This is a genomic window from Falsiroseomonas sp. E2-1-a4 (assembly GCF_051433165.1).
Lineage (GTDB): Bacteria > Pseudomonadota > Alphaproteobacteria > Acetobacterales > Acetobacteraceae > Falsiroseomonas.
On record NZ_JBHMFS010000005.1, the window covers coordinates 1 to 54,062 of the forward strand.

The window sequence follows — 54,062 nt, forward strand, 5'->3', positions numbered from 1 at the left end:
GCCCTCGGCCGCGATGGCGGGCAGGATGTCATCGGCCACATGCCGCGCGAATTCGGCGGTGCGGCCGGCGAATTCCGGCGGCGTCGCATGGGCGGCGAGCAGGCTGGTCTGCAGCGACACATTCCGCAGCCCGGGCAGGCGCCGCGCGGCGCGCAGCATGCGGGCTTCGGTGGCCAGGTCCAGGCCGTAGCCGGACTTCACCTCGATTGTGGTGACGCCCTCGCCCAAAAGCTGGTCGAGGCGGGGCAGGGCGGCCTGCACCAGCGCATCCTCGGAGGCTTCGCGCGTGGCGCGGACGGTGGACAGGATGCCGCCACCGGCCTTGGCGATCGCCTCATAACTTGCGCCTTCCAGCCGCATCTCGAATTCACGCGCGCGGTCGCCGGCATGGATCAGGTGGGTGTGGCAGTCGACCAGCCCGGGCAGGATCCAGGCGCCGTCGCAGGCTGTGGTGGTGGTGGCGTCCCCCGGCAGATCGGCACGCCGGCCGACCCAGGCGATGCGGCCATCCTTGGCGGCAATCGCGCCATCCTCGATCACGCCGAGCGGGTCGCCCGCCTGCGGGACCATCGTGCAGAGATGGGCGTCGGTCCAGACGCGGTCGAAGATCATGCGGGCAGCTCCACCAGCCGGGCGATGGCGCCATTCTGCACGAGCAGGCGCACCGCTTCCATGTCGGGGGCCATGAACCGATCCGCATCCCAGGGCGCCGCCACGCCGCGCACCAACCCATGCGCCGCTTCCAGTGGGGCGGAGGTTGTCAGCGGCCGATGGAATTCCAGACCCTGCGCGGCGCAGAGCAACTCGATGGAGAGGATGGACGAAAGATTCTCCGCCATCTCCCCCAGCCGCAGCGCCGCGCCGGTGGCCATGCTGACATGGTCTTCCTGGTTGGCGCTGGTCGGCAGGCTGTCCACGCTGCGCGGCGTGGCGAGGGCGCGGTTTTCCGCCACCAGCGCGGCGGCGGTGACCTGGGCGATCATGAAGCCGGAATGCAGCCCGCCCTCCGCCACAAGGAAGGCCGGCAGGCCGGACAGCACCGGGTCCACCAGCAAGGCGATGCGACGCTCGCTGATGGCGCCAAGCTCGGCCAAAGCGAGGGCGATGGTATCGGCGGCGAAGGCCACCGGCTCCGCATGGAAATTGCCGCCCGAGAGAATGTCACCATCCGCCATCACCAGCGGATTGTCGGTGACGGCATTGGCCTCCCGCTGCAAGACCATCGCCGCATGGTCCAGCAGATCGAGGCAGGCGCCGGCGACCTGAGGCTGGCAACGCAGGGAGTAGGGGTCCTGCACGCGTGTATCACCCTCCCGGTGGCTGTCGCGGATGGCGCTGCCGGCCATCAGCCCGCGCAGCGCCGCGGCGCAGCGAATTTGGCCCGGCTGGCCGCGCAGCGCGTGGATGCGCGCATCGAAGGGCGTATCCGATCCGCGCGCGGCATCGACGCTGAGCGCGCCGGCGACCAGCGAGGTGTGCAGCAGATCCTGGGCCGCGAACAGATTGACCAGGGCGATCGCGGTGGAAACCTGCGTGCCGTTCAGCAGCGCCAGGCCCTCCTTCGGCCCCAGGGTGAGGGGCTTAATTCCTGCCGCACCACCCGGCCGGCGCCCGCCATTCAAGAACACCTCGCCTTCGCCGACGAGCACCAGCGCGCAATGCGCCAGCGGTGCCAGGTCGCCGGAGGCGCCCACCGAACCCTTGGCGGGGATCACCGGCAGCGCATTCGTGGCCAGCAGTTCTGCCAGCGCCTCCACCACCGCCACCCGCACGCCCGATGCGCCGCGCGACAAGGACAGCGCCTTCAGCGCCAGCACCAGCCGCACCACGGGCGCGGGCAAGGGCGCCCCGGTGCCGGCGGCGTGGCTGCGCAGCAGGTTGAGCTGCAACTGCGCCAGCTTGTCCGGCGCGATGCGGGTGGAGGCGAGCTTGCCGAAACCCGTGTTGACGCCATAGATCGGGCCATCCTCCGCCAGCCGCGCGGCCAGCGTGGCGGCGCCCTGTTCGGTGGCCTCGCGCCAGCCTTCCGGCAGATCGAAGCGCGCGCCCTCCATCACGGCGCGCAGGGCGGGCAGATCGATCATCGGAGAATCCCCGGCAGGTCGAGGCCCTTTTCGCGGGCGCAGTCCAATGCAATGTCATAGCCCGCATCGGCGTGGCGCATCACGCCCGTCGCCGGGTCGTTCCACAGCACGCGTGCCAGGCGCCGCGCGGCGGCTTCCGTGCCATCGGCCACGATCACCATGCCGGCATGCTGCGAAAACCCCATGCCGACGCCGCCACCATGATGCAGCGAAACCCAGGTGGCGCCGGAGGCCGTGTTCAGTAGGGCGTTCAACAAGGGCCAGTCGGAGACGGCGTCCGATCCATCGCGCATCGCCTCCGTCTCCCGGTTCGGGGAGGCGACGGAGCCGGAATCCAGATGGTCGCGGCCGATGACGATGGGGCCGATCTCACCGCGCGCCACCATCTCATTGAACGCCAGGCCGAGCCGGTCCCGCTGGCCGAGGCCGACCCAGCAGATGCGCGCCGGCAGCCCCTGGAAGGCTATTCTTTCACGCGCCATGTCGAGCCAGCGGTGCAGATGCGGGTCGTCCGGAATCAGCTCCTTTACCTTCGCATCCGTGCGGCGAATATCCTCCGGATCACCCGAGAGCGCCGCCCAGCGGAAGGGGCCGACGCCGCGGCAGAACAGGGGCCGGATATAGGCGGGGACGAAACCCGGAAAGTCGAAGGCATTGGCGAGGCCTTCTTCCTTCGCCATCTGCCGGATGTTGTTGCCGTAATCCATCACGATGGCGCCGCGCGTCTGGAAGTCCAGCATCGCCTGGACATGCGCCACCATGGAATCCTTCGCGGCGGCCGCGACCGCGGCCGGATCACTCTCCCGCATCGATTGCCACTGGGCCAGCGACCAGCCGGCGGGCAGGTAGCCATTCGCCGGGTCATGCGCGCTGGTCTGGTCGGTGACGATATCCGGCACCACGCCGCGCCGCACCAATTCAGGAAACACCTCCGCCGCGTTGCCGAGCAGGCCGACGCTGATGGCGCGTTTTTCGGCACAGGCTTCGCGGATCATCGCCAGCGCGGTGTCGAGATCATCGGCCTTGTGATCGAGATACTTCGTCTCCAGCCGCTTCTCGATCGAGGAAGGCTGGCATTCCACCGCCAGCACGCAGGCCCCCGCGAACACGCCGGCCAGCGGCTGCGCCCCGCCCATGCCGCCCAGCCCACCCGTCAGGATCCAGCGCCCCGCCAGGTCGCCGCCGAAATGCTGGCGGCCGGCTTCCGCGAAGGTCTCGTAGGTGCCCTGCACGATTCCCTGGCTACCGATATAGATCCAAGACCCTGCGGTCATCTGGCCGTACATCATCAGCCCCTTGCGATCGAGCTCGGAAAAATGCTCCCAGGTGGCCCAGCGCGGCACCAGGTTGGAGTTTGCGATCAGCACGCGCGGCGCGTCGGCATGGGTGCGGAACACGCCGACCGGCTTGCCGGATTGCACCAGCAGGGTCTGGTCCTCTTCCAGCCGTTTCAGCGTGGCGACGATGCGCTCATAGCTGTCCCAGTCCCGCGCGGCGCGGCCGATGCCGCCATAGACGACCAGCTCGCCCGGCTTCTCCGCCACCTCGTCATCCAGGTTGTTCATCAGCATCCGCATCGCCGCCTCCGTGGTCCAATGGCGGCAGGTGATCTCCAGCCCGCGCGGGCTGCGGATGGCGGGGGCGTTGCGGCGGCGCGGATCGGTCATGCGGGTCTCTCCGAGGCTTGCTTCAGCATTGCGGGGTGGGCGCGTTATGTCTAGACATAATCGCATGACCCGCCACGCTGCCATCCGCGCCCAGATCGAGGCGCGCATCCTCTCCGGCGCGCTGCGCCCCGGCGACCGCCTGCCATCGGAGGTGGAGCTGGTGGCGGAGCACGGCGTGGCGCGGATGACGGCGAGCCGGGCGCTGGCGGATCTCGTCGCCGCCGGCCTGGTGGTGCGCCGCCGCAAGGCCGGCAGCTTCGTGGCGGAACCGCGCGCGGAGGAAACGCTGCTCGGCATCCCCGATTTGCGCGCGACCATCGGCCCCGGCCATCGCCATGCGGTGCTGTCCCGCACCCTGCGCGTCGCCACGGCGGAAGACCGCGCCCGCCTCGGCGCGCTGCCGCGTCGCGCGCGCGTGCTGGCGCTGACGGTGCGGCACGAGGCGGGCGGGATCGCCGCGGCGCTGGAGGACCGCCTCATCAGCCTGCACGCCGTGCCGGAAGCGCGGGGCGAGACCTTCACCACGCTGCCGCCCGGATCCTGGCTGCTGGACCGCGTGCCCTGGACGGAGGCCGAGCACCGCATCCGCGCCGTCCCCGCCGATGCCGCCACCGCGTCCCAGCTCGGCATCGCGGAGGGCGCCGCCTGCCTGGTGCTGGATCGCCGTAGTTGGCGGGGCGAGGAGGCGGTCACCGCCGTGCGCCTGACCTATCCCGGCGACCGCCACGCCTTCACCGGCCGGTCACGACCATTGCGCGATCCGCCACAACAGGGCATGCGGGAAACATGACGCGATCCTTCCTCGCCACCACCGCGCTGCTGCCGCAAGGCTGGGCGCGGGATGTGCTGATCGAGGCCGATGCCGCCGGCTTCATCGCCGCCGTCACGCCAGGCGCCGCGCCGCTTGGCACCACGCGCCGCCTGGCCGGTGCCGTGCTACCCGGCATGCCGAACCTGCACTCCCACGCCTTCCAGCGCGCCATGGCCGGCGGCGCGGAACGACGCAGCCCGATGGGGCAGGACAGTTTCTGGACCTGGCGGGAGACGATGTACCGCTTCGTCGGCCGTTTCACGCCGGAGGATGCGGAGACCGTCGCCGCGCAATTGCATGTCGAATTGCTGGAACACGGCTTTTCGAGTTTGTGCGAGTTCCACTACCTGCATCACCAGCCGGACGGCACGCCCTATGCCGACCGCGCCGAGATGGCGCGGCGCAACATCATGGCGGCGCGGCGGACCGGCATCGGGCTGACCATGCTGCCCAGCCTGTATCGCCATGGCGGCATTTTTGGCGTGGCGCCGCATGAGGGGCAGCGGCGCTTCCTGAACGACCTGGACCGCTTCCTCGCCATCGTCGAGGCGGCGCGCGCCGCCATCGGCGACGACCCGCAGATGGCGCTCGGCCTGGCGCCGCATTCACTGCGCGCGGTCACGCCCGAAATGCTGCGCGGCATCCAGGATTTCGCCGGCCCCATCCATATCCATGCGGCAGAACAGCCGAAGGAAGTGGCGGAGTGCCTCGCCGCCACCGGCGCGCGCCCCGTGCGCTGGCTGCTGGACAATGCGCCGCTGGATGCACGCTGGGTGCTGATCCATGCGACGCACATGGACCCCTCCGAGATCGAGGATCTGGCCCGCTCGGGCGCCGTGGCCGGGCTGTGCCCGAGCACGGAAGCCTCGCTCGGCGATGGCACCTTCGCGCTGCCCGGCTACCTCGCCGCCGGCGGCCGCTTCGGCATCGGCACGGACAGCCATGTCGGCACCGCGCCGCGGGATGAGCTGCGCCAGTTGGAAACCAGCCAGCGCCTGCGCGATCATTCCCGAGCTGTCGCCACGGGCGACCAGAACCCGCATCCCGGCCGCGCGCTGTTCGATGCCGCGCTTGCCGGTGGCGCACAGGCGAGCGGCCGCAGGCTCGGCGCCATCGCGCCCGGCATGCGCGCCGATTTCATCGAACTTGACACGCGCCACCCGACGCTGGTGGGTCGCGAAAACGATGCCTTGCTGGATGCCTGGGTGTTCAGCGGCCAGTCCAACCCCGTGAAGACCACCGTGGTCGGCGGGCGCGCGGTGGTGGAGGCGGGGCGGCACATCCACAGCCTCGCCATCGGCGAAGAATTCAGCGCGGCGATGCGGAGGCTTCTGGCATGAGCGGTCAATTGGCAGGCCAGGTGGCCATCATCACCGGCGGCAGCCGCGGCATCGGGCGGGCCATCGCGCTGCTATTCGCGCGTGAGGGTGCGGATATCGCCTTCTGCCACCTGGATGATGACGAAGGCGCCGCCCCCGTCGTCGCGCAGATCGAGGCGCTGGGCCGCCGCGCCCTGGCCGCCTCGGTCGATGTCGCGGATCTGCCGGCGCTGCGCGGCTTCATCGCGCAGGCGGAGGCCACGCTCGGCCCCTGCAACATCCTGGTGAATAATGCCGGGCTGAACATCCGCGGCGCCATCAGCACGATCACGGAGGAGATGTTCGACCGGGTGATGAACGTCCACGTCAAGGCGAGCTTCTTCGCGGCGCAAGCGGTGTGGGACGGCATGGCCGCGCGCGGCCGCGGCCGCATCATCACCACGGCGAGCCAGCTTGGCCTCAAGGGCGCGCCCAACATCGTGCCCTATTGCATGGCCAAGGCCGCACTCATCGGCTTCACCCGCGCGCTGGGGTATGAGGGGGCGCCGAAGGGCATCCTGGTGAATGCTATCGCGCCGGGTCCGGTCGCCACCGACCTCACCGCGCAGCTTGGCCCCGAATGGGCGGCACGCATCGGTGCCGCGCTGCCGATCGGCCGCGTTGGCCAGCCGGAGGAGATTGCGGCGGCGGCTCTGCTGCTGGCCTCCTCGCCAGGGGGGGATTTCTTTGTCGGCGCGACGCTGTCGCCCAATGGCGGGGACATCATGCACTGATATGGCCAAGCTCATCACGCTCGACGCGGCACAGGCCGCGACCGCCATCGAATGGGCTGCCGCCGAGGGCTGGAATCCCGGCCTTGCGGACCTGCCCGGCTTCCTGGCGCAGGATGCCGGCCTGTTCCTGGGTGTCGAAGATCAGGGCGCGCTGCTCAGCGTCATCGCCGCCACGCGCTACGGTGCGGATTTCGGCTTCATCGGCTTCTACATCGCGCGGCCGGATCTGCGCGGGCAGGGGCATGGCATAGCGGTGTGGCGCGCCGGCATGGCGCAGCTTGCGGGCCGGCTGGTCGGGCTGGATGGCGTGGTGGCGCAGCAGGACAATTACCGGAAGTCGGGCTTTGCCCTGGCCTGGAACAACATCCGCTTCGGCGGCGTGCCGCTGCGCCCGCCCGCGCCGGCACAGGGCATCGTGCCCGCCGCCGATGTTCCCTTCGCCGCGCTGGCAGCACTCGATTGCAGCGTGTTCCCGGCCGCCCGTGAAACCTTCCTGCGCGCCTGGATCGCCCAACCGGGCCATGTCGCCCTGGCCCATGTAACGGATGGCACCGTCACCGGCTTCGGCGTGATCCGCCCGGCGCGGGAAGGGCACAAGATTGGCCCCCTGGTCGCCGAAACCCCGGCGGTTGCGCAGGCGCTGGCCGCCGCGCTGCTGGCGCGCGTTCCGGATGGCCCGGTCTTCCTCGATGTGCCGGAGCCGCATCGCGCTGCCGTGGCGCTGGCCGAATCGCTCGGCCTGACGCCGGGCTTCGAGACGGCACGGATGTACACCGGCGCCGCGCCGGAGATCCGCGCGGAACGCCTGTTCGGCGTTACCAGCTTCGAGCTGGGGTAGCCCGCGCCCCGGCGCGGGCGGTCTCCAGCATCAGCATCTCGCCCAGGTTTTCATGCGTCAGCACGCCGATCAGGCGGCCCGCCGCATCCACCACGCCCACCGGCCCCGCGGCCTCCTGCATCACGCGCAGCGCGTCCTCCAGCGGCGCGCGGTGGGCCACCACCGGCACCTCGCGGCGCATCGCCTCCAGCACCGGCGAATCCGGACCATTCTGTTGCAGGGCGCGCACCAGGTCGCTGCGGGTCAGGATGCCGCGCAGCCGGCCACCGCCATCCACCACCGGGAAATCGGTCTGCGCCGTGCGGATCAGCAGCTCCGCCGCATCGGTGATGCGGGCCGTGACGGGCAGGCTTTCGAAGCGGGTGATCATGGCGTCCTCCGCCCGCATGCCACGCGACAATTCCCGCATCTGCACCGACTGCGCCTCCGCCTGCGCGCCGAGCCAGACGAACAGGGCCACGAACACCACCAGCGGCGCCCCGTTCAACAACCCGATCAGACCCAGCGCGAAGGCCAGCGCCTGGCCGATTCCGGCGGCGAGGTCCGTCGCCCGCCGGGCACCGAGGCGCATGGACAGCAGGGCCCGCAGCACCCGCCCGCCATCCATCGGAAAGGCTGGCAGCAGGTTGAAAACGGTCAGCGTGACATTCACCCAGAACAGCCGCGCCAGCAGGCCATGCGCCGGATCCTGCAGGCCGGCCATGACCGCCACCGCCGGCACCTCGCCCAGGGCGAGGAACAGCAGCAACGCGATCACCACATTCACCGCCGGCCCGGCCAGCGCCACCACCAGCTCCTCGGAGGGCTTTTCCGGCATGCGTTCCAGCCGGGCGACCCCGCCGATCGGCAGCAGGGTGATGTCGGGCGTGCGCACGCCGTAGCGGCGGGCGGCGGCGACATGGCCGAATTCATGCAGCACCACGCAGCCGAACAGCAGGCAGATGAACACCACCCCCTGCACCGCCGCTTCCATGCCCCCCTGCATGCCATGCGCCGCCCCGATCCAGGCCAGCAGCAGCAGGAAGGTCAGATGCAGCCGTATCTCGGTACCGGCGATGCGGCCGAGCGGGATGGACCAGGACATGGGCGGGCTTACTCCTGCGGCGTGGGGCGCAGCCGGCTGATCTCGAACCCCTGTCCGGCGGCGGTGATCACCGCCTCGGCATAGTCACCCGGCGCCAGTTCCGGACGGCGGGCCAGCACCCACAGATAGTCACGCCCGGGCGCCCCCACCACCGCCCAACGATAGGAAGGATCCAGCCCGATCACCCAGTAATCGCCGTGGAAGGGCCAGAAGAAGGTCACGCGCAGCTTCGCGTTGCCGCTATCCGGCACGACATTGGCGTGGCCCTCCGCAACCCGCGCCGTGCCATCCGTACCGCGGCAGCGATTGACCACGCCGATGCTGCCATCCGGGCGCGGCGTGTAGGTCGCGGTGGTGTGGGTGCAGCCGCGGGCGCTGTCCTGGAAGCTGTTGGGAATGCGCGCGATCTCGAACCAGGTGCCGGCATAGCGGGACAGGTCCACCTGCGGCACGGTGGCCACCGGCGGGCGCTCGGGGGTGGTGGCGCAGGCCCCGAGGGCCAGCACCGCCAGAAGCAGAAGGCGCCTCATGCCACCCACTCCGAACCCGGCACCACGCCGGGCGGCAGCGCCGCCACATGGTCGTGGATGGCGCCCGCGGTGGTGATCCAGATGGCGTCCCGATGCTGCGCGATCTCCGCCAGCGCCCGGCGCAGATGCCGCATCCGGTGCGGCTGGCCGATGATGTAGGGATGCAGCGCGATGCCCATGACCTGCGCCAAGCCGTCCTGCGTCTGCAGCAGGCGTTCATGGAAATCATCTAGGATCATGTCGGCGAAGGCCGCAGCGCCATCCTTGCGGGCGACCACGGCGGGGATGTCGTTCACCTCCTGCGGGTAGGGCATGGCAAGCAGTTTCCCCGCGCGGGTGCGCATCCAGATCGGCGCGTCATCGGCGCACCAGTTCATGGTGTAGGCATAGCCGGCCTCCGCCAGCAGGTCCGGCGTCGCGCGGCTCTCGGCGATCCAGGGGCTGAGCCAGCCGCGCGGCGGGGTGACTTCATGCCGGGTGATGGCGGCGGTCGACTCGGCGATCAACTTGGCCTCCTCGGCCTCGGGCAGGGTGGATTGGCGTTCGGAATTGGTGCGGCCGTGACCGGCCATCTCATCCCCCCGGGCGCGGTGCGCGGCCAGCAAATCCGGCGCGTAGTCATACATGGCGCTGTTCACCAGTACCGTCGCGGGCAGGTGCAGTTCGTCCAGCAACTGCAACAACCGCCAGGCGCCGACTCGGTTGCCGTAGTCCCGCCAGGCAAAGTTCATCACATCCGGCTGCGGCCCACCGGGCGCGAGTTCCGCACCCAGCCCCTCACCAAAGGCGAAATGCTCCAGATTGACGCCGAGATACACCGCCAGCGTCGCCCCCCCGGGCCAAGCATAAGGCGTGCGCCCGCGCCAGGCGGCGTAGTCGTAGCGTCCATGGGTGGGCAGCATCGGGGTCTCCGGCCTCGCGTTCCGGCAGGTTGGGGATTTCGCACCACAGGACAAGCCCGAAGCGCCGGAGAGGCATCACGGGGTGATGACCGGCCGCGCCGGCTGGCCTATTCTCCGCCGCGACATGCCAAGGGCGAGACCAGGGGGAGATGCGGCGTCCGCGCTGCTGCAGCGCGAGGCGCGGGCGGCACGCGGGCGGTTGCGCGTGCCGGTGGGCCTCGGCGTGGCGCAGGTGGCGGTGGGCATCGCCCAGGCCTGGCTGATCGCCGGGCTGATCGCCACCCTGTTGGGCTTCGGCGAGTCCGGCTGGCCGGCGCTGGGTGCCGTGGCGGCGCTGGCGGTGCTCTCGGCCAGCCTCGGCATGACGCAGGAACGCGCGCTGCTGGCAGCCGGAGAGGCCGCGAAGGCCCGGCTGCGCGGCGCCGCCTTCGAGCGCCTGCTGGCCCAAGGGGCAGAGGATGGCCGCGGCGTCGGCGATCGTGCCGCGCTGGTGGTGGACCGGATCGAGGCGCTGGAGGGTTTTCTCACCCGCTGGCTGCCCGCCGCCGCCATGGCCATCGCCGGGCCGCTGCTGGTGGTGGGCGCCGCCTTCACCGTGGATGCGACCAGCGGCGCCATCCTGCTGGTGGCGGCGCTGCTGGTTCCCGTGGCCATGGCCGTCACCGGCATCGGCGCGGCGCAGGCGAGCAAGCGCCAATTCGCTGCGCTCGATTCGCTCTCCGGCCGCTTCCTGGACCGCATGCGCGGCCTGCCCACCCTGGTGCTGTTCCGGCAGCAGGAGGCGGAGGCGCGGGCGCTGGGCCGGGCGGCGGAAGATTTGCGCCAGCGCACCATGCGCGTGCTGCGCGTGGCCTTCCTGTCCTCCGCTTCGATGGAGGCGCTGGCCGCCGGTGCCATCGCCTGCCTCGCCATCCGCCACGGCGCCATCCTCGGCCAGAACCATCCTGACCCGGCTGGCGCCATCTTCTGCCTGCTGCTGGTGCCGGCGCTGTTCACACCGCTGCGCGCCTTCTCCCAAGCCTATCACGAGCGCATGGCCGCCCGCGGCGCCGCCGTCGAACTCGCCCCGCTGCTGGAGGTGGAGGTGCCGGATGGCCTGAAGCTGGAGGAGATGCCGGCCCGCCTGGTGGTCAGCTTCCAGGATGTGCGGCTGAGCTACGACCCGACCCGCCCGCCGGCCCTGGACGGGCTGAGTTTCCGCGCCTTGCCGGGGGAGACCCTGGTGCTGGCCGGTCCCTCCGGCGCCGGCAAATCCTCCATCCTGCGGCTGCTGATGGGCTTCCGGCGGCCGGATGCGGGGCGGATTTCGCTGAACGGGCAGGACGCGACCAAGCTGGCCCCGGCCGAGCTGCGTCGCCTGTCTTCCTATGTCGGCCAGCGGGCGCATCTGTTCCGTGGCACGATCCGGGAGAATATCGCCCTGGCCCGCCCCGGCGCCACGGCGGCGGAGGTGGAGGCCGCGGCCACCGCCGCGCGCGTCGCCGATTTCGCCAAGGCGCTGCCGCAGGGGCTGGAGACTCTGGTGGGGGAGGGCGGTTTCGGCCTGTCCGGCGGCCAGGCGCAGCGCGTTGCCATCGCCCGCGCCTTCCTGCGCGACACGCCGCTGGTGCTGCTGGATGAGCCGACCGCGCATCTGGACCCGGGCACGGAGGCGGAGGTTCTGGACAGCCTGCGCCGCCTCTGCACCGGCCGCACCGCGCTTGTCGCCAGCCATTCCCGGGCGGCGCAGCGGCTCGGCCGGGTGCTGGAGATCGAGGGCGGCCGCGTGCCCGGGCCACGGATGGCGGGCGAATGACCCCGTCCGATGACGGGAGGGGCGAAGGCCCCGGAGGTCTGAATCGGCCGGGCATGGCCTCCGATCTGCTCCGCGTGCTGCGCCTGTGGCATGGCCGCGCCGGCTGGCTGCTGGCGGGGCTCGCCATGGCCTGTGCTGCGGCGCTGGCGGGGCTGGCTTTGCTCGGCTTGGCCGGGCGCGGGGTGGCGGAGGGGGTGACGCAGGCGGCGGTGTTTGCCGGCGGTGGCGCGGCGCTGATCTGGCTGCGGCCGGTCATCATCCTGCGCCCCATCTTCCGCTATCTGGAGCGGCTGGTGACCCACGCCGCCACCTTCCGCGCCCTGGCCGATACCCGCATCTGGTTCTTCCGAAGGCTGGCCGAGCGCCTGCCGGCGGGCCTCGGCTTCCGGCGCGCGGGGGATTTGCTCGGGCGGCTGGTCTCGGACATCGATGCGCTGGACCGGGTGTATCTCGGCGCCGTGGTGCCAGGCGTGGCGGGCGTGGCGGCTGTGCTGGCGATCGCGCTGGTGCTGGGTGCGCTGGACCCGGCGCTGGCCGCGCTGGTGGCGCTGCCGCTGGCGCTAGCCCTGCTGCTGCCGCCGCTGCTGGCGCCAGGTGCGGCCGCCGCCGGGCAGCGCGTGGCGGAAAGCCAGGGCGCGCTGCGCGCCGCCGTGGTCGATCCGCTGACCGGCATCGAGGATACGTTGGCCGCCGGCGCCGAACCCCGCGCCACCGCGCGCGTCGCCGCCGAGGGCGCCCAGCTTGCCGCCGCGCAGCGCGCCCTGGCGCGGCGTGGCGCCTGGGGCGGTACGGCCGGCGCGCTGCTGACCCAGGCGGCGCTGCTGGGCGCGCTCGGCTATGGGCTGGCAATGGGGCAGGAGGGTGTGGCGGCGGCCGTGCTCGGCCTGTTCCTGGCGATCGCGGCCGGGGAGGCGCTGGGGTTGATGCCGCGTGCCGGCGCCGCGCTCGCCGCCGCCGGTGCCAGCGCCCGCCGGCTGTTCGAGGCCGCCGACCAGGCGCCGCCCGTTGCCGAACCCAGCACCCCCGCGGCCATGCCGAAGGGTCATGCCATCCGAATCCGCGACCTGCGCTTCACCTGGGCGCCCGACCGTGCGGCGGTGTTCGATGGGCTGGATCTGGACGTGCCGGAGGGGGCGCGGATTGCGCTGCTCGGCCCGTCCGGCATTGGCAAATCCACCCTGACCTCGCTGCTGCTGAAGCTGGCGGCGCCGCAATCGGGCAGCATCACCCTTGGCGGCGTGGATATCGCCACCCTGCCGGCGGATGCGGTGCGGTCGCGCATCGCCTGCCTGACCCAGGATGCCCGCCTGTTCGACGACAGCATCGAGGCCAACCTCCGCCTCGGCCGGCCGGAGGCGGAGGAGGTGGCGCTATGGCAGGCGCTGGACCGCGCCGGAATCGGCGAGCTGGTCCGCAGCCTGCCGGAGGGGCTTGCCACCCGCTGCGGCGAGGCGGGCGCCCGCTTCTCCGGCGGTCAGGCGCGGCGCCTGGTGCTGGCTCGTGCCCTGTTGTCCGAGGCGCCGGTGCTGATCCTGGACGAGCCGGCAGCGGGTCTGGACCCTGATACGGAGCGCGCCTTCCTGGAAACCCTGGGCGAGGCGACGGCCGGGCGCAGCGTCATCCTGATCGTTCACCGCCTGGTCGGCGTGGAGCGGCCAACGCGCATCCTGCGGCTGGCGGCAGGGCGCGCCATGCCGGCTATGGGGTGAGACAAAGGCAAGGAGGCACCGATGACAGCGGCCATACCCTTCAACCCGCTCGACCTGCCCGAAAGCAACGCCACCACCTACCCCGAACCACACGCCGCCGCGGCCCGGCGTCGCTGGAACCGCAAGCTGGGCGATGCGGCCGGGCTGACGCAGTTCGGGGTGAACCTGACGCGCATCGCGCCCGGCGGCCAATCCTCCCAGCGCCACTGGCATTTGAAGGAGGATGAGTTCGTCTGTGTGCTGGAGGGCGCGCCGGTGCTGCACACCGATGCCGGGGAACAGGTGCTGCGCCCCGGCACCTGCACCGGCTTTCCGGCCGGCCACGGCGATGGCCATTGCCTGATCAACCGCGGCGACCGCGACGTGCTGCTGCTGGTGGTCGGCAGCAGGATGACGGGGGAGGTCGTGACCTACCCCGACATCGACATGCACATCGCCCCCGGCGCCGATGGCGTGCGTCGCTTCACACGGAAGGACGGCACGCCCTTCTGACGTCTCAGAAGAAGGCTTCCTTTACGCCGCCCAGCCAGAAGCCGAGCGTCGCCTTGGTCTCCGTGGTCGGGACTGGCTTTTCGAAGACGATCTCCGTGCCGCCGACCAGGGCACCGGTGCTGTCGGTGATCGGGTCGACCGCGGCATCGATCAGCGCCTCCGCCTCCGCCGTCGGCATCACGTCGAAATGGCCGAGCACGCGGGCCAGCACGCCGTATTTCGCCCGCGAGGATCCGTCAGCGATCTTGATGCAGATGCCCAGGCCCCGTTCCGGCACGATGGCCAGCACGAAACCCTCCGCGCCGCCCTTCACCACCACGCGCCCACCGGTCGCCCGGACGATGCGGGAGGTGGCGTTGTCGAGGCCCGAGACATGGTCGGGGAAGGCCGCCATGGCGCCCAGCACCCGCTTCGCCGCCGCGCGCCGCGTCGCATTGCCGGAATAGCCGAGGCCGAGGCGGGCGGCGGCCGTGGCCAGGCTCCGCATCGGCATCGCCAGCGCCGGCAGGCCGCAGCCGTCGCGGCCGGTGGGCAGCGCCGCGGCGTCGCGGCCCATGTAGTCGGACAGGATGTCAAGATACAGCTTCTGCGCCGGATGCGCCGCATCGCCGTAATTGAGGCCGGCGCCGAGGTGCTTCGCCACCGTCAGGAAGCCGCAATGCTTGCCGGAGCAATTGTGGAAGATGCGGCGCGGCCCGCCCTCGGCGAAGGCGGTCGCCTGGTCCGCCTCCCGCCGCGGCAGGGCCGGGCCGCAGACCAGCGCATCCTCGGTCAGGCCGAGGCGGCCGAGCCAGTCGCCGACCAGGCCGGTCTGGAAGGGTTGTGCGTCATGGGAGGCGCAGGCCATGGCGATGTGTTCGTCGCTGAGGCCATAGGCATCCGCCGCGCCACTCTCGACCAGGGCCATCGCCTGGAACGGCTTGAGCGAGGAGCGGGGGAAGGTCATCAGACCTGCATCGCCCCAGCTTCCTACCAGACGGCCTTCGAAATTCGCCACCACCACGGTGCCGCGGTGTACGCTTTCCACCAGCGGGCCACGCCAGATCCGCGCGAGCTCGACGAAATCGGTGCCGTCCGTCATGTATATTTCCTCCTCAGACCATCCTTGCTTTCTGAGGGTGAAACGGCTCGCACGCAAGCAGTACCGCATTCAGACGTAGCCGTTGCGGCCATAATCCGCGGCGATGGCGGGTGCGGCGTCCCGCCACGTCACATGGACCTGATCGACGCCTGACAACGGCTTCATCAGCAGCCGCGGATGGACCAGGAAAAAGCCGCGGCTCCCCGGCTGCCGGCAATCCCGCCACAGCCAGGGGCACCGCGATCCCGGGCCAGGGTCAGGCGATGACGACGAATTCCGCCGACGTCATCGAAAGCCCGGCCGACAGCACGGCGAAGGCGATGGCATCGCCGGCGCCGCTGCCATCCGCATCGAAGGCCAGGATGCCGGTCTCGGCGTCGTACAGGATGCGATCGTCCGCATCACTGGCCGTGGCGCCGAGGAAGAAGGCGTCCGATGCCAGCGCGCCGGCGGCCAGCGAGCCGAAGATGAAGCTGTCGAGCAGGATGCGGTCCTCACCCACGGTGTAGTCCGTGATGGTGTCCACATTGTCGGCCCCGAGCGCGGTGGTGAAGGCGAAGGAGTCCGCCCCCGTGCCGCCGATCAGCCGGTCCGCGCCGGTACCGCCATCCAGCGTGTCGGCGCCCGCGCCGCCCAGCAGAATGTCATCCCCACCGCCGCCGAAAAGCCGGTTGTCGGAGTCCTGGCCCATGATCCGGTTGGCCAGCTCATTGCCGATGCCGGTGATGGCGGTGCCCAGCAGGTTGAGGTTCTCCACATGTGCGCCCAGCGTGTAATCGATGCTGGACATCACCAGATCCATGCCGCCGCCGGCTTCCTCAATCACCAGGTCGCCCGCATGGTCCACCACGTAGCGGTCGTTGCCGGTGCCGCCTTCCATGCGGTCCGCGCCGGTGCCGCCATTCAGGGTGTCGTCGCCCGCACCGCCGAGCAGCGTATCATTGCCGGCCCCGCCGACGATCAGGTCGTGGCCGCCGCCGCCGTCGATCCGGTTCGCCTGCGCATTGCCGACCAGGCGATCCGCATTGGCGCTGCCCTCGAGATTCTCGAAGCCGCTGAACACGTCACCGGCCGCATCGCCACCGAGGGCAAGCTGCGTGGCGAGGTTGATCGAGACGGCGGCGCTGCTGCCCGCATAGCTCAGCGTATCCACCCCAGCGCCGCCGCGAAGGATATCGAGGCCCAGGCCGCCGCGCAGCAGCACGCCATTCGCCGCCGAGAGCGAGGACGCATCCACCGTATTGCCCATGGCGCCGCCGAAGACGGTGATCTCGCCGCCCGGCAGGCGGGCAAAATTGGCGTTGGTCAGCGTCATGCTGTTCGGCCCGTCCTGCGACAGGCGGAAGAATTCGAAGCCGCTGACGCCGGTGACGCCGACGATGCCTGCGGTGCCGACATTGATGGTGTTGCCGCTGCCCTTGCCGGTTTCCAGCCCGCCGCGGATCGAGTCCGTGCCGAGGGCTTCGGCGGAGACCGCGACGATGTTGCCGCCGCCGCCGGCGCTCAGCGTATTGGCCGTGCCCTCACCGAGCACGATGCGGTTGGCGCCGGTGCCGACGGTGATGGTGTTGCCATCGCCATTGCCGACCAGGATGCGGCTGGTGCCGTCGCCGCTGGTGATGGCGTTGACGCCATTGCCTGCGACGATGCGGTTGTCGCCGTCGCCGGCGGTCAGCGTGTTCATGCCGTGGCCGGCCTGGATGGTGGTGGGGCCATCGGCGACGGTGACCGTATTGTTGCCGTCCTTCAGGACGATGCGGCTGGCGCTGAGGCCGGAGACGGTGATGGTGTTGTTGCCGCCGCCGGCCGAGATGCGGTCATCGCCACCGGCAAGCGTCAGGGTGTTGTTGCCGTTGCCCAGCGTCAGCGAATCGCGGCCACCGCCGAAGGTCAGCGTGTTGTCGCCATTCTCGCCGGTGACCACGTGGTCGTCGTCGCCAAAAGTAATGGTGTTGCTGGTATTGCCCAGGTTTATGAAAACTGTCGCCATGTTCGTGTCTTTCTTGTCGTGGGCATGTCTCGCAAACTTCGTCCGGGACCGTGCCTTGGCAGACAGGTGACGCCGCCGCAGCGTGTCCGGTCACCGCGGGGCCAAATGGCCGTGCGGAACCAGGCGCCAAATGCGGACGCGTCGATCGGATTGGGAATGCGAGGCGTTGGGAAACCAGCCGCCCCGCGCAGGGGGCATGGACTGGAAGGTGCGCATTTGCGGTGCGTCAGCCAGTTCTTAAGGAAGTAAATATCTTAAGAGGATCAGAAAAGCCAAACTATTCGTACCGGCGCGAAAGTATTTTTCGGACTGCTTGAAATAAGGCAACGATTTCGTGAAGAGGGGGCGCGCCGCTGACGCACCCCCCGCCTGTGCCGGCCAGGCTGTCAGCCCAGCGCCGCCGCCACCTTGGCGCAGAACGGCCCGACCGCATCCGGATGCACCCATCGCAGCACCGCCACCGCCTCGCCTCGTGGCCAGATCCAGGTGACATTGCCGCCGGCGCCCATGGCGAAGACCGAATCGCGCGGCGCCTCCGGCCAGCGCCCGGCGCCGTTCAGCCACCACAGGAAGCCGTAGGCGGGGTTGAGCGGGCAGGGCACCAGGGACTGCGCGATCCAGGCCTTCGGTACCACCTGCCGGCCGTCCCACGCGCCCTTCTGCAGCACGAGCTGGCCGATGCGCGCCTGGTCCTCGGCATGGATTCGCATGCCGGCGCCCCAATGCGTGCCTCCAGGCACGGATTGCAGGCGCTGGCCCGCAATTTCGACCCAGGCATTGTCGTAACCGTACCAGGTCCAGTCCCGGCTGCCGCCGATCGGGTCCAGGATGCGTTCGGCGAAGACCTCGGGCAGCGGGCGGCGGAACAGGTGCAGCAGGCACAGCGCCAGGCGGTTCACGCGGACGTCGTTGTATTCCCAATGCGTGCCGGCGGGCTGCAGGGGGCGGTCCATGCGCTTCTGCGCGCTGCCTTCGCTGGACAGCTCCCGGCCACGATCGATGCGGTCGGATTTGCCGAACAGCTCGCCTTCCCATTCGCTGGTGTTGGTCAGCAGGTGGCGCCAGGTGATCGGCGCGTTCTGCGGCGACTCGAAGCCACCATCCTGCACCTTTGCGCGCACCGGCTCATCGACGTCGGGCAGCAGGCCATCCGCCTGGGCGATGCCGGTGAGCAGCGACAGGTAGGATTTGGCGGCGCTGAAGGTCATGTCTGCCTGGCGCGTATCGCCCCAGGAAGCCAGGCGCTGCCCGCGCTGGGCCACCAGCCCGTTCGGCGCGCCGCGCGGAAAGACCGGGCCGAGCACGGTGTTGTAGGGCGGCGGCTCGAAATGGCCGCTTTCCAGATGCGCGAGCAGGTCGCGGGGGAAGGGGGATTCCTGGGCGGCGGCGAAGGCGGCGGCCTCGGTAAGGCGGGGGTCGGATTGGGTCATGTGGTGGAAGGTGCCGAAGCCGGGCTTCCAGCGGAACCCCCTGCACCCGCGGAGCATAGCGCCCATATACTGCAGCAACCGAGGAGAGACCCATGACGACCGAAACCGCGACATTGGGCGGCGGCTGCTTCTGGTGCATCGAGGGCGCGCTGCGGCATGTGAACGGCGTGACCCGCGTCGAGAGCGGCTATGCCGGCGGCCACCTGCCGAACCCGACCTATGAGCAGGTCTGCGGCAAGCAGACCGGCCATGCCGAGGTGGTGCGCGTGGAATTCAACCCCGCCATGCTGTCCTACGCCGATCTGCTGCGCATGTTCTTCACGCTGCACGACCCGACCACCAAGGACCGCCAGGGCAATGATGTCGGCCCGCAATACCGCAGCATCATCCAGTACCACTCGCCGGAGCAGCAGCAGGTGGCGCAGGCGGTGATGGCGGAGATCGAAGCCGCAAAGATCTGGGGCGCCCCCCTGGTGACGGAGCTGGAGCCGGCGGGCGAGTACTGGCCGGGCGAGGCGGAGCACCAGGACTACTTCGCCCGCAACCCCTGGTCCGGCTATTGCCGCGTGGTGGTCGCCCCCAAGGTCGCCAAGTTCCGCAAAAGTTTTGCGGATCGCCTGAAATCCGCTGCGGCTTGAGGAGAGACAGATGAGCCTGTTCAGCAAGGCCAAGCCCGCCGAGAGCTTCGCGGTCGAGAAGTCGGAGGCCGATTGGCGCGCCGAGCTCTCGCCCGAAGCCTTCAAGGTGCTGCGCCAGCACGGCACCGAACGGCCCGGCACCAGCAAGCTGCTGACGGAAAAGCGCCCCGGCACCTTCGCCTGCGCCGCCTGCGGGCATGAGCTGTTCGACAATGCCACCAAGTTCGAAAGCGGCACCGGCTGGCCGAGCTTCTTCAAGCCGCTGCCCGGCGGCATCGCCACCACCACCGACCGCAGCTTCTTCATGACGCGGACGGAGGTGCATTGCGCCCGCTGCGGCGGCCATCTGGGCCATGTCTTCCCGGACGGCCCGGCTCCAACCGGGGAACGCTACTGCATGAATGGTGTGGCCATGGTGTTTCAGCCGGCGGAATAAGGCACGCGGTCGCGCGCCGCCGCTGGACAAGCGGCGGGGCGGCGCGGATTTTGGCTGACACATCCCGCTCTCCGGAACCCGCACCTTGTCCTGGCGCCGTCTTGTCCTGCTTCTCGCGCTGACCCTGCCGGCCGGTGCGCGGGCGGATCTCGTCTATGTGCTCAATTCCGGCGAGGCCAGCATCTCGGTGCTGGACGCCGCGACCCGTACCGAACGCAGCCGTATTCCCGTGCTGCGGGAGCCGCATCATCTGGTGGTGACGCCGGATGGCTCGCAGTTGCTGGTGGCGGATTCCGGCGGCAACGAGGTGTTCTTCCTCGACCCCGCGACCGGGACGGTGCTGCGCCGGGCGCCGATCTCCAACCCCTACCACCTGGAATTCAGCCCGGATGGCCGCTTCCTGGTGATCGCCAGCCTGCGCCGCGGCCAGGTGGATGTGCTGGATGCGCGGACGCTGGAACTGGTCCACCGCTTCCGCCCGGGCGACAAGCCGAGCCATATCGCCTTCAGCCCGGACAGCCGCATGGTCTATGTCACCATCCAGGGTGACGGGAAGGTGGCGGCCTTCGACCTGGAAGGGATGGTGCAATCCTGGACCGTGCCGGTGGGGCCGGAACCGGCCGGCATCATCTGGCATCGCGGCCAGTTGCTGATCGGCATCATGGGCAGCACGCATTTCGTGGCGCTGGACCCGGCGAGCCAGGCGGTGAAGCCCGCCTTCACCCTCGGCCGCGGCGCCCATACCATCTACCCGGCGCCAGATGGCCGCGCGCTGTATGCCACCAGCCGGGTCGACAGCCGCATCGCGGAGATCGACCCGGAGACGCTGGCGGTGCGGCGTTGGTGGGCGATTCCGGGCGGGCCGGACTGCCTGACCTTCGATACGCAGGGCCGCGTCTGGATGACGCTGCGCTGGTCCGGGCGGATCGCCGTGCTCGATCCGGTGGCGGATCGGTGGGAGACGGCGCGGGTCGGCCGCTCCCCGCATGGCATCTTCTACAAGGCGCTGGGACGCGGGGCGGATTTCGCACTCGCCATGCCGGGTGCGACCTCCGGCACCCGCCCGCTGTTATCGCCGATGCCGGGGCGGCCCGCCGCGGCACCACCGGCAGCGCCCGGCCTGGTGCCCGGCAGCATTCCGCTGGCGCCGCCGGCGCTGCCGGCCTCGCTGCGGCGCGCGCCATGAGGCGGCGTGTGCTGCTCGGCGGCGGGCTGGCGGCGCTGGCCGCGCCCGCCCTGGCGCAGGTCGCGCCACCCGGTTGCCGCGGCCCGGTCTATCTCACCATCGACACGGGCTGGAGCCGAGAGGCAGAGGCGATCGCCGCCATCCTGCGGCGCCACGCCGTGACCGCAACCCTGTTCATCGCCGATGAGCCGACCTTCCGCGGCGACACAAGCCTGGCGGATAGCTGGGCGCCGTTCTGGCGTGCCCGCGTGGCGGAGGGCCACAGCTTCGCCAGCCACACCTGGCGGCACTGGTATTTTACGGGTGATCCGGGAACCGGGCGCACCACCTTCCGATCCCGGCGCGGAGAGGGGCAGGAGGTCCTGGACCAGGCGGCGATGTGCGACGAGCTGGCCCGCCCGATCGCGGCGCTGCGCCGCTTCGCGCCGGAAGCGCGGGTGCTGCCGCTGTGGCGCGCGCCTGGCGGCATCGTCACCCGCAATGCCGTGTCCCTGGCCGCCGGTTGCGGGCTACGCCACCAGGGCTGGACCCGCAACGGCTTCCTGGGCGATGAGTTGGACAGCGCCGCGAACCCCAACGCCGCACTGCTGCGCCGCAACCTGGCCAATATCCGGCCCGGCGAGGTGCTGGTGATGCATTGGGGCGTCCGCAGCCGGCGAGAGCCTTTCGCCGGCATCATGGAGGCGTTGATCACCGGCCTGCTGGCGCGCGGCCTGTGTTTCGAGCCGCTGCCGCCCCAGGGCGTGGCGTGAGCTACCGGTAGTTCGGCCGGTAGCCGGCCGGCGGGGCGCCCTGGTGCCAATTGCCATACTGGTCGTACCAGCCGCCGTAGCGTGGGTCCGTCTGCTGCGCGACATAGGGGTCGCGCGGAATGCGGTCCGGCTCCGGCGCCGGGGTCAGCGCACCACCCACTGCGCCAAGCGCACCACCGATCAACGCGCCGCGCCCGGCGCTGCCGGTGACGGAGCCGATCAGCGCGCCGGCGCCGGCACCCAACGCACCGCCCGCCAGGGCACGCTGGTTGCGGTCATTCGGGTCGGAACACGCCGCCAGCAGCACCAGCGGTGCGGCCAGCAAGGCCATACGGGGAGTCATCATGGGCAATCTCCTGTTCGTCTGGCGGTGGCGCACCATTCTGGTCACAACGCCAGCATGCCACACCGGTTCGCCGGGCCGGTCCTGGGACCGGTCTTGAAGCTATCTGAACATGTGGAACATATTGATGGCGCGAAGGCGGCGGGAGCTCGGCGGATGAACAGGCGCATGATGCTGGGTAGTGCGATGGCGCTGCTGGGCGGGGCCAAGGCCGCGGGCGCGCAGCAGGCGATGCCACATCACGGCCTGCCGATTCCCTCGGACCGGATGGCGCCGCTGCGCGGGCAGGGGCCGGTGGTGCTGACGCCGGCGCAATACGCGCAGCGCTTCGTGGACAGCCCGGCCCCGGCCGGCGCACCCGGCCGCTGGGTCAGCCGCGCGCCGTTGCCGCTGCCGCGCACGGAAATGGCCTGGGCCGCCGAATGGGCCGGCAAGCTGCACGTGGTGGGCGGCTATGCCGAGCAGCAGGTGAACAACACCTGGCACCACATCTATGATCCCGCCGCCGATAGCTGGCGCGAGGCCGCCCGCCTGCCGCGTGGCGCCAACCATGTGGGCGTGGTGGCGCATGCCGGCCGGGTCTATGCCTTCGGCGGCTTCAGCAATCAGAATCGCGGTGCCGATACGCTCGCCTTCGCCTATGACGTGGCGGCGGATCGCTGGGACACGCTGGCGCCGATGCCGCGCCCGCGCGGTGCCGGCGCGCTGGCGGTAATCAATGGCAAGATCCACCACATCGGCGGCGCCTCAGAGCCGGAGCGGGAGCGCGCCTCGGTCGGCTGGCACGAGGTGTATGACCCGCAGACCGACAAGTGGGAGATGCGCAAGGCGCTGCCGGGCGCGCGCGACCATGCCGGCGTACTGGCGCATGACGGCGTCATCCACATCATCGGCGGCCGCTTCAGCACCTTCGAATACAATACCGGCCTGCACCATGTGTATCTGCCGGACCGCGACACCTGGGTGGAACGCGCGCCGCTGCCGACGCCGCGTTCCGGCCACGGCCTGGTGCTGTATCGCGGCCGCTTCTTCGCCATGGGTGGCGAGAGCGGCTGGTTCGAGAACCGCACGCTGACCGGCCATGTGCATGGCCAGGTGGAAAGCTACGACCCGGCCACCGACACCTGGCAGCACCACGCCCCGATGCCGACTCCGCGCCACGGCATGGGCGCGGTGACAATCGGCGATTTCATCTATGTGGCCGGCGGCGGGCCGGTGGTCGGCGGCAGCATTAAATCCGCGGTGCATGAGGCGTTCACGCTCGGCTGATGCAACGCCGCATGGCCCTGGCCCTGCCGGCCCTGCTCGCGGTGCGGGCGGAGGCGGCGACCGCGCGAGGAGAGGACGCGGCCGCGTTGGTCGCGGCGCTGCGCCGGGGCGGCGTGGTGGTGGTGCTGCGCCATGCGATCACCGATCGCAGCCAGTTCGACCGTGGCGACCGCTCGAACCGTGCCGGCCAGCGCAACCTGTCGGAGGCCGGGCGGGCGCAATCCCGCGCGCTCGGCCGCGCCTTCGCCTATCTGCCGATCGGCCAGGTGCTGACCAGCCCGGTGTTCCGGGCGCTGGATACGGCGGAGCTGGCCTTCGGCGCGCGGGCGTTGGTGGAGCCGCGGCTGACGGCGGATGACTACACGCATGATCCGGCGCTGCTGACTGCCAACATCGCCTGGCTGCGCGACCGCATCCGCCGGCCTTCCGCGCCGGATACTGTGGATGTGCTGGTCGGCCACATCGTACCGCTCGGCATGGTGCTCCGCTGCGGGCTGAGCCAGGCGGAATACCCGGAAGGCGCGCTGGCGGTGTTCGCGCCGGGTGGCAGGCTGCTCGGCGTGCTCGCGGCGGAGACGCTGGGCGCAGCGCTCAGCCCAGCAGCGCCCGCATCAGGAACCCCGCCGCCGCGGTAATCCCGAGCGTCCGCAGCAGGCCGAGCTTCAGGCCGAACAGGCAGACCGCCGCCAGCAGGCTCAGCGCCAGCGCATCCACCTGCAGGCTGGAGAGGTCCGGCAGGTCCAGCCGCAACGGCCCGAGCGAGGTGGTCTCGACCCGCGCGAAGATCACGCGCAGCGCGAACCACAGCGCCAGGCTCGCGATCACGCCCACCACCGCTGCCGTCACCCCGGCCAGCGCTGCCTTCAGCCGGGGTTCCGCATGCAGCCGCTCGACGAAGGGCGCGCCGAGGAAGATCCAGGCGAAGCAGGGCGCGAAGGTGACCCAGAGCACGAGCAGGGAGGCCAGCACCCCGCTCCACAACCCATTCGCCGTGACGCCGGCCAGGAAGCCCACGAATTGCAGCACCAGGATCAGCGGGCCGGGCGTGGTCTCCGCCAGGCCGAGGCCGGCCAGCATGTCGGTGGCGGTCAGCCAGCCGTAACCCTCCACCGCCTCCTGCGCCACATAGGCCAGCACGGCATAGGCGCCCCCGAAGGTCACCACGGCCATCTTGGAGAAGAACCAGGCGATGTCGCCCCAGGGCGGCGTCTGCATCAACATCGCCACCGGCCAGACCCATAGCGCCAGCGCCACCAGCCCCGCGGTGCGCGCCCGGCGCGCCATGCGGGGGATGCGGTCCGGTTCGCGCAGGATCATCGCGTCCAGCAACGCGGGCGGGCCATCCCGCGCATCGCCATGGCCGCCGCCGGTAAAGGCCTTGGGCAGCGCATAGCCGATGGCGGCGGCGGACAGCACCACGACGGGGAAGGGCAGGTTCAGCGCGAACAGCGCCACGAAGGCGGCCACCGCCAGCGCCCAGGGCAGCGCGCCGTGCAGGGCCCGCTTCGCCACCCGCAGCAGCGCTTCCACCACGACAACCAGCACGGCGCATTTCAGGCCGAAGAACAGCGCCGCCACCAGAGGCACCGTGCCGAGCGTGACATACAGCACCGACAGCGCCAGCATCACCGCCGCACCCGGCAGGACGAACAGCAGCCCGGCCACCAACCCGCCGCGCACGCCATGCATCAGCCAGCCGAGATAGGTAGCCAGTTGCTGCGCCTCCGGCCCCGGCAGCAGCATGCAGAAATTCAGCGCGTGCAGGAAACGTGCGTCGGAGATCCAGCGGTTCTGCTCCACCACCTCCCTGTGCATCAGCGCGATCTGCGCGGCGGGGCCGCCGAAGGACAGCAGGCCGATCCTCAGCCAGGTTCGCGTCGCCACCCGGAGGGTGGGAAAATCCGCGCTCTGCGGGGTGTCCATCAGGCGACTCCCTGGGCCGGCCAATTGTGGGTTTCCCCTGTGGCATCCCGGCACCACAAATAGAAGGCGTCGTAGAGCGACAAACCTGCGTCGAGCTGCGCCAGGTCGTCGTCATGCAGGCGCGAAAGGCCGAGCGACGCGGCCAGCAGCCCGGCCGCCTCCGGTACCAGATCGGGCCGTGCCGTATCGGCGCCGCGCACCAGCAGCGCGAGGCGTTGCAGGGCCGGACTCGTCAGGCCGAATTCGGCCAGCAGCGTATCGAAGGTGCAGGTCTCGCCGCGATGGCTCCAGAACACGCCGTCGATGTCGAAGGGCGTCGCGCCGTAATGCGTGGCCACGGCGGCAACCTCCGAGGCGGCGACGAACAGGAACACCGCCTCACGGTCGATGAAGCGTCGGATCAGCCAGGGGCAGGCGATACGGTCCACCTTCGGCCGTGCCCGGGTGACCCATAGCGTGCGGCCCGCCGCGTCGCGTGGCGGCAGGGGCGCATCCCGGAACAGCGGCAGCCCGGCGGCCCGCCACGCGTCGAAGCCGCCCTCCAGCACCGTGGCCTCGGCGCCTTCGTGCCGAAGCCAGGCGGCTGCCCCTTCGGAGAGCTTCAGCCCGCGCTGGCAGATGACGACCACCTGCCGGCCGCGCTGCGCCGGCGCCCAGGCGGTGATCTGGCGATGGTCCCGGCGCTGTGCCGCGGGCAGGCTGCGCGGATCGGCGGCGGCATCCTCCGCCAGTCGCACATCGATCAAAAGCGGCGCATTCGGCAAGCCGATCCGGCGGGCAAGATCAACGGGTTTGATGGTGGGCATTTCAGGCATGGGCGTCCATTCCCTGACGGGTGGTTGGACGCGACGCTTGGGCACAAGCCTGGCCGGGCATCAGACTTTGACCTGGCATGTGACTGATGGGGCGATCGCGGTGGCCCCTGGCGCAGACTAGGATCGACCCGTCGTCCCGGTCAACCGATGCGGCCTGGCCGCCTCAACGCGGGCCGCGCGGCGAACTCGGCACGCCGCAGCCGCAATCCTCCTGCGGCGGCGCCGCGACAGGCTGCGCCACGGCTGGCCAGGTGGCCAGGAGGAAAAGCATGATGATCAGCTTCATGTCCCGGCGCATCCCTTCACACCATCAGCGACAGGCCGGAGACCAGCAGCAGCCCCAGCAGCACCAGCCGGAAGCCCTGCGCGGGAATCCGCTTGTAGGCCTGCACGCCAAGCCAGGCACCCAGCACCAGGGCCGGCAGCGCCACCAGCAGCATGCGTGCACTCTCCTGCCCGAAAAAGCCACCGGCCAGCAGCCCGATGGCGGCCGCCGCCTGCATCACGATAATGAAGGGCTGGAAGATGGCCCGCGCCTCATCCTTCCGCAGCCCCTTCAGGTCCCCCCACATCGCCGGCAGCGCGCCGGAGAAGCCGCCGATGCCGCCCAGAATTCCGCTGGCAAACCCCACCCCGGCATCGGCCTGCGCCCCCGCCCGCAGCGCACCCGCCGCGCGCCCGCGGGCGATGCCCACCAGCGCCCAGGCGGAATAGGCCACCAGCAGCAGCCCCACCCCGGCGGTGATCGCCCCGGAATCGACCCGCGCCAGCACCAGCACCCCGATCGGCGTGCCGAGCAGCCCGCCGATGATGTAGGGCCGCAGCACCTGCCAGCGCACCGCCGGCCAGATCGCCCCCAGCGTGCCGAGCTGGACCAGCAGCGACCCCACCACCATCACCGGCGCCGCCTGCTGCGGCGGCAGCCAGTGCAGCAGGATGCCGGCGGCGACCAGGTTGAAGGCGAAGCCGGCCATGCCGGAGGCGAACGCCGCGATGAAGCAGCCGCCAATCAGGATCAGGTATTCGAAGGGCATCACGGCTCCGCGCGTCGCTGCCCGAAACAACCGCATCGAAGACCGAAGCGCCAGCCCCCCGCCTTGTGCGGGACCGCCGCGCATGGTCCCTTCGCGGCCAATTCGGGAGCATGGAAACGATGGCGCAGCGCGGTGCGGATGTCCTGGTGAGTGGCCTCAAGGCCGCCGGGGTGACGCGGATCTTCACCCTGTCCGGCAACCACATCATGGAGGTGTTCGACGCGCTGGTCGGCTCTGGGATCGAGCTGGTGCACACCCGCCACGAAGCCGCCGCGGTGCACATGGCGGATGCCTATGCGCGGCTGACCGGGCAGGTCGGCGTGGCGATGGTGACCGGCGGGCAGGGCCATGCGAACGCCACCGCCGCGCTGTGCACCGCCCTGGCCGGGGAGGTGCCGGTGCTGCTGCTGTCCGGCCATGCGCCGCTGGCCGATCTCGGCAATGGTGCCTTCCAGGAAGTGCCGCAGGCGGCGCTGGCAGCGCCGATCAGCAAGGCGGCCTGGGCGGCGCAGACGGCGGAGGGGCTGGCGCAGGATGTGGCGCGCGCCTTCGGCATCGCGCTGGGCGGCCGCCCCGGCCCGGTGCATCTCAGCCTGCCGACGGATGTGCTGGAGGCGAAGGTCGAGGCAGCGCCAGTGCCGGAGAACGGCGCCTTCGCCCGCAGCGCCATGCCGCTGGGCGCGGAAGCGGCGCTGCTGGTGGCCCAGGCGGTGGCCGCCGCCGCGCGGCCGCTGCTGCTCGCCCCGCCGGCGCTCTGCACCCCCTCCGGTTTCAGCGCCATGGCGGCGCTGGATGTCTCCAGCGGTCTGCCCGTGATCCCGATGCAATCGGCGCGCGGCCTGGCGGACCCGACGCTTGGCGCCTTTGCGGAGGTGCTGGCGGAAGCCGATCTGGTGGTGCTGATCGGCAAGGCGATGGACTTCACCCTGAAATTCGGCCGAAGCCCCGCCACCGCGCCCGGCTGCCGCTGGATCGTGCTGGAGCCGGAGGGCGCGCTGGTCGCCCGGGCGCAGCGGCTGGTGTCGGACAGGCTGGTGTTTGCCGCGGTGGCCGATGCCGCGGCCAGCATCGCGGCGCTGGCCAGCGTGATGCGGCCGGTGGCGGCGCAATCCGGCTGGGCGGATCGGGTGCGGGAGGCGGTGGCCTGGCGGCCGGCGGAATGGGCGGCGCTGGCCGGCGCGCCGGCCGGGCCGATCCGTTCCGCCACGCTGGGCCATGCGGTGAATGCGGCGGTGGCCGCGCATGGCGCCACCTTCGTCTGCGACGGTGGCGAGATCGGGCAATGGGGCATGTCGCTGGTGCGCGCCGGCACGCGCATCGTGAATGGCGTGGCGGGCGCCATCGGCGTCGGCATTCCCTTCGCCATCGGCGCCCGCGCCGCGAAGCCGCAGCCGACGCTGGCGCTGATGGGCGATGGCAGCTTCGGCTTCCACATGGCGGAACTGGACACCGCCGCGAGGCACGGTCTGCCCTTCGTCGCGGTGGTCGGCAATGACAGCCGCTGGAATGCCGAGCATCAGATCCAGGTGCGCGACTATGGCGCCAACCGCGCGCATGGCTGCGACCTCGCCCCCGGCACGCGCTACGACCTGATCGCGACGGCGCTGGGCGGGCATGGGGAGACGGTGGAACAGGCCCGCGACCTGGCCCCGGCGCTGGACCGCGCCTTTGCCAGCGGCAAGCCCGCCGTGGTCAATGTGGTGCTGGATGCCCAGCCGGCGCCGACGCTGCGCCGATAGGAGAACCGGCGATGCGCGACCCGCATGCAGTGCACAGCCTGGCGGCGCTGGAGGCGCTGTATGGCGAGGCGGTGCCGGCTTCCTTGCAGAAGGTCCGGCGCGACCTCGATGTGCCGAGCCGCGATTTCATCGCCCACAGCCCCTTCTGCATCCTGTCCACGCGCGGCGCTGATGGCGCGGTGCATGGCACGCCGCGCGGCGATGCGCCGGGCTTCGTCACCGTACTGTCCGGCACCGAACTCGCCATGCCGGATCGGCGCGGCAACAACCGGCTGGACGCGCTGCGCGACATCATCGGCGATCCGCGCGTGGCGCTGCTGTTCCTGATCCCTGGCGTCGGGGAGACGCTGCGGGTGGCCGGCCACGCCACCATCACCACCGACCCGGCGCTATGTGCGCGGCTGGCGGAGCAGGGCAAGCGGCCCGCCACGGTGCTGCGGATTGCGGTGGAGGAAGTGTTTTTTCAATGCGCCCGCGCGCTGCTGCGCTCGGCGCTCTGGGGCGATACGCCGCGCCCGGCCGGGGTGCCGACCGCGGGCCAGTTCCTGAAATCGGCCACCGCCGGCGCCTTCGATGCCGAGACCTATGACCGGGAGGCCCCGGCCCGCCTCGCCGCCAACCTGTACTGAGGCCGCCTACAGGGCATCCGGCGGGTCACGTCGCTGCATCCAGGTGATCAGGGCCATCACCAGGCCGATCACGCCCGCCACCAGGGCGACGCCAAGCAGCGCCAGCGATACGCCGAACTGCAGCATGCGCGCCAAAAGCCCCAGCGCCGCTAGCAGCACGGCGATCCCGATCACCCATCGTAGCATTCTGTGCAGTATCCCTCGGCTGAGCCATCACAGCGCGCCGAGGGTGTCAGGGTTCCGATACCTTCAGTTGATGCGGCCGAGCATCCCCCGGACGATAACCTGCGCCTGGATCTCCGCCGCGCCCTCGAAGATCGACAGGATGCGGGCGTCGCACAGCACGCGGCTGATCGGGTATTCCACCGCATAGCCGTTGCCGCCATGGATCTGCAGCGCGCAATCGGCATTGGACCAGGCGACGCGCGCGGCGAGCAGCTTGGCCATGCCGGCCTCGATGTCGCAGCGCCGGTCGGCATCCTTCTGGCGGGCGGAGAAATAGGTGAGCTGCCGCGCCATCATCGTCTCCGTCACCATCCAGGCCAGCTTGGCGTAGACGCGCGGGAAGTGCTGGATGGTCTTGCCGAACTGGTTGCGGCCCTCGGCGTAATGCGCCGCCAGCTCGATCGCATTGCGCGCCACGCCCAGCGCGCGGGCGGCGGTCTGGATGCGGGCGCTTTCGAAGGTCTCCATGAGCTGCTTGAAGCCGCGGCCCTCGACGCCGCCAAGTAGGTTGGCCACCGGCACCTCGAAGCCGTCGAAGGTGATCTCGTATTCCTTCATGCCGCGATAGCCGAGCACGGGAATCTCGGTGCCCGCCATGCCCTCGGCGGGGAAGGGGTTCTCATCCGTGCCGCGCGGCTTCTCCGCCAGCAGCATGGACAGGCCCTGGTAGCCCGGCGCGTTCGGGTCGGTGCGGACCAGCAGCGTCATCAGGTCGGACCGCGCGCCATGGGTGATCCAGGTCTTCGCGCCGTAGACCTTGTAGACATCGCCGACGCGCACCGCGCGGGTCTTCAGGCTGCCGAGGTCGGAGCCGGTATCGGGTTCGGTGAAAACCGCGGTCGGCAGGATCTCGCCGCTCGCGATGCCGGCCATGAAGCGGCCCTGCTGGTCCGGCGTGCCGGCCAGGCGGATCAGCTCCGCCGCGATCTCGGACCGGGTGCCGAGCGAGCCGACGCCGAGATAGGCGCCCGACAGCGCCTCCGACACCAGGCACATCGCCACCTTGCCGAGGCCGAGGCCGCCGAATTCCTCCGGCACCGTCAGGCCGAAGACGCCCATCTCGGCCAGCTTCTGGACCGTCGGCATCGGGATCAGCTCGTCATTGCGGTGCCAATCCTGGGCGAAGGGCTCGATCTCATTGGCGGCGAAGCGCAGGAAGGTGGCCTGCGTCGCCTCCAGCATCTCATCTTCCAGGTGATCGGCGCCGAGCAGGTTTTCCGTGGCGGATTTCGCCAGCAGGCGACGCGCGGCATCCAGCGCTTCCAGGTCGGACAGCGCGGCCAGCGCAGGGTCGGCCTGGAAGCGGGCCAGCGCCTCCGCCGGCACGCCCATATCGGCGGGGCGGATGATTTCCGTCTGGCTCATCGGGATGCCGCCCGCAAGCTGCGCCAAATATTCGGCGAAACCGAGATGCAGGATGGCCTGTTCCAGCGCGCCGAAGCGCCCGGCGCGGTCCAGCCGCTGCGCCCAGGCCAGCGTCTCCCGCAATGCCGCCACATAGGTGGCCTGCCAGGCGAGGCCGTGGCCGGCGAGTTGGTGGCGTTCCAGCAAGGCGCCGCTGACCTTGCCCTGGGGGGCCAGCAGCGCGGCGAGCGCGCCGCGCGTCACCTCATGCAGCCGCTCCGCCGCTTCAAGCCCGGCGGAGGCGCGGGCGAACAGGTCGCGGGTGGTGCTGGTATTGGCCACGATCTGGTCCATCCGTTTCACTCCTTCGGGCCGGCTATGGTGCCGGCATCATGCAGCTTGCCGATGGCGGAGGTGGTGAGGCCGAGCACTTCCGCCAGCACTTGTTCCGTGTGTTCGCCGAGCCTTGGTGCCGGTGCGGCGGGCGCGCGTTCGTCGAAACCCAGCGGCACGGCGGGGGCGAGGATGTCGCCCACGCCAGACTGGGCGATGGTGGTGAACATGGGGTTGGCAGTCGAACACCGCGCATCCTCCCGCACCAACTGCCCGAAATCCTGATACGGCCCCCACAGCACGCCGGTGCCCGCGAAGGCCTCGCCGATCTGCGCCAACGTGTGCCGCGCGAACCAGGGGGCGAGCACGGCATTGATGGCGTGGCGCGCCTCGAACCGGCCGCCCTCGTCGTTCAGATCGACATCCAGCATCGGGCCGATCATCGCGATCTTGGCGGTGAGGCCGGTGGCCTTGCCGACCGCCGCCCATTGCCGGTTGGAGATGGCACAGACCATCACCCGGCGGCCGTCCTTGGTCGGAAAATCCCGCCCCCAGGCGCCGTACAGATCATTGCCCATGGCCGGGCGCACCGAATCATTCACCTGCACATCGGCGACGTAGCCAAGCGTGGCGACCGAGGCGAGCATCACATCGGACAGCGCCAGCGTCACCTCTCGCCCCTTGCCATCGCGTCGCCGCGCGCGTTCGGCGCCGAGCAGGCCGGTGGCCAGATACAGCCCCGCCGCGATGTCCCAGGCCGGCAGCACATGGTTCACCGGATCGCCGCCCGGGCCGGTGGCGGTGGGGAAGCCGCTGGCGCAGTTCACCGTATAGTCCACGGCGCCGGAACCATCGTGGTTGCCGGTCAGGCGCAGCATGATCAGGTCCTCGCGGTGCTTGGACAGTTCCGCATGGCTCATCCAGCCGCTGGCCGGCAGGTTGGTCAGCAGGATGCCCGTGCCCTGGCCGGGGGCCCCAGGGGAACAGATCAGCGCGCGGGCAAGCTCCCGCCCTTCCGGCTTGTGCAGCGCCAGCGCCACGCTGCGCTTCGATTTGTTGAGGCCGGTCCAGTACAGCGACGTTCCGGTGGGGGCCAGCGGCCAGCGGCGGTAGTCGATATTGCCGCCGATCGGGTCGATGCGGATCACCTCCGCCCCCATCTGCGCCAGCGTCATCCCGCCGATCGGCGCCGCGATGAAGGCGGAGACTTCCACCACCCGGAGATCGCTGAGAAAGCCTGCCATGTGAAACCCCCGGATAGTGCCGGGGTGGTTTAGAACCGGATCAGCAGGCGGGTAAACACCGCCCCCTCATCCAATGCACGCACGCCAGCGCCTTCCGGCTGGCGCGTGATTCGGCGCAATCCTTCGATCTCGATCTGCGCTTGCTCCGAGAGTTGCAGCCGCACCCCGCCACCCCAGGAAGCCAGGCGCCGCGCCCCGGCATCGTTGCCACTATCGGTGGCGCGGGCCTCGTCGCGGAACAGGTAAAGCTGCACGCCGCGCGGGTCGGCCGACCAGCGCAGGGTGAGATGGGTAGCGGCCTGAAGCTCCAGGCTGCCGGCGATGGCGCGGTCGCCCGCCAATTGTCCGGCGAAGAAGCCGCGACCCAGCCGGTTGCCGCCGAGGTAGAATTTCTCCGCCGGCGGCAGCGCATCATCCGCCCATTGCACGGCGCCGGCGCCATAGGCCGAGATCATCCAGCCTGGCGCCGGCTGGAACAGCGGTTGCAGCCGGGTGGCCTCCGCCACCGCGCGGAAGAAGCCGAAATCACTGCCGAAGCGCGCGCTGGTGCCGTGGCTGCCGCTGCTGGCGCCGAACACCTCCAGCCCCCGATGCAGGCGCAGGCTGGCGGTGCTGGTCGCGGCGGCGGGGGAAGCCGAGCCAGGCGTCCCGCACCTCACCCTCCACCCCCAGCCGCAGGGCGCGCACCGCATCCCGGCTGGCGCGTTCGCGCGGCGCGCCCTCGCCAGCACGTAGCTTCACGAGGCTTTCGAAGGCATCGAGCTGCGCCGTCAGCGTCAGGTTGCGCGGGCGGGACCGGATCAGCGGTTGGCTCAAGGCGAGGCCCGCCACGCGCGTCTCACCGGCATAGCCCAGCGCTGCCAGCGCCCCGCCCGGCGCCGCCCGCCCGGCACCCGCGAAGCCGCGCAGCCGCAGGCCGGATGCGCCGAGGAAGACTTCGTGGCTGAACTGGCCGAAGCTCTGGCCGTGCTGGTCGGATTGGAACAGTGCCAGTTCGCTGCGTTCGCCGCGGCTGGTGAAGGCGTTCAACTGACCCACCACAAGCCCCTGCCAGGCGCCGGTGGCGGGGTTGCCGCGATTGTCCAGGCTCGCGAAGCCGGACAATGCCCGGCGTTCCAGCCGCACCAGCAGTTCCAGCGCGCCTGGTTCGCCATCCATGGGCCGTAGCAGGCCGCGGGCGGTGAGGCCGGGGATGTCGCCCGCCAACAGCAAGGCACGTTCCAGCGCGGCATGGGGCAGGGGGCGTTGGCCGATCAGCGGTTCCAGGAAGCGTCGCACCTGACGCTCCGCCGGGCCGATGGCGCCTTCCAGCGCGAGGGCGGCGACGAAGCCCTCCGTCACCGTCAGCAGCAGGTCGGCACGGCCTTCCTCGTCGGCTGAGAGGCTGGCGCCGACCGCGACATAGGCGAATCCGGCCGCGCGATAGGCGGCCAGCACGGCTAGGCGCGCGGCCTCGATCTCGGCAAGCGTCACCTCGCGCCCGGCCAGCCCCTGCGGTAGCGGGACGGGCAGCGAGGTATTGTCGGCGATCCGCACGGCGCCCAGCGGCACACGGCGCTGCGCGCCGGGCCCGGTGGCGGCCAGGGGTTCGGGTGGCAGCAGGGCCGGGCCGAGGCTGGGGGCGGGTTTGGGGGCAACGCGCTCGATCAGGCCCGGCTGCGGCGGCGGTGCTTGCGCCAGCGCCGGCGCGGCCAGGATCGTGGCGAGCAGGGCCGCGCAGGCACGGCTTCTCGAATCGCCCCGCAATGCGCCCGCCTTCACCCGAATCCCACAACCTGTGCGCGATCACCCTGACGGAACGTCTACCCCGGCGTCAACGCACCTTCGGCGAGCATCGGGATCGGGCCGAGGCCGGGAAGATGGCGGAAGGGCAGGCCATAGACCCGCTCCAGCAGCGCCGTGTCCAGCGCCACATCGGGTGGGCCGCAGGCCAGCAGCCTGCCCTGTTCCAGCAGCGCCACCCGGTCCGCCACAAAGGCGGCTTCCTGCAGGTCATGCAGCACCACCAGCACGGCCAGCCCCCGCCGCGCCAGGCGGCGCAGCAGGCGCAGCAGCGCGGCGCGGTGGCCGGCATCCAGGCTGGCGGTGGGCTCGTCCAGCATCAGCGCGGCGGGCATGCCGGCGCCATCGAGCTGCGCCAGCGCGCGCGCCAGATGTACCCGCTGGCGTTCGCCGCCCGAAAGCGTGGCATGGGCGCGGTGGGCGAGATGGGTCACATCGGCCTCCGCCAGCGCCGCTGCGATGGCCGCCGCATCGCGCTCCGTCTCCGCCGGGTGGCCGTGCCAGGGCAGGCGGCCGAGCGCCACCACCTCCCGCGCCAGCATCGGGAAGGCCACGCCGACATGCTGGCCAAGCACCGCGCGGCGCCGCGCCAGGTCGCGCGGGTGCCAGGCAGGCAGGGGGCGGCCTTCGAGGCAGACAGTTCCGGCGCCGGGCGAGACCTCGCCAGCCAGGATTTTCAGCAGCGTGGATTTGCCGGCGCCGTTCGGGCCGGCGAGCACCAGCACCTCGCCCGGCCGCATCGCCACCGAGACATCCGCCAGCAATGCGCGGCCGCCGGCCTTCAGGCCGATGCCTTCCGCCGCGATCATGCCCCAGCCCTCGACATCATGGTGACGCGCCTGCGGCGCGACGGCGCAGCAGCCACAGGAAGAAGGGCGCGCCGATCAACCCGGTCACCACGCCGACCGGCAGTTCCGCCGGCGCCGCGAGGCTGCGCGCGGCGAGATCGGCCAGCACCAGCAGCGCGCCGCCGAGCAACGCGGACCCCGGCAGCACCAGCCGGTGGCCGGAGCCGAAGCCCAGCCGCAGCAGATGCGGCACCACCAACCCCACAAAGCCGATCAGCCCGGTGAAGGCGACGCCCGCGGCGACCGCGATGGCGGCCAGCGTTACCGCCACGCGCTTCACGGCCTCCACCCGGTGGCCAAGATGGAAGGCCTCCGCCTCGCCCAGCAGCAGCGCATCCAGCGGGCGGGCCAGCGCGATCAGGCCGAGCGTCGGCAGTCCGACCAGCGCGGCCACCACCGGCACCTGTTCCCACCGCGCCCCGGCCAGGCTGCCCAAGGTCCAGAAGGTGATGTCGCGCACCTGGCGGTCATCGGCGGTGAAGATCAGCAGCCCGGTCAGCGCCCCGGCCAGCGCATTCACCGCGACACCCGCCAGCAGCAGCGTCGCCACGCCGGTGACGCCGCCGACACTGCCGAGACGCGCCATCAGCAGCGTCGCGGCCAGCCCGCCAATGAAGCCGGCCAACGGCAGCATCCACAGCCCGAGCGCGCCCGCCGCCGCACCGAACAGCGTGGCGCCGAAGACGATGGCGGCCACCGCCGCAAGCGCCGCGCCGGCGGAGACGCCGATCAACCCGGGATCCGCCAGCGGATTGCGGAACAGCCCCTGCATGGCGGCCCCCGCCGCGCCCAGCCCCGCGCCGATGATCGCCGCCAGCAGCACGCGCGGCGCGCGGATCACGCCGAGCACGGCGGCATCGCGTCGGAAGGCATCCGGCACATCGGCAAGGCCCAGCGCATCGGCCAGCACCGCGCCCAGCCCGCCGGGGGAGATGCGCGCCGGGCCGAGCAGCACGCCGGCCGCCATCGCCGCCAGCAGCACGGCCACGCCGCCGAGCAGCACCCATGGCGTGTGGTCCGCCTTGGCGGGCACGATCCGGGCGATATGCATCACACCCAGGGCCGCGCGGGCAGGGCGGGAAGATTGGCGCCGGGGTGCAGAAGAGCAGCCATGTCGCGCCGTGCATGCGCCGCGCGCGGGCCGAAATTGAGCAGGTAGGACCCCTCCAGCGCCACCACGCGCCGCGCGGCGGCGGCGGGCGTCACGGCGAGTGCGGTGGCACGCAGCACGCCATCGATGCCACCGGCCTCGACCAAGGCGTGGTCCATCATGACGATCGCATCCGGCGCCCGCTGCGCGGCGGATTCGGCAGAAAGTGGGCGGTAGCCCTGGAAGTCGGTCACGCAGTTCTCCGCCCCCACCGCCGCCAGCAGCGCATCGGCATGGGTGTTGCGGCCGGAGACCAGCGGCGCGCCACGCGCGGCCGAAAGCACGAACAGCGCTCGCACCGGCCGCAGCGCGGCAATCGGGGAATCCAGCGCGGCCCAGTCGCCCGCCACCGCATCCGCCAGCGCGCTGCCATCCTGGCCGAGCGCCGTGGCGATGGCGGCAATCTTGCGCCGCACCGCCGCCGCGCCCGCGCCATCCGGAATCATCGTCACCGGCGCACCGGCCGCGCGCAGCACGGCGATGGATTGCGGCGGTCCGGCTTCATCCGACAGCAGCAGCAGGTCCGGGTTCAGCGAGACCAGCCCTTCGGGTGCCAAGGCGCGCAGGTAGCCCACCTGCGGCAGCGCCCGCGTGGCGGCGGGGAACTGGCTGGTGCTGTCCACCGCCACCACCTGCGAACCGGCGCCGAGCGCGAAGACTGTCTCCGTCACCGCGCCCCCCACCGTGATGATCCGCGCCGCATCCGCGCGCGCAGGGCCGGCGAAGGGAAGGCTCGCGGCCAGGCCGAGCAGGGTGCGGCGCTGCATCACGCGGCGCGCTCGGACGGCCAGGGCGTGCCAGACACATCGGCCACCACGGCGCGCCAATCCTCGCGTTCCGCCTGGCCCGGCTTGCGGGCGCCGAACATCATGGCGACCGTCTCGCCCGCCGCGTCCAGCAGTTCGATGCTGGTCACGTCGCCATCGGCGGTCGGCTTCACCACGCGCCAGACCTCGGCCACGCCTGCCTCACGCAGATGCAGGTTGAAGCTGGGGTCCAGCACGTTGAACCAGCCCGGCGTGGCGCGCAGGCGGGATACCGGGCCGGTGTGGATCTGGATGGCGCTGCGGTTGCCGACGAAGATCATGATCGGCACCTCCGCGGCCGCCGAGCTCTGCAAGGTGGCAACGGCGGCGGAGGGCGGCAGGCGCAGCGCCAGATCCTCGCCCACCAGCCGGAAAGCCTGGCGGCGGCTGGCCTGGTGGCGGCGCAGCAGGGTGATGAAGTCGTGCGTGTCCTGCAGCGCCTGCCAGTCCTCGCGCAGCTTCGCCTGGTCCACCGGGGTCTCAGTGGCGGGCGCGGCCGGCTCGGCGGCGGTCATCGGCGGCAGGGCGGCCGCCAGCGCGGTGAACTCGGCGACTACCGCATCCCAGCCGGCCTTGTCGGTCTCGCCGGTGGCGAAGATCTTGTGGGCGGCGTTGCCGTCCTTGTCGAAGATCTGGATCGAGGGACGCTCGCCACCCAGCGCATAGGCATGCGCCCAGCGGCCGGGGAACAGCCGCAGGTCGATATCCGGGCCGAGCACCAGGATGTGCCCGGGGCCGGAGGAGACATCGACGAAGTGGCCATGGCGCTCATGCACCGCATGCTCGTTGCGCGTCAGGCACATGATGCCGCCGAGCCGCGGCATCGCGGCGAATAGCGCGCCCCATTCAGTTTTCAGGGGTGTCGCCGCGCCGGTGACGCCGGCGGCGACCAGCGCCGCCTCCGTCGTTCCCAGGCGCTGCGCCGCGTCGCGCACCCGGACGGGGCCGGATTGCAGCAGGTCCGCGTAGCGTTCGTTGAGGCTGGGCATGTCCTGGTCTCCCCTGGATCAGAAGCTGACGCGCACGGCGCCGCGGATGTTACGGCCGAGATCGTAGAAGGGCGGCGAGGGGTCGCTGTTCCAGTTGGCGCGGCGGTAGGCCTCGTCGAAGACATTGTCGATCGCGACCGAAAGCCGGACATTCGGCGCAGCATTCGGCGTCCAGGATGCGTGCAGGTCGAGCAGCCCGTAGCCGCTGGTGCGCTGCGCCACGCCCGGCACATTCGGCGCGCGGTCCTGTTCCGCTGTCGCGGTGATGCGGCCGCCGACCACGACGCCGTGGTCGAGGAAGCGGTAGCCGCCGGACAGGGTCACGCGATGCGCCGGGATGGAGGCCAGCGGCTGGTCGGTGACGCGGTTGTCACCCTTCAGCGCCGCGGCGCCGATGCCGGCATACCAGAAGCCCGCATCATACTGCGCCTCCGCCTCCACACCCTCGATCCGCGCGCTGGCGACATTGGCGGAGACGGTGCTGGTCCGCAGCACGGTCTGCTCGATGAAGTCGTCCACATCGTTGCGGAAGGCCGCGACGCGGATGCGGAGGCGGTCGCCGCCCTGGAACACGTCCGAGAAGCGGAGATTGGCGCCGACTTCCTTGTTGCGCGAAACCTCGGGCCGCAGATTCGGGTTGGGGATGAAGTTGTTGCCCGGGAAATGCTGGCCGCCGACATACAGCTCGGTCAGCGACGGAGCCCGAAAACCCTCGGCATAGCTGACATAGGGCTGCAGCCAGGGCGTCACCTGCCAGGCGAGCGAGACGCGCGGTGAGGCACGTTCGGAACTGCGGTCGTTGCGGCCATCCGGGCTTTCCTGCTCGAAGCGATCGAGGCGCACGCCCGGTGTCAGGGTGAAATTGCCGAGGCCGATCTCATCCTGGATGAAGAAGGCGGTGATGGACTGCTCGGCGGAAGGGAATTGTGCCCGCGCCACGCCATTGGCGCGGCCTTCCTGCTCGTCCCGGTAGATTTCCGTGCCGAAGGTCAGCACATGGCGGGTCGGGCCGAGGGCGAAGCGGGAGGTGTTCTGGGCATCCACGCCGATGGTCGTCAGCTCCGTCCGGTCGCGCACACGGGTTCCGGTCAGGCGCTGTTCCGTCAGGTCCACATGGGTGCGGTAGAGCACCACCTGCGGGTTGAACAGCGGGTTGGCCGGATCCTCGTAGGACCAGCGGAAGGACAGGTTTTCCGAGACCGTGTCGCGGTCGGTGATGCCCGTCGTCGTCGCGGTGTTGGCCGAGATCGGAATCTCGTGGTCGTCGCGGAAGCGCAGCGCGGAGAGCTGGAAGCGGTGGTTGCCGGGATTCCAGCCGAGCTTGCCGAGCAGCGAGACCGCCTCGTCCCCGGTGAAGGGAATGGTGTTGTCCGCGCCGTCGCGGAAATTGTTGTTGGTGAAGCCGGCAATGGCGCCGAGCACGCTGAAGTCACCCGCCCGCGCGCCGAGCGCCAGGCTGCCGCGCGGCCCGTTGCCCTGGCTCTGCCAGCCAGCGCCGAGCGTGCCGCCGAAGCTCGCACCCGGCTGGAGGATGTCCTCCACCTCGATGGTCCGCAGGGAAATGGCGCCGCCCAGCGCGCCGGAGCCATACAGGGTGGAGGCCGGGCCGCGCAGCACCTCGACCTGGCGCAGCAGATCCGGGTCCACGAAGGTGCGGCCGCGATGGCCGGCGTTGAAATTGTTCCGCGCCCCATCGGTCCGCAGCACGATTCGCGCATCACCCAGGCCGCGAATGGTCGGCTGCAAGGCGGTGGTGCGCGGCGCGCCGGAGGATTCGACGCCCGGAATATCCTGGATCAGATCGATCACGCTGCGCGCGTCGCGGCGTTCGATCTCCTCCCGCCCCACCACGGTCACCGGGGCGGCGACATCGCCGGAGACGGCGCGGGTGCGGGTGGCGGTGGTGGTGATGGCATCCAGCGGCGTGACGGCGGCGCCGGTGGTGGGGGCCTGCTGCGCCGCGGCGGGACCTGCGGCGAGGGCGATGATGGCAGCGGTAAGCTGGGCTGAGGCGAGCCGGCGATCGGCCATGGGGGCGCTCCGAGGGAAAATCGGGGCCTGGCTGGCTTCGGCGTGAACGGACGCGTCGGGCTGGCTTGGCGGGAAGGGCGGTTACTTGGTGAGGATCAGCTTGTCGTTGCTGGTCAGGCGCAGGCGGTAGGTGTCGCCGTTGTGCTGGATCAGCAGTTCACGCCCGCCCCGCAGCAGGTCCGTGCTCTGGACCCGCGCGGCATCCTGGCTGGCGGTGGCGCTGATCGCGGCGGTGTCCCCGGGCGTGGCGGCGGGTTCGGTCATGCTGGGGGTCCATCGGGACAGTGGCCCGCGGCAGATACAGCAAATGAGAGTCATTCGCAATAGAGGGCACGCCGGGTGGCGCCGGTTACCCGGCGCCAGGCCCTCAGCCGCCGCGCGGGCTGCGCGGCCGGCCGCGCCTGATCACCTGCGCGCCGCGCCCACCGCGGCTTTCGGCGGCCAGCGCCAGGGTGGCGGAGGCGTCCGCCGCCTCGGCTTCCTGCAAGGTCTCGGGCGGCGGCGCCGCGACTTCGCCGGCTGTGGCGCCGAGCAGGGGCGTCAGCGTGCCATGCGTCTCGTAGAAGCCGCTATCGGCCCGCTGGGCGAGGTGCGGCACGCCATCGATGCGGAAGATGCGGCGCTGCATGGTGAGACGGGCCACCTGGTCGTCGGTGGCGGGGATGAAGGCGCAGCCCGCCGAGCGGGCCGACCGGAGCTGTTCGGGGGATAGGTCCATGCGAACCCGTTAGCGCATCCGTCAGGCTTTGTCTGCGGTCGTCCCCGCCTGTTGTTGTTCCGGCGCCTGCGGAAACAGGGACTCGGCCAGGGCCAGCGCCAGCCGGGTGGCCTCACTCTCCCGCTCCGCATGCCAGGCGAGCGCCACGCCCACCGCATGGATCGGCCCGGCGAGCGCCCGGAAGGCGACTCCGGGCGGCCGCAGCCGTGCCATGCCGGCGGAGACCAGCGCGACGCCAAGCCCCGCCGCGACGAAGCCGAGCTGCGCCATCGCGGAGCCGACCTCGCGTTCCGCCCTGGGCGCGAATCCTGCATCGCGGCAGGCGGCGACCATGGCGTCCGAATAGGCGGGGCTGATGGCGCGCGGCAGCACCAGCATCGGCTCATCGGCCAGCGCCGCCAAGTCGAGCGGACCTTCGCCATCGGCCAGCGGATGCGCTGCGGGCAGGGCGGCGGCCAGCACATCCCGCCCCAGGCTGCGCAGCCGCACCGGGTGACGGTCCCGCTCCAGCCGCAGCAGCGCCAAATCGACCTCGCCCCGGCGCAGCGCCTCCACCGCATCGGCCGTGTCCATCTCCCGCACCGCGATGGCGGAGGAAGGGCGGGCCGCCTGCAGGCCGCGGACCAGCGGCGGCAGGTAGTCGAACAGGGCGGAGGTGACGCAGGCGAGCGCCACCGGCGCGTGGCGCCCGGCGCGCAATTCGCGCGCGAGCTGTTCGAGCTGCCCGGCCCCTTCGGCGAGGCGGCGCGCCAGCGGCAGCAGCGCCTCCCCGGCTCGGGTCGGGCGCGCGCCCTTGCCGGTGCGGTCCAGCAGCCGCACGCCGAGTTCGCGTTCCAGCGCCTGAATCTGCGCCGTCAGCGGTGGCTGCGAAATGCCGAGCCGTGCGGCGGCGCGACCGAAATGCCCTTCCTCGGCCACGGCGAGGAAATGGCCGAGGCGTCGGACCAGACGGAAATCCATGGTGGGTTCAGCCTTGCGCGATACGGAAACCGTATCGCGTTGTCATGCCAATCGGAATGGACGATGACGGGCGCGCGGTCCACAAGACCAGCCGCCAGTATTTGCACGGCAGATCGAGGAACAAGACGCATGAAGATGCACCCGGTGAAGGTCCACCCCTCCAAGGCGCTGCTCAAGCGCGAGGATCAGCTCGCCTGGAAGATGGCGGGCGTGGCGACCGACAAGGTGGCGGTGCCGAAGGACACCACCGCGATGATCATCAACCGGATCATCGACAATGCGAGCGTCGCGATCGCCGCCATCAACCGCCGCCCCGTCGTCTCCGCCCGCGGCATGGCGCTGGGCCACGCCAAGAAGGCCGGTGGCGCCACGGTGTTCGGCGTGAAGTCCGGCGCCACGGTTTCCCCCGAATGGGCAGCCTGGGCAAATGGCACGGCGGTGCGTGAGCTCGACATGCACGACACCTTCCTGGCCGCCGACTACTCCCACCCCGGCGACAACATCCCCCCCGTTCTGGCGGTGGCGCAGGCGATGGGGCGCTCGGGCAAGGATCTGGTTCGCGGCCTGGCCACGGCGTACGAGCTCCATATCAACCTCGTGAAGGCGATCTGCCTGCATGAGCACAAGGTGGACCATATCGCCCATCTCTGCCCGGCGGCGGCAGCCGGCATCGGCACGCTGCTCGGTCTGAAGCAGGAGGTGGTGTTCCAATCCATCCAGCAGGCGCTGCACACCAGCGTCTCCTTCCGCCAGTCCCGCAAGGGCGAGATCAGCTCCTGGAAGGCCTATGCCCCGGCCCATGCCGGCAAGCTGGCGGTGGAAGCCGTGGACCGCTGCATGCGCGGCGAGGGTGCGCCGAGCCCGATCTATGAAGGCGAGGATTCGGTCATCGCCTGGGTGCTCTCGGGCCGCACGCAGGCCGACAGCAAGGGCCGCAAGACGGTGTTCGACCCCACCTACTACGAGGTGCCGCTGCCCGAGACCGGCGAGGGCAAGCGCGCGATCCTGGACAGCTACACCAAGGAACACAGCGCCGAATACCAGTCCCAGGCGCTGATCGACCTGGCCTTCCGGATGCGGGAGGAGATCCAGGACATGGAGGCGATCGAGAAGATCATCATTCACACCAGCCACCACACCCACTACGTGATCGGCACCGGCGCCAACGACCCGCAGAAAATGGACCCGAAGGCGAGCCGGGAGACGCTGGACCACTCCATCATGTACATCTTCGCCGTCGCCCTGCAGGACGGCACCTGGCACCATGTGGACAGCTACACGCCGAAGCGCGCCGGCCGCGCCGATACCGTGCGCCTGTGGCACAAGATCGAGACCACGGAAGACCCGGAGTGGACCCGCAAGTACCACTCCCGCGACCCCGAGGAACTGTCCTTCGGCGGCCGCGTCGAGATCATCATGAAGGATGGAACGCGGCTGGTGGATGAGCTGGGCGTGGCGAATGCCCACCCGAACGGCGCCCGCCCCTTCGGGCGGGAGCAGTACATCGGCAAGTTCCTCATCCTCACCAACGGCATCATCACGACGCGGGAGCAGAACCGCTTCCTCGAACTGGTGCAGGATCTGCCGAAGCTGACGGCGGAGCAGCTGGCCGGGCTGAACGTGGCGCTGCCGGCGGGCACGCTGGCGGATGCCAAGCCGGGCATCTTCTGACCGCACCCGCGGAGAGGAATGAGAGGGAGCCGGCCGGCGCGATCCGGCCGCTCCCCCGCCGAAACACGGAGAAACCCAATGACCGAGCCGACCATCTACAAGGGCCTCGTCGGCGTCTATGCCGATGTGTCCGCCGTCTCCAAGGTGATGCCGGAGACCAACAGCCTGACCTATCGCGGCTACGCCGTGCAGGATCTGTGCGAGGAGACGGATTTCGAGCAGGTCGCCTATCTGCTGTGGCACGGGGAACTCCCCACCGCCGCGCAGCTTGAGGCCTTCCGGGCGGAGGAACGCGCGAACCGCGCGCTGTCCCCCGCGCTGCTGCGCGTGCTGCGGGACTTCCCGAAGGACGCGCACCCGATGGACGCCATCCGCACCGCCGTGTCCTTCATGGGCATGGAGGATCCGGAATCGGCCGATGTCTCCGACGCCGCCCAGCGCCGCAAGGCCATGCGCCTGTTCGCCAAGGCGCCGACCGCGGTGGCCGCCGCCAACCGGCTTTCCAAAGGGCTGGAGCCGATCGAGCCGGACGCCTCGCTGCCCTATTGCGAGAACTTCTTCCACCTGGTGTTCGGCAAGGTCCCGCAGCCGGAGGTGATCAAATCCTTCGACGTGTCGATGATCCTCTACGCCGAGCACACCTTCAACGCCTCGACCTTCACGGCGCGGACGGTCACCTCGACCGGCGCCGACATCCACGGCGCCATCGCGGCCGGCATCGCCGCACTGAAGGGGCCGCTGCATGGCGGCGCCAACGAAGCCGTGATGCATATGCTGAAGGAAGTCGGCAGCCCGGAAGCGGCGGTGGACTGGCTGGAAGGCAAGTTCGACCATCGCGCCCTGGTGATGGGCTTCGGCCATCGCGTCTACAAGAGCGGTGACTCGCGCGTCCCCACGATGACCAAATACGCCGAGAAAATGGCGGAGGTCGTCGGGGACCGGCGCTGGATGGAGACCAGCCGCGTGCTGGCGAAGCAGATGCTGGAGCGGAAGAACATCCACCCGAACCTCGATTTCCCGGCGGGCCCTGCCTACTACCTGATGGGTTTCGACATCCCGATGTTCACGCCGATCTTCGTCTGCTCCCGCATCACCGGCTGGGCGGCGCATGTGTTCGAACAGGCCGCCGACAACCGGCTGATCCGCCCGCTGTCGCACTATACCGGTGTCGAGCAGCGCGCGGTTCCGTCGCTTGCCGCAAGGGGTTAACGCATTCCTGCCGCGCCGGTGAAAGCCGGCGCGGCACCTTCAAACGGCGCGCGTGCAACGCGCTTTGGGCGACGCAGATGCACAGCATCGCCGCCCGCGCTGCACAGCACTTGCACAAGTCTGCACGGCTTTCGTGCGATTCCGTTTGACAGGCAGGTGACGCGCACGGATAGCGTGGCGTTGCACGCATCGCTTGACGCGATTCGCGCAGGGACTTCGCTGCCGTAGGGCGACGCAGAACCGGCGCAGCACGACAACGGAGCACGCAGCAGGAAAGGATCGGTCCATGGACCGCAGGCTTGTGGGGCAGAGGATCGTGCAGCGCACGCCGCGTCCCGCACCGTCGCATGGCGGGTGCCGGCGTGACGTGGATCGCGGCAGCAGTCGCACGGCCCGAACGGGTTTCGTGCCGACCGCGGAACCGCATGCTCCATACCTGACTTTGTGGGGTGTGACGCGGCGCCAGCCGGGCAGCCGCGCCAGCACCAGCGGAACACCATCACCGGAACTGAAGCGGAGACCCATATCATCATGACCGACATCAACGACACGATCGCGACGGAGGAGGCCGCACCGCGCGCCCAGCCGATGGCGATGGCCGCTGCCCGCAAGACGGCGAAAAAGCCGGCTGCCAAGAAGCCCGCCGCGAAGAAGCCCGCTGCGAAGAAGGCCGCTGCGCCGAAGAAGGCCGCCGCGCCGAAGAAGGCCGCGAGCGCCAAGAAGCCGGCCGCGAAGAAGGCCGCGCCGAAGAAGGCTGCCGCTGTGAAGAAGGCCGCGCCGAAGAAGGCCGCGACCGCGAAGAAGGCTGCGCCGAAGAAGGCTGCGACGAAGAAGGCCGCACCGAAGAAGGCCGCCGCCGCGAAGAAGCCCGCTGCCCGCAAGGCTGCCGCGCCGAAGAAGGCTGCGACTGCGAAGAAGCCCGCCGCCCGCAAGGCCGCCGCGCCGAAGAAGGCCGCACCGAAGAAGGCCGCGACCGCGAAGAAGCCCGCCGCCCGCAAGGCTGCCGCGCCGAAGAAGGCCGCGAGCGCCAAGAAGCCTGCCGCCCGCGCCGCCGCGCCGCGCAAGGCCGCAGCCCCCAGGAAGGCCGCCGCGCCGCGCAAGCCTTCGCCGACCGCTGCTGCCAAGGCCGCCACCTCCGCCCGTTCGGAAGCCGCCCGCAAGGGTGCCGCGACCCGCGCCGCGAAGAAGGCCGCCGCCGCTGCCGCTTCTGCCGCCGACGCACCGGCGACGACGCCCGAGGCCGCTTCCTAAGCCTCTCGGTCCATACCAGCGAAGGGCGTCGCTCGCATGCGGGCGGCGCCCTTCGCACGTCTGGAGCCTGTACGCATGACGCCGCACATCACCGCCCTGCCACGCGACCAGCGCCACCGCCTGGCGCCGCTGCTGGCGCTCTATGCGCAGGAAATGCGCGACGTCCTCACCGGCGCGGAGGTCGCGACGCCGGAGGCGCAGGCGGCGCTGCTGGCGCGCCACCCGGCGGCAGAGGTGCTGCTGGCGGAGGATGCGGAGGGCCGCGCGCTCGGCTTCGCCATCCTGTTCGACCTGCCGGAGGTCGTCTTCGCCCGAAGCTGCGGCAACCTCGATGATCTGTTCGTCCGGCCAGAGGCACGCGGGCAGGGCGTGGCGCGCGCATTGATCGCAGCGGCCATTGCGGAGGGCCGGAAGCGCGGCTGGAGCCATCTGCGCTGGATCGTGCCGGAGGCCGATGTCGCCGCCATCGCGCTGTATGAACGCATCGCGACCCGCGCCGATTGGCGCAGCTACGTGGTGCGGCTGGACCCAGCCGCGTCGCTGTAGCCTACCCGAAGGTCCGCAACAGGTCGTCCACCTGCGCCGCGTTCAGCGCCCGCACGCCGGGCACGCCGCGCAGCAGCAGCGCAAGCCGCGCGGCTTCCTCCAGCTCCTCCGCCGCATGCACCGCATCCACCAGCGTGGCGCCGGAGACGACGGGGCCGTGGTTCGCCAGCAGCAACGCCTTGGCGTCCCGGGCGGCCTCATGCACCGCCGGTTCCATCGCCGCGTCGCCGGGGCGGTAATAGGCCACGCAGGGCAGGCGGCGGCCGATGCGCATGACGAAATAGGGCGTCAGCGGCGGGATCTGCGCATCCTCGCCCTCGGCCGTGAGGCATGAGATGGCGGTGGCGTGGGTGGAATGCAGATGCACCACCGCCCCGGCTTCCGGCCGCGCATTCAGCACGGCGCGGTGCAGGAAGACTTCCTTCGAAGGCTTGTCGCCCGACAGATGCGCCCAGTCCGGGCCGAGCTTGCTGATCCGCGCCGGGTCCAGCCGGCCGAGGCAGGAATTGGTCGGCGTCATCAGGTAGCCATCGGCCAGGCGCACACTGATATTGCCGGCGGTGCCGACGCTGTAGCCGCGGTCGAACAGGCTTTTGGCGAGTTCGGCGAGCTGCGCGCGCGCGGCGTCCTCAGTCATGCTGGAACGCCTTCAGGAAGAAGTCGCGACCGCCGAAATTGCCGGATTTCAGCGCCATGTGGATTCCTGCCGGGTCGGCATAGGTCCAGGGCACGCCCGTGTCGATCTCGGCGCCGATCCGCAGCGTCCGCACGCCCAGCGCGGAGACGACGGCGCCGGAGGTCTCGCCGCCCGCCACCACCAGCCGCCCGACGCCGCGTGCAACCAGCCCCTGCGCCACCGTGGCCATGGCGTGCTCCACCAGCGCACCCGCCGCATCCCGCCCGAGCTTCGCCTGCAGGGCCGCCACCTTCTCCGGCGACGCGCTGCCCGCGATGACGATCGGATGCGTGGCGGAGAGCTTGCCCTCGCACCATTCCAGCGCCTGCGCGGCCAGCGCCGCGGCATCGGGCGTGGCCAGCGCATCCAGCTCCAGCACCGGTGCGTGATCCCGCGCGAAGCCGATCTGGCCGAGGGTGGCGCGGGAACAGCTTCCCGCCACCACCGCACACAGCCCCTGCGCGGCCGGCAGCGCCGCGGCATCGGGACGCGGCGGCAGCAGGCCCTGGGCGCGGAAATTGGCCGGCAGGCCCATGGCGATTCCGGACCCGCCGGTGATCAGCGGATGCTTCGCGGCAGCCTCCCCGATCGCGGCCAGATGCGCGTCGGTCACGGCATCGACGATGGCGTAGCGCCGCCCGCCTTCCGCCATGCGGGTCATCGCGTCGCGGATGGCATGTGCGCCCTGCTCCACCACGGAAAAGGGTACCAGACTGACCGAACCCTCCGTCTGCCGGCTCAGCACGCGCACCAGGTTTGCATCGCGCATCGGCGTCAGCGGGTGGTTCTCCATGCCGCTTTCGTTCAGCAGATGCGTGCCGGCGAACAGATGGCCCTGGTAGATGCTGCGGCCATTCGCCGGGAAGGCGGGGCAGGCCAGCGCGAAGCCGGCACCGAGCCGCTTCAGCAGCGCATCCGCCACCGGGCCTATATTGCCTGCGTCCGTGCTGTCGAAGGTCGAGCAGTATTTGAAGAACAACTGCTTCGCGCCGGCTGCCAGCAGCGCCTCCGCCGCCGCCAGGCTTTCCGCGATGGCCTGGCTGGCCGGCGTCGTGCGCGACTTCAGCGCGATGACGATGGCGTCGGCTTCGGGCAGCGGGCCGGTGCGAATACCAATGACCTGCACCGTCGCCATGCCGTTCTTGACCAGCATGGAGGCAAGGTCGGTGGCGCCGGTGAAATCATCGGCGATGCAGCCGAGCAGCAGGGGCATCATTCTATTCCTTGGGCGGCAGGCAGAGGATGTCGGCATGGCCGATGCGGGCGGACAGCCGCGATAGCCCGGCCTGGGCGCGGCGGTCCACCGCCCAGTCCAGGATGCGGGCGCGTTCGCGGCGCAACTGCCCCATGGCGGCACGCGCATGGCCGCTGGCAAGCTGCGCCACCATTTCCGGGTCGTGGCGCGGAATGCGCCAATCGCTCGCGGCACGCTGCACGGCATAGCCATGCGCTGCAAAGGCTTCGGCGATCACGCCAGGCGCGCGGGCGCCCAGCGCGATGCCGCCAAAACCCTTGTCGCGAAGCTGGTCGCGGGCGAAGCCGCGCGCGACCACCGCATCGGCGGGGTGTGGCGGGTCGAAGCGCTCCCGCCCCGTCACGTTCAGCGCGGCGTAGAAGGGCAGGCGGTGCTTCGCACAGGCCGCGGCGATGCGGGCCACCCAATCGGCGGAGACCAGGTCGCACAGCGCCGTGTTCACCACCGCATCCACCTGGCCGAGCGGCAGGCCCTTCGGCGCGTCGCGCAGATCGGCGATCAGCCCTTCCACCCGCCAGGCGCCGCCCGGCGCATGCACCAGCAGCGTCTTGCGGTTGGCGAAGGTGGCGCGCCAGTCCTGGTCCTCGGCGAAGTCCTCCGTGGTGGTGAAGGCGCGGGACAGCAGTTCGCCATCCGCATCCACCAGTGTCCAGGCCTGGGGGCGCCCGATCATCGGCGCCAGCCAGCGGAGCAGGGACCCGGTGCCGGCGCCGAGGTCCAGCAGGCGCGGCCGCGCCGGCAGCGCCTGCGCCAGTGCCGTGGCCAGGTCCAGGTTGCGGGCGGCGGAATCATGCGGCTCGCGCAGTTCCAGCCAATCGCCGTCGAAGCTTTCCGCCATCAGCCTGCGGCCTTTTCAATCTCGGCGAGGAAGGCTGTGGCCCGGTCGTCCCAGCGCGGCAGCGCCTGCCCGGCCTTCCAGGCGGCCTCCGCCATATCCGCGCGCAGGTCGGTGTCGAAGATCGCGCGGCGCATCGCGCGGCCGAGCGAGACGTGGTCGCCGGGCGGGGAGATCACACCGGCCTGCACCGGCACCACCTCCGCAATTGCGCCGCCGGCGGTAATCGCCACGGGCACGCCGCGCGCCAATGCTTCGGCCGCCGCCATGCCGTAGCCTTCCCAATGGGTGGCGAGTGCGAACAGGTCTGTGCCCACCCACAGCGCCTCAAGCTGCGTTTCCGGAATCTCGCCCGCAAAGGTCACGCGGTTGGTGAGGCCGAGTTCCTCGACCAGCGCCAGCAGCCCATCAGCATGCACCTTGTCACGCGGCGCACCGGCGATGGTCAGCGTCCAATCGAGATCAGAAAGCCCACCCAGCGCGCGCAGCAGCACGTCATGCCCCTTGCGCGGAACCAGCGTGCCGAGGGAGAGGATGGCACAACCGGGGCCGCCCGAACCTGCGCTGCGCGGCGCGCGGTCCGTGCCCGGCTCCACCACGCCGATGCGTGCTTCCTCCACGCCGAATTCGGGCGGCAGGCGACGGGCGGTGAGGGGGCTGGTGGCGACCAGGCGCGCGAGGCGCGGGAAGATCGCGGCTTCCGTCGCGCGCAGCGCATCGCGCACCCGGGCGGGATTGCCATGCTCCAGCGCAGTCGGGTGATGAATCAGCCCGATCGCGCCGCGCTGTTCCAGTTCTTCCAGCAATGGCTCGAAGGCAGGCAGGCCCAGGCCATCAATGACGATACGTGCGCCCTTCGGCACCGCGTCCAGCGCGGCGCAGGCGCCGTCCACCGCCTCGGCGTCGGGGTGCGGATGTGCGCCGGGCAGTTCCATCACCTGCACGGCGTGGCCCTGCGCACGCAGCCCGGCGACCAGGCGCCGGTCGTATTCGTAGCCGCCGGAGATGGCGTCGAAGGGGGCGGGGACGAGGAAGGCGATGTCCAAGATCAGACGGGCCCCTCGAAGGCGGCCCAGGCGATGTGGCTCTCGCGCAGCAGGATCTTCAGGCCGGTCACCGCGCGCCCGCCATCGCCCAGCACGCCATCCCGGCAGGCCGTGGCCAGCAGGCCGTGGATGTGCAGGCACAGATACTCGGTGGTGGTGTTCTTGCCGGCGAAGGCGTCCTCGGCATCGAGGTTGCGGTAATCCATCGGCGCGAGGATGGCGCGCAGATGGTCCTTCGCCAGGCCGATATCGACCAGCAGGTGCAGGTCATCGAGCTGCGGCGCGCGGAACTCCGCTTCCACGATGAAGGTCGCGCCATGCAGCCGCTGCGCCGGGCCGAAGGCTTCGCCGCGGAAGGAATGCGCGATCATGATGTGGTCGACGACCGTCAGGCTGAACATGGACACACTCTCTTATGGATAGGTGACAACGGGGCAGAGCGGTTGATGTGACCCGGAAGGTGGCGACAGCAAGGCGCCGATGGCATGCGACAGATCGGAAAACGGCGTGTCGGGGCCGAGCAGCGCATCCAGCCGCGCATCGTCCAGCAACGACAGCGCCAGCGCCAGGCGTTCGCCATGCGTGCGCCGGCCGCGCATCGCCGGTGCCACATGGCCCACCTGGGTCGAGATCAGCGACAGGCGTTTCGAATGGAAGGCCTCGCCCAGCGGCAGGTCCACAGGCTTGTCGCCGAACCAGGAGGCCTCGACGATCCGCCCCTCGAAGCCGCAGCGGGACAGCGCCAGGCGCAGGCCCTCCGGGCTGGCGGAGGCGTGGATGATCAGGTCGCGCTCCGCCGGCGCATCCCCGGGCGCGCAGAACTGGGCGCCGAAGGATTCAGCCAGCGCGCCGCGCGTGGCATCCAGGTCGCAGACATGCAGGTCGAGGCCGGGCATGCGGCCGAGCAGGAAGGTGACCAGCAGGCCCACCACGCCGGCGCCGACCACCAGCACGCGTTCGCCGACCAGCGGCCGCGCATCCCACAGGATGTTCACCGCGGTTTCCATATTGGCGGCGAGCACCGCGCGGCGATCCGGCACCGCATCCGGGATGGGGATGCACATGGCGGCCGGCGCCACGAAGGCGTCGTGGTGCGGGTGCAGGCAAAACACGCGCTTGCCATGCAGATGCGCCGGCCCGGCCTTCACCGTGCCGACGGCCGCATAGCCATAGGACAGCGGCGCGGGGAATTCGCCATACTGCAGCGGCGCGCGCATCGCCGGCCATTGGCTTTCCGGCACGCGCCCGGCGAAGACCAGGCGCTCGGTGCCGCGGGAGATGCCGGAGGCGTGGGTGACCACAAGCGCCTGGTCGGGGCCCGGCACCTCCAATTCATGTTCGCGCAGTTCCGCCTGGTTGGGGCCGGTGATCCAGAGCGCCTTCGCCTTCATGGCATGGTGCCTTCGGTGCAAATGCCGGGCCGGGCGCGGCCGAGGGCGATGTCGAACAGCATGTCCTCGCCGATGCGGTGCGGCGTCCAGTCGAAACGCAGCCCGTCGTCGATGCGCGCGGCCTGCGGCAGCGAGAAGGCGGGGATGCCGGAGCCGAGGATGATGGGCGCTACCGTCAGATGCAGCCGGTCCAGGCAGCCGGCGGCGAGGAAGGCGGAGACGGTACGGCCGCCACCCTCGACAAAGATTTTCGTCAGTCCGCGTGCTGCGAGGTCCCTCAGCAAGGCGGGCAGGTCCGGCTGCACCAGCACCTCCGCCTGCCCGTGCCGTGCGGGGCCGTGCGTGCCCGCTACCAGCACCGTAGGCGCGGCGCCGTCGCGGAAGACCTTGTGCGTGGCGGGCAGGCGGCGGCCGGGGTCTAGCACGACGCGCACCGGGTTGGGGCCCGGCACCTCGCGCGTCGTCAGCCGCGGGTCGTCGTGATGCACGGTGCCGGCGCCGACCAGCACCACGTCGCACAGCGCGCGCAGGCGATGGGTGTGCAGGATATCGCCGCGCCCACCGATCCACTGGCTCGCGCCATTGGTGCAGGCGATGCGGCCATCCAGCGTCTGCGCCAGCCGCCCGATCACGATGCAGCCATCGGCGGCGGCCGGCGCGGTGAGGAGTGGCGCGAACAATGCAGCGAGCGGGCCGGGCGGCACAGCACCACCGTGCCGCGCGGCCAGCAGCGCGGTCCATTCGGTGTCGTCGGTGGGGGGCGCGTCATTCATCTGTGGGTGATGCTATGCCGAAGCGGCGGCATTGCGGCAACGCTCAGCGCAGCGCCGCACCCGGAAACAGCGGCAGCAGCAGCTCCGCCGACAGCCCCGCCAGCACCGGCAGGGTGAAGCTCGCCAGCAGCCGCAGCACGATGAAGCGCCCGCCGAGGATCGGCAGCTCCCACGCCAGGGTACGGTGCAGGCCGAGGATCGCCCAGCCGGAGATCAGCGCCACCATCTGCGCCGGCCCGGCGCCAGCCTTCAGGAAGCCCAGCACCAGCGGAAACGCCACGAACGGCCCGCCCGGCAGCAGCCCACCCGCCAGGGATGCCAGCACCACGCCGACCACGCCGCTATCGGGGCCGAGCCAGGCCTCCGCCCAGCCGGCGGGAATCAGCTCCGCGATCAGCGCGGCCATGGGCAGCGCCATCAGCATCACCGGCAATACGCGCCACAGCGCGCCGCCCGCATCCACCACCGCGCGCCGCGCCACCACCGGGCTGCGCCTCAGGCACAGCGCCAGCGCGCCGAGCGCCACCACCCAGATGCCGATGACGCCGAAGGTCATGGCGGGCCCTCACGCCGTGGCTGCATCCCCGGCGCATCCGCCGGCGTCCAGCGTATCGGCAGCCAACGCGCGAACAGCCCGGCCAGGATCGGCAGCGGCAGGCCGCAGATCAGCCGCAGCAGGGCGAAATCCGGGCCCAGGATCGGCAGTTCCCACACCACGATCCGCTGGAAGCCGTTCAACGACCATGCGATGACGAAGGCGATCAACGCGCCCCGATCCGCCCCGGCCTGGGCCAGCACCAGCACCACGGGAAAGGCGGCGATCGGCCCGCCGGGCATCACCATGCCGGCGGCGGTGGCCACCAGCAGCCCGCGCAGCCCGCTTTCCGCCCCCATCCAGCGGGCCAGCGCCCCCGGTGGCACCAGCTGCCGCAGCGCGGCGGACAGCAGCAGCCCGCCGAGGATGGAGGGCAGCACCGTCAGGATCAGGTCCCAGGTCGCCGCCAGCGCATGCTGCACGGCCCCCAGGCCGCGCAGCACCCAGACGGCGATGGCGGCAGCCAGGGTCAGCGCGGAGATGACCAGGAATGTTGCGTTGCGGCGGAGCATGCGAGGGCGGCAAGCTGCGCCCCCGCATGCGATCCGGCAAGCGGGGCCGGCAAGCGGGGCCGGCAAGCGGGGCCGGCAAGCGGGGCCGGCAAGCGGGGCGCTTCAGGCCCGCGCGGAAAGCGACAGCGGCCGGTGCCGCCCATCCCGGTTCAGGCCGCGATCGCCATAGGTGCCGGGGCCGGCCGGGCGGGCGGCGCCGGCGATGGTCTCGATGACGCGGGACTGCAGATCGATCGCGCGCTCCAGCAGGCGGCGATTCTCCGCGCCCAGATCGCGCAGCCGCACGGCCAGTTCTTCCGCCCGCGCGCGGTCCTCGCCCTCGGCCTTGCTCTGGGTGCGGCTGGCGGCGGCATAGGCGGCGGCGAAGGCGTCGGAGGCCTGCTGCTTCGGCAGGGCCAGCGCCGCAGCGCTGTTGAGGTCGAGGCGGGCGAGCGCCTCGTTCTCCGCGCGCAGCGCTTCGGTCAGTCGCTGGGCGGCAATGATCAGGGGCTGCATCATGGGGTGGGCCTTTCCGTGGAAGGGGGGGAAGAAGATTCGGCGGGTGGGGCACCGGCGAGGCGCGTCAGCTCCCGCAGCACCGCCTCCCCGATCCCGAGGCCGCCG

Annotated in this window: 56 protein-coding genes and 1 pseudogene (1 of these 57 running past the window's edge); 19 read left to right on the forward strand and 38 right to left on the reverse strand. The window is 70.9% G+C overall.

From position 1 onward, the window contains the following. The 3 genes and pseudogenes from ACFHNC_RS06805 to hutU all read right to left on the reverse strand — a co-directional run. Positions 1-612: pseudogene (locus ACFHNC_RS06805) on the reverse strand (imidazolonepropionase); the annotation flags it as partial. Further along, on the reverse strand, positions 609-2,084 hold the full coding sequence (gene hutH / locus ACFHNC_RS06810) for a histidine ammonia-lyase (protein WP_437168470.1): 1,476 nt from the start codon (positions 2,082-2,084) through the stop codon (positions 609-611). The pseudogene ACFHNC_RS06805 and the gene hutH, both read right to left, overlap by 4 nt. Continuing rightward, complete coding sequence (hutU, locus tag ACFHNC_RS06815; protein WP_437168471.1) at positions 2,081-3,751, reverse strand: urocanate hydratase; 1,671 nt, start codon at positions 3,749-3,751, stop codon at positions 2,081-2,083. The genes hutH and hutU overlap by 4 nt, the downstream gene beginning before the upstream one ends. A gap of 64 nt (positions 3,752-3,815) precedes the next feature. Here hutU and ACFHNC_RS06820 point away from each other — a divergent pair, with 64 nt between their 5' ends. From ACFHNC_RS06820 to ACFHNC_RS06835, 4 genes are read left to right on the forward strand one after another with little or no spacing between them, the layout of a single operon-like run. Further along, positions 3,816-4,541 (forward strand): UTRA domain-containing protein, encoded by a 726-nt coding sequence (locus ACFHNC_RS06820; RefSeq protein ID WP_437168472.1) that lies wholly within the window; start codon positions 3,816-3,818, stop codon positions 4,539-4,541. Then, positions 4,538-5,902: a formimidoylglutamate deiminase gene (locus ACFHNC_RS06825; RefSeq protein ID WP_437168473.1), complete on the forward strand. Its 1,365-nt coding sequence runs from the start codon at positions 4,538-4,540 to the stop codon at positions 5,900-5,902. Before ACFHNC_RS06820 ends, ACFHNC_RS06825 begins: the two co-directional genes overlap by 4 nt. Further along, the gene (locus tag ACFHNC_RS06830) at positions 5,899-6,654 is read left to right on the forward strand and encodes an SDR family NAD(P)-dependent oxidoreductase (protein ID WP_437168474.1); all 756 of its coding nucleotides are present in this window, start codon (positions 5,899-5,901) and stop codon (positions 6,652-6,654) included. The genes ACFHNC_RS06825 and ACFHNC_RS06830 overlap by 4 nt, the downstream gene beginning before the upstream one ends. Position 6,655: 1 nt before the next feature. Beyond that, complete coding sequence (locus ACFHNC_RS06835) at positions 6,656-7,492, forward strand: GNAT family N-acetyltransferase (protein WP_437168475.1); 837 nt, start codon at positions 6,656-6,658, stop codon at positions 7,490-7,492. Here ACFHNC_RS06835 and ACFHNC_RS06840 read toward each other — a convergent pair. From ACFHNC_RS06840 to ACFHNC_RS06850, 3 genes are read right to left on the reverse strand one after another with little or no spacing between them, the layout of a single operon-like run. Further along, entirely contained in the window at positions 7,470-8,576 is a 1,107-nt protein-coding gene (locus ACFHNC_RS06840; RefSeq protein WP_437168476.1) for a site-2 protease family protein, read from the reverse strand. The genes ACFHNC_RS06835 and ACFHNC_RS06840 overlap by 23 nt on opposite strands. A gap of 8 nt (positions 8,577-8,584) precedes the next feature. Continuing rightward, positions 8,585-9,106, reverse strand: a complete 522-nt coding sequence (locus ACFHNC_RS06845; protein WP_437168477.1) for a lipocalin family protein — start codon at positions 9,104-9,106, stop codon at positions 8,585-8,587. Beyond that, complete coding sequence (locus ACFHNC_RS06850) at positions 9,103-10,008, reverse strand: polysaccharide deacetylase family protein (protein ID WP_437168478.1); 906 nt, start codon at positions 10,006-10,008, stop codon at positions 9,103-9,105. Before ACFHNC_RS06850 ends, ACFHNC_RS06845 begins: the two co-directional genes overlap by 4 nt. 85 nt (positions 10,009-10,093) lie before the next feature. On the opposite strand from ACFHNC_RS06850, the gene cydD reads away from it, so the two are divergent. From cydD to ACFHNC_RS06865, 3 genes are read left to right on the forward strand one after another with little or no spacing between them, the layout of a single operon-like run. Beyond that, on the forward strand, positions 10,094-11,803 hold the full coding sequence (gene cydD, locus ACFHNC_RS06855) for a thiol reductant ABC exporter subunit CydD (RefSeq protein ID WP_437168479.1): 1,710 nt from the start codon (positions 10,094-10,096) through the stop codon (positions 11,801-11,803). A 53-nt stretch (positions 11,804-11,856) separates the two neighbouring features. Beyond that, positions 11,857-13,512, forward strand: coding sequence for a thiol reductant ABC exporter subunit CydC (gene cydC, locus ACFHNC_RS06860; protein WP_437168480.1), 1,656 nt, complete (start codon positions 11,857-11,859; stop codon positions 13,510-13,512). A gap of 21 nt (positions 13,513-13,533) precedes the next feature. Beyond that, positions 13,534-14,004, forward strand: a complete 471-nt coding sequence (locus tag ACFHNC_RS06865; RefSeq protein WP_437168481.1) for a cupin domain-containing protein — start codon at positions 13,534-13,536, stop codon at positions 14,002-14,004. A 4-nt stretch (positions 14,005-14,008) separates the two neighbouring features. On the opposite strand, the gene ACFHNC_RS06870 is transcribed toward ACFHNC_RS06865, so the two are convergent. From ACFHNC_RS06870 to ACFHNC_RS06880, 3 genes are all read right to left on the reverse strand, one after another. Further along, on the reverse strand, positions 14,009-15,085 hold the full coding sequence (locus ACFHNC_RS06870) for an asparaginase (protein ID WP_437168482.1): 1,077 nt from the start codon (positions 15,083-15,085) through the stop codon (positions 14,009-14,011). A gap of 256 nt (positions 15,086-15,341) precedes the next feature. Beyond that, complete coding sequence (locus ACFHNC_RS06875) at positions 15,342-17,075, reverse strand: calcium-binding protein (RefSeq protein ID WP_437168483.1); 1,734 nt, start codon at positions 17,073-17,075, stop codon at positions 15,342-15,344. Between the two features lie 386 nt (positions 17,076-17,461). Then, the gene (locus ACFHNC_RS06880) at positions 17,462-18,505 is read right to left on the reverse strand and encodes a serine hydrolase domain-containing protein (RefSeq protein WP_437168484.1); all 1,044 of its coding nucleotides are present in this window, start codon (positions 18,503-18,505) and stop codon (positions 17,462-17,464) included. Positions 18,506-18,597: 92 nt separating this feature from the next. Between ACFHNC_RS06880 and msrA the strand changes: the two genes are divergently transcribed. From msrA to ACFHNC_RS06900, 4 genes are all read left to right on the forward strand, one after another. Further along, positions 18,598-19,143: a peptide-methionine (S)-S-oxide reductase MsrA gene (gene msrA, locus ACFHNC_RS06885; RefSeq protein WP_437168485.1), complete on the forward strand. Its 546-nt coding sequence runs from the start codon at positions 18,598-18,600 to the stop codon at positions 19,141-19,143. A 10-nt stretch (positions 19,144-19,153) separates the two neighbouring features. After that, complete coding sequence (gene msrB / locus ACFHNC_RS06890) at positions 19,154-19,579, forward strand: peptide-methionine (R)-S-oxide reductase MsrB (RefSeq protein WP_437168486.1); 426 nt, start codon at positions 19,154-19,156, stop codon at positions 19,577-19,579. 85 nt (positions 19,580-19,664) lie between these two features. Continuing rightward, positions 19,665-20,765 (forward strand): YncE family protein, encoded by a 1,101-nt coding sequence (locus ACFHNC_RS06895; protein ID WP_437168487.1) that lies wholly within the window; start codon positions 19,665-19,667, stop codon positions 20,763-20,765. Next, complete coding sequence (locus ACFHNC_RS06900; RefSeq protein WP_437168488.1) at positions 20,762-21,517, forward strand: polysaccharide deacetylase family protein; 756 nt, start codon at positions 20,762-20,764, stop codon at positions 21,515-21,517. The genes ACFHNC_RS06895 and ACFHNC_RS06900 overlap by 4 nt, the downstream gene beginning before the upstream one ends. Position 21,518: 1 nt before the next feature. Here the strand turns inward: ACFHNC_RS06900 and ACFHNC_RS06905 are convergent, their stop codons facing one another. Beyond that, positions 21,519-21,863 (reverse strand): YMGG-like glycine zipper-containing protein, encoded by a 345-nt coding sequence (locus ACFHNC_RS06905; RefSeq protein ID WP_437168489.1) that lies wholly within the window; start codon positions 21,861-21,863, stop codon positions 21,519-21,521. Between the two features lie 165 nt (positions 21,864-22,028). Here ACFHNC_RS06905 and ACFHNC_RS06910 point away from each other — a divergent pair, with 165 nt between their 5' ends. Continuing rightward, entirely contained in the window at positions 22,029-23,129 is a 1,101-nt protein-coding gene (locus ACFHNC_RS06910) for a Kelch repeat-containing protein (RefSeq protein ID WP_437168490.1), read from the forward strand. An 11-nt stretch (positions 23,130-23,140) separates the two neighbouring features. Next, positions 23,141-23,764 (forward strand): histidine phosphatase family protein, encoded by a 624-nt coding sequence (locus ACFHNC_RS06915; RefSeq protein WP_437168491.1) that lies wholly within the window; start codon positions 23,141-23,143, stop codon positions 23,762-23,764. On the opposite strand, the gene chrA is transcribed toward ACFHNC_RS06915, so the two are convergent. From chrA to ACFHNC_RS06935, 4 genes are all read right to left on the reverse strand, one after another. Continuing rightward, on the reverse strand, positions 23,721-25,052 hold the full coding sequence (gene chrA / locus ACFHNC_RS06920) for a chromate efflux transporter (RefSeq protein ID WP_437168492.1): 1,332 nt from the start codon (positions 25,050-25,052) through the stop codon (positions 23,721-23,723). The two genes, ACFHNC_RS06915 and chrA, sit on opposite strands and share 44 nt — an antisense overlap. After that, positions 25,052-25,867, reverse strand: coding sequence for a chromate resistance protein ChrB domain-containing protein (locus tag ACFHNC_RS06925; RefSeq protein WP_437168493.1), 816 nt, complete (start codon positions 25,865-25,867; stop codon positions 25,052-25,054). The genes chrA and ACFHNC_RS06925 overlap by 1 nt, the downstream gene beginning before the upstream one ends. A 163-nt stretch (positions 25,868-26,030) precedes the next feature. Beyond that, positions 26,031-26,153, reverse strand: a complete 123-nt coding sequence (locus tag ACFHNC_RS06930; protein ID WP_437168494.1) for a hypothetical protein — start codon at positions 26,151-26,153, stop codon at positions 26,031-26,033. Positions 26,154-26,169: 16 nt separating this feature from the next. Further along, the gene (locus ACFHNC_RS06935; protein ID WP_437168495.1) at positions 26,170-26,901 is read right to left on the reverse strand and encodes a sulfite exporter TauE/SafE family protein; all 732 of its coding nucleotides are present in this window, start codon (positions 26,899-26,901) and stop codon (positions 26,170-26,172) included. A 119-nt stretch (positions 26,902-27,020) separates the two neighbouring features. Between ACFHNC_RS06935 and ACFHNC_RS06940 the strand changes: the two genes are divergently transcribed. Further along, positions 27,021-28,640 (forward strand): thiamine pyrophosphate-binding protein, encoded by a 1,620-nt coding sequence (locus ACFHNC_RS06940; RefSeq protein ID WP_437168496.1) that lies wholly within the window; start codon positions 27,021-27,023, stop codon positions 28,638-28,640. Between the two features lie 11 nt (positions 28,641-28,651). Then, positions 28,652-29,269, forward strand: coding sequence for a pyridoxamine 5'-phosphate oxidase family protein (locus ACFHNC_RS06945; protein ID WP_437168497.1), 618 nt, complete (start codon positions 28,652-28,654; stop codon positions 29,267-29,269). A 6-nt stretch (positions 29,270-29,275) separates the two neighbouring features. On the opposite strand, the gene ACFHNC_RS06950 is transcribed toward ACFHNC_RS06945, so the two are convergent. The 13 genes from ACFHNC_RS06950 to ACFHNC_RS07010 form a co-directional block, all read right to left on the reverse strand. Beyond that, positions 29,276-29,455 carry a hypothetical protein gene (locus tag ACFHNC_RS06950; protein ID WP_437168498.1) on the reverse strand — a complete coding sequence of 60 codons (180 nt, stop codon included), beginning with the start codon at positions 29,453-29,455 and terminating at the stop codon, positions 29,276-29,278. 63 nt (positions 29,456-29,518) lie between these two features. Then, entirely contained in the window at positions 29,519-31,192 is a 1,674-nt protein-coding gene (locus ACFHNC_RS06955; RefSeq protein ID WP_437168499.1) for an acyl-CoA dehydrogenase family protein, read from the reverse strand. Between the two features lie 5 nt (positions 31,193-31,197). Next, on the reverse strand, positions 31,198-32,415 hold the full coding sequence (locus ACFHNC_RS06960; RefSeq protein WP_437168500.1) for a CoA transferase: 1,218 nt from the start codon (positions 32,413-32,415) through the stop codon (positions 31,198-31,200). A gap of 29 nt (positions 32,416-32,444) precedes the next feature. Next, positions 32,445-32,993 carry a BamA/TamA family outer membrane protein gene (locus tag ACFHNC_RS06965; RefSeq protein WP_437168501.1) on the reverse strand — a complete coding sequence of 183 codons (549 nt, stop codon included), beginning with the start codon at positions 32,991-32,993 and terminating at the stop codon, positions 32,445-32,447. Continuing rightward, positions 32,941-34,161 (reverse strand): hypothetical protein, encoded by a 1,221-nt coding sequence (locus tag ACFHNC_RS06970; protein ID WP_437168502.1) that lies wholly within the window; start codon positions 34,159-34,161, stop codon positions 32,941-32,943. Before ACFHNC_RS06970 ends, ACFHNC_RS06965 begins: the two co-directional genes overlap by 53 nt. A 56-nt stretch (positions 34,162-34,217) precedes the next feature. After that, complete coding sequence (locus ACFHNC_RS06975) at positions 34,218-35,006, reverse strand: heme ABC transporter ATP-binding protein (protein ID WP_437168503.1); 789 nt, start codon at positions 35,004-35,006, stop codon at positions 34,218-34,220. A gap of 16 nt (positions 35,007-35,022) precedes the next feature. Then, positions 35,023-36,096, reverse strand: a complete 1,074-nt coding sequence (locus ACFHNC_RS06980) for a FecCD family ABC transporter permease (protein ID WP_437168504.1) — start codon at positions 36,094-36,096, stop codon at positions 35,023-35,025. Next, positions 36,096-36,962 (reverse strand): heme/hemin ABC transporter substrate-binding protein, encoded by an 867-nt coding sequence (locus ACFHNC_RS06985; protein WP_437168505.1) that lies wholly within the window; start codon positions 36,960-36,962, stop codon positions 36,096-36,098. The genes ACFHNC_RS06980 and ACFHNC_RS06985 overlap by 1 nt, the downstream gene beginning before the upstream one ends. Further along, complete coding sequence (locus ACFHNC_RS06990; protein WP_437168506.1) at positions 36,962-37,990, reverse strand: hemin-degrading factor; 1,029 nt, start codon at positions 37,988-37,990, stop codon at positions 36,962-36,964. Before ACFHNC_RS06990 ends, ACFHNC_RS06985 begins: the two co-directional genes overlap by 1 nt. 18 nt (positions 37,991-38,008) lie before the next feature. Continuing rightward, entirely contained in the window at positions 38,009-40,021 is a 2,013-nt protein-coding gene (locus tag ACFHNC_RS06995) for a TonB-dependent hemoglobin/transferrin/lactoferrin family receptor (protein WP_437168507.1), read from the reverse strand. A gap of 81 nt (positions 40,022-40,102) precedes the next feature. Next, positions 40,103-40,285: a hemin uptake protein HemP gene (gene hemP, locus ACFHNC_RS07000; protein WP_437168508.1), complete on the reverse strand. Its 183-nt coding sequence runs from the start codon at positions 40,283-40,285 to the stop codon at positions 40,103-40,105. Between the two features lie 103 nt (positions 40,286-40,388). Continuing rightward, on the reverse strand, positions 40,389-40,739 hold the full coding sequence (locus ACFHNC_RS07005; RefSeq protein WP_437168509.1) for a hypothetical protein: 351 nt from the start codon (positions 40,737-40,739) through the stop codon (positions 40,389-40,391). A 21-nt stretch (positions 40,740-40,760) separates the two neighbouring features. Further along, complete coding sequence (locus ACFHNC_RS07010; RefSeq protein ID WP_437168510.1) at positions 40,761-41,699, reverse strand: LysR family transcriptional regulator; 939 nt, start codon at positions 41,697-41,699, stop codon at positions 40,761-40,763. A gap of 129 nt (positions 41,700-41,828) precedes the next feature. Here ACFHNC_RS07010 and ACFHNC_RS07015 point away from each other — a divergent pair, with 129 nt between their 5' ends. The 4 genes from ACFHNC_RS07015 (at position 41,829) to ACFHNC_RS07030 (ending at position 46,376) form a co-directional block, all read left to right on the forward strand. Further along, positions 41,829-43,370: an MmgE/PrpD family protein gene (locus tag ACFHNC_RS07015; RefSeq protein ID WP_437168511.1), complete on the forward strand. Its 1,542-nt coding sequence runs from the start codon at positions 41,829-41,831 to the stop codon at positions 43,368-43,370. 78 nt (positions 43,371-43,448) lie between these two features. Further along, positions 43,449-44,579, forward strand: coding sequence for a bifunctional 2-methylcitrate synthase/citrate synthase (locus ACFHNC_RS07020; RefSeq protein WP_305669952.1), 1,131 nt, complete (start codon positions 43,449-43,451; stop codon positions 44,577-44,579). A 531-nt stretch (positions 44,580-45,110) separates the two neighbouring features. Beyond that, the gene (locus ACFHNC_RS07025) at positions 45,111-45,830 is read left to right on the forward strand and encodes a hypothetical protein (RefSeq protein ID WP_437168512.1); all 720 of its coding nucleotides are present in this window, start codon (positions 45,111-45,113) and stop codon (positions 45,828-45,830) included. Positions 45,831-45,905: 75 nt separating this feature from the next. Then, positions 45,906-46,376, forward strand: a complete 471-nt coding sequence (locus tag ACFHNC_RS07030; protein WP_437168513.1) for a GNAT family N-acetyltransferase — start codon at positions 45,906-45,908, stop codon at positions 46,374-46,376. Position 46,377: 1 nt separating this feature from the next. Here the strand turns inward: ACFHNC_RS07030 and otnC are convergent, their stop codons facing one another. The 11 genes from otnC to ACFHNC_RS07085 form a co-directional block, all read right to left on the reverse strand. After that, positions 46,378-47,013 (reverse strand): 3-oxo-tetronate 4-phosphate decarboxylase, encoded by a 636-nt coding sequence (otnC, locus tag ACFHNC_RS07035; RefSeq protein WP_437168514.1) that lies wholly within the window; start codon positions 47,011-47,013, stop codon positions 46,378-46,380. Then, positions 47,006-48,265, reverse strand: a complete 1,260-nt coding sequence (gene otnK, locus ACFHNC_RS07040) for a 3-oxo-tetronate kinase (protein WP_437168515.1) — start codon at positions 48,263-48,265, stop codon at positions 47,006-47,008. The genes otnC and otnK overlap by 8 nt, the downstream gene beginning before the upstream one ends. 4 nt (positions 48,266-48,269) lie before the next feature. Next, the gene (locus ACFHNC_RS07045; protein ID WP_437168516.1) at positions 48,270-49,145 is read right to left on the reverse strand and encodes a class I SAM-dependent methyltransferase; all 876 of its coding nucleotides are present in this window, start codon (positions 49,143-49,145) and stop codon (positions 48,270-48,272) included. Continuing rightward, positions 49,145-50,188: a glycosyltransferase family 4 protein gene (locus ACFHNC_RS07050; protein ID WP_437168517.1), complete on the reverse strand. Its 1,044-nt coding sequence runs from the start codon at positions 50,186-50,188 to the stop codon at positions 49,145-49,147. The genes ACFHNC_RS07045 and ACFHNC_RS07050 overlap by 1 nt, the downstream gene beginning before the upstream one ends. A 2-nt stretch (positions 50,189-50,190) precedes the next feature. Then, positions 50,191-50,589: a 6-pyruvoyl trahydropterin synthase family protein gene (locus tag ACFHNC_RS07055; protein ID WP_437168518.1), complete on the reverse strand. Its 399-nt coding sequence runs from the start codon at positions 50,587-50,589 to the stop codon at positions 50,191-50,193. A gap of 12 nt (positions 50,590-50,601) precedes the next feature. Further along, positions 50,602-51,579 (reverse strand): zinc-dependent alcohol dehydrogenase, encoded by a 978-nt coding sequence (locus ACFHNC_RS07060; protein ID WP_437168519.1) that lies wholly within the window; start codon positions 51,577-51,579, stop codon positions 50,602-50,604. Then, positions 51,576-52,352, reverse strand: coding sequence for a RibD family protein (locus tag ACFHNC_RS07065; protein WP_437168520.1), 777 nt, complete (start codon positions 52,350-52,352; stop codon positions 51,576-51,578). Before ACFHNC_RS07065 ends, ACFHNC_RS07060 begins: the two co-directional genes overlap by 4 nt. A gap of 43 nt (positions 52,353-52,395) precedes the next feature. Next, positions 52,396-52,908, reverse strand: a complete 513-nt coding sequence (locus ACFHNC_RS07070) for a permease (RefSeq protein ID WP_437168521.1) — start codon at positions 52,906-52,908, stop codon at positions 52,396-52,398. Beyond that, positions 52,905-53,459, reverse strand: coding sequence for a permease (locus ACFHNC_RS07075; protein ID WP_437168522.1), 555 nt, complete (start codon positions 53,457-53,459; stop codon positions 52,905-52,907). Before ACFHNC_RS07075 ends, ACFHNC_RS07070 begins: the two co-directional genes overlap by 4 nt. A 102-nt stretch (positions 53,460-53,561) precedes the next feature. Then, a complete protein-coding gene (locus ACFHNC_RS07080; protein WP_437168523.1) occupies positions 53,562-53,957 on the reverse strand; it encodes a hypothetical protein in 396 nt (131 codons plus the stop codon). Then, on the reverse strand, positions 53,954-54,062 hold the end of the coding sequence (locus ACFHNC_RS07085) for a rod-binding protein (protein WP_437168524.1). 230 nt of this gene lie beyond the right edge of the window; the window shows 109 of its 339 coding nt (coding positions 231-339); its start codon lies beyond the right edge, outside the window — the gene reads right to left on this strand; it ends in the stop codon at positions 53,954-53,956. Before ACFHNC_RS07085 ends, ACFHNC_RS07080 begins: the two co-directional genes overlap by 4 nt.

Bases quoted from the DNA above. Each gene is read 5' to 3' on its own strand.
- hutH (WP_437168470.1), bottom strand. From the start codon at position 2,084: ATGATCGATCTGCCCGCCCTGCGCGCCGTGATGGAGGGCGCGCGCTTC.
- hutU (WP_437168471.1), bottom strand. From the start codon at position 3,751: ATGACCGATCCGCGCCGCCGCAACGCCCCCGCCATCCGCAGCCCGCGC.
- ACFHNC_RS06820 (WP_437168472.1), top strand. From the start codon at position 3,816: ATGACCCGCCACGCTGCCATCCGCGCCCAGATCGAGGCGCGCATCCTC.
- ACFHNC_RS06825 (WP_437168473.1), top strand. From the start codon at position 4,538: ATGACGCGATCCTTCCTCGCCACCACCGCGCTGCTGCCGCAAGGCTGG.
- ACFHNC_RS06830 (WP_437168474.1), top strand. From the start codon at position 5,899: ATGAGCGGTCAATTGGCAGGCCAGGTGGCCATCATCACCGGCGGCAGC.
- ACFHNC_RS06835 (WP_437168475.1), top strand. From the start codon at position 6,656: ATGGCCAAGCTCATCACGCTCGACGCGGCACAGGCCGCGACCGCCATC.
- ACFHNC_RS06840 (WP_437168476.1), bottom strand. From the start codon at position 8,576: ATGTCCTGGTCCATCCCGCTCGGCCGCATCGCCGGTACCGAGATACGG.
- ACFHNC_RS06845 (WP_437168477.1), bottom strand. From the start codon at position 9,106: ATGAGGCGCCTTCTGCTTCTGGCGGTGCTGGCCCTCGGGGCCTGCGCC.
- ACFHNC_RS06850 (WP_437168478.1), bottom strand. From the start codon at position 10,008: ATGCTGCCCACCCATGGACGCTACGACTACGCCGCCTGGCGCGGGCGC.
- cydD (WP_437168479.1), top strand. From the start codon at position 10,094: ATGACCGGCCGCGCCGGCTGGCCTATTCTCCGCCGCGACATGCCAAGG.
- cydC (WP_437168480.1), top strand. From the start codon at position 11,857: ATGGCCTCCGATCTGCTCCGCGTGCTGCGCCTGTGGCATGGCCGCGCC.
- ACFHNC_RS06865 (WP_437168481.1), top strand. From the start codon at position 13,534: ATGACAGCGGCCATACCCTTCAACCCGCTCGACCTGCCCGAAAGCAAC.
- ACFHNC_RS06870 (WP_437168482.1), bottom strand. From the start codon at position 15,085: ATGACGGACGGCACCGATTTCGTCGAGCTCGCGCGGATCTGGCGTGGC.
- ACFHNC_RS06875 (WP_437168483.1), bottom strand. From the start codon at position 17,075: ATGGCGACAGTTTTCATAAACCTGGGCAATACCAGCAACACCATTACT.
- ACFHNC_RS06880 (WP_437168484.1), bottom strand. From the start codon at position 18,505: ATGACCCAATCCGACCCCCGCCTTACCGAGGCCGCCGCCTTCGCCGCC.
- msrA (WP_437168485.1), top strand. From the start codon at position 18,598: ATGACGACCGAAACCGCGACATTGGGCGGCGGCTGCTTCTGGTGCATC.
- msrB (WP_437168486.1), top strand. From the start codon at position 19,154: ATGAGCCTGTTCAGCAAGGCCAAGCCCGCCGAGAGCTTCGCGGTCGAG.
- ACFHNC_RS06900 (WP_437168488.1), top strand. From the start codon at position 20,762: ATGAGGCGGCGTGTGCTGCTCGGCGGCGGGCTGGCGGCGCTGGCCGCG.
- ACFHNC_RS06905 (WP_437168489.1), bottom strand. From the start codon at position 21,863: ATGATGACTCCCCGTATGGCCTTGCTGGCCGCACCGCTGGTGCTGCTG.
- ACFHNC_RS06910 (WP_437168490.1), top strand. From the start codon at position 22,029: ATGATGCTGGGTAGTGCGATGGCGCTGCTGGGCGGGGCCAAGGCCGCG.
- ACFHNC_RS06915 (WP_437168491.1), top strand. From the start codon at position 23,141: ATGGCCCTGGCCCTGCCGGCCCTGCTCGCGGTGCGGGCGGAGGCGGCG.
- chrA (WP_437168492.1), bottom strand. From the start codon at position 25,052: ATGGACACCCCGCAGAGCGCGGATTTTCCCACCCTCCGGGTGGCGACG.
- ACFHNC_RS06925 (WP_437168493.1), bottom strand. From the start codon at position 25,867: ATGCCTGAAATGCCCACCATCAAACCCGTTGATCTTGCCCGCCGGATC.
- ACFHNC_RS06930 (WP_437168494.1), bottom strand. From the start codon at position 26,153: ATGAAGCTGATCATCATGCTTTTCCTCCTGGCCACCTGGCCAGCCGTG.
- ACFHNC_RS06935 (WP_437168495.1), bottom strand. From the start codon at position 26,901: ATGCCCTTCGAATACCTGATCCTGATTGGCGGCTGCTTCATCGCGGCG.
- ACFHNC_RS06940 (WP_437168496.1), top strand. From the start codon at position 27,021: ATGGCGCAGCGCGGTGCGGATGTCCTGGTGAGTGGCCTCAAGGCCGCC.
- ACFHNC_RS06945 (WP_437168497.1), top strand. From the start codon at position 28,652: ATGCGCGACCCGCATGCAGTGCACAGCCTGGCGGCGCTGGAGGCGCTG.
- ACFHNC_RS06950 (WP_437168498.1), bottom strand. From the start codon at position 29,455: ATGCTACGATGGGTGATCGGGATCGCCGTGCTGCTAGCGGCGCTGGGG.
- ACFHNC_RS06955 (WP_437168499.1), bottom strand. From the start codon at position 31,192: ATGGACCAGATCGTGGCCAATACCAGCACCACCCGCGACCTGTTCGCC.
- ACFHNC_RS06960 (WP_437168500.1), bottom strand. From the start codon at position 32,415: ATGGCAGGCTTTCTCAGCGATCTCCGGGTGGTGGAAGTCTCCGCCTTC.
- ACFHNC_RS06975 (WP_437168503.1), bottom strand. From the start codon at position 35,006: ATGATCGCGGCGGAAGGCATCGGCCTGAAGGCCGGCGGCCGCGCATTG.
- ACFHNC_RS06980 (WP_437168504.1), bottom strand. From the start codon at position 36,096: ATGCATATCGCCCGGATCGTGCCCGCCAAGGCGGACCACACGCCATGG.
- ACFHNC_RS06985 (WP_437168505.1), bottom strand. From the start codon at position 36,962: ATGCAGCGCCGCACCCTGCTCGGCCTGGCCGCGAGCCTTCCCTTCGCC.
- ACFHNC_RS06990 (WP_437168506.1), bottom strand. From the start codon at position 37,990: ATGCCCAGCCTCAACGAACGCTACGCGGACCTGCTGCAATCCGGCCCC.
- ACFHNC_RS06995 (WP_437168507.1), bottom strand. From the start codon at position 40,021: ATGGCCGATCGCCGGCTCGCCTCAGCCCAGCTTACCGCTGCCATCATC.
- hemP (WP_437168508.1), bottom strand. From the start codon at position 40,285: ATGACCGAACCCGCCGCCACGCCCGGGGACACCGCCGCGATCAGCGCC.
- ACFHNC_RS07005 (WP_437168509.1), bottom strand. From the start codon at position 40,739: ATGGACCTATCCCCCGAACAGCTCCGGTCGGCCCGCTCGGCGGGCTGC.
- ACFHNC_RS07010 (WP_437168510.1), bottom strand. From the start codon at position 41,699: ATGGATTTCCGTCTGGTCCGACGCCTCGGCCATTTCCTCGCCGTGGCC.
- ACFHNC_RS07015 (WP_437168511.1), top strand. From the start codon at position 41,829: ATGAAGATGCACCCGGTGAAGGTCCACCCCTCCAAGGCGCTGCTCAAG.
- ACFHNC_RS07020 (WP_305669952.1), top strand. From the start codon at position 43,449: ATGACCGAGCCGACCATCTACAAGGGCCTCGTCGGCGTCTATGCCGAT.
- ACFHNC_RS07025 (WP_437168512.1), top strand. From the start codon at position 45,111: ATGACCGACATCAACGACACGATCGCGACGGAGGAGGCCGCACCGCGC.
- ACFHNC_RS07030 (WP_437168513.1), top strand. From the start codon at position 45,906: ATGACGCCGCACATCACCGCCCTGCCACGCGACCAGCGCCACCGCCTG.
- otnC (WP_437168514.1), bottom strand. From the start codon at position 47,013: ATGACTGAGGACGCCGCGCGCGCGCAGCTCGCCGAACTCGCCAAAAGC.
- otnK (WP_437168515.1), bottom strand. From the start codon at position 48,265: ATGCCCCTGCTGCTCGGCTGCATCGCCGATGATTTCACCGGCGCCACC.
- ACFHNC_RS07045 (WP_437168516.1), bottom strand. From the start codon at position 49,145: ATGGCGGAAAGCTTCGACGGCGATTGGCTGGAACTGCGCGAGCCGCAT.
- ACFHNC_RS07055 (WP_437168518.1), bottom strand. From the start codon at position 50,589: ATGTTCAGCCTGACGGTCGTCGACCACATCATGATCGCGCATTCCTTC.
- ACFHNC_RS07060 (WP_437168519.1), bottom strand. From the start codon at position 51,579: ATGAAGGCGAAGGCGCTCTGGATCACCGGCCCCAACCAGGCGGAACTG.
- ACFHNC_RS07065 (WP_437168520.1), bottom strand. From the start codon at position 52,352: ATGAATGACGCGCCCCCCACCGACGACACCGAATGGACCGCGCTGCTG.
- ACFHNC_RS07070 (WP_437168521.1), bottom strand. From the start codon at position 52,908: ATGACCTTCGGCGTCATCGGCATCTGGGTGGTGGCGCTCGGCGCGCTG.
- ACFHNC_RS07075 (WP_437168522.1), bottom strand. From the start codon at position 53,459: ATGCTCCGCCGCAACGCAACATTCCTGGTCATCTCCGCGCTGACCCTG.
- ACFHNC_RS07080 (WP_437168523.1), bottom strand. From the start codon at position 53,957: ATGATGCAGCCCCTGATCATTGCCGCCCAGCGACTGACCGAAGCGCTG.